Genomic DNA, 50,832 nt, shown 5'->3' with positions numbered 1-50,832 from the left:
CCCGGCCCGCGTCAGGCCCCCCCGGCCGCGCGTCCGGGCAACAACCCGTTCGCTCCCTCGCAGGGCATGCCCCGCCAGGGTGAGCGCGCCGGCGGCCCCCGCCCCGGTGGCCCGCGTCCGGGCAACAACCCGTTCGCGCCCTCGCAGGGCATGCCGCGTCCGGGCGACCGTGACCGTCGTCCCGCCGCCACCGAGGGTGCTCCGGCCGCCTCGGCCGGCGAGCGTCCGGGCGGTCCCCGTCCCGGTGGTCCCCGTCCGGGCGGTCCGCGCCCCAACCCCGGCATGATGCCGGGTCGTACCCAGAGCGGCGTCGGTCGTCCCGGCGAGCGTCCGGCCGGTCCCGGTGGCCGTGGTGGCCCCGGCGGCGCCGGTGGCGCGCGTGGCGGCTTCGCCGGTCGTCCCGGTGGCGGCGGCGGTGCGCCCGGTGGCGCTCCCGGTGGCGGCGGCGGCTTCGCCGGTCGTCCCGGTGGCGGCGGCGGTCGTCCCGGCGGTGCCGGTCGTGGCAGCACGCAGGGTGCGTTCGGTCGTGCGGGCGGTCGTCCCGTCCGTGGCCGCAAGTCGAAGCGTGCGAAGCGTCAAGAGTTCGAGCAGATGCAGGCCCCCTCGCTGGGTGGCGTGCAGGTTCCTCGCGGCAACGGCAAGACCGTCGTCCGCCTGCGGCACGGCTCGTCGCTCAACGACTTCGCCGACAAGATCGACGCCAACCCCGCCTCGCTGGTCACCGTGCTGTTCCACCTCGGTGAGATGGCCACGGCGACGCAGTCGCTCGACGAGGACACCTTCGGGACCCTCGCCGTCGAGCTCGGCTACGTCATCGAGATGGTGTCGGCCGAGGAGGAGGACCGCGAGCTGCTCGGGGCCTTCGACATCGACCTGGACGCCGAGCTCGAGGCCGAGGGCGACGAGGACCTGACGGCGCGGCCCCCCGTGGTCACCGTCATGGGTCACGTCGACCACGGAAAGACCAAGCTCCTCGACGCCATCCGCCAGACGGACGTCGTCGCGGACGAGGCCGGCGGGATCACCCAGCACATCGGTGCCTACCAGGTGCACACGACGCACGAGGGCATCGACCGGGCCGTCACGTTCATCGACACCCCGGGCCACGAGGCGTTCACCGCCATGCGTGCCCGTGGTGCGCAGGTGACCGACATCGCGATCCTCGTGGTCGCGGCGGACGACGGCGTGATGCCCCAGACCATCGAGGCGCTCAACCACGCCCAGGCGGCCGGCGTGCCGATCGTGGTCGCGGTCAACAAGGTGGACAAGGAGGGGGCCAACCCCGCCAAGATCCGCCAGCAGCTCACCGAGTACAACCTGGTGGCCGAGGAGTACGGCGGCGACACGATGTTCGTCGACGTCTCCGCCAAGCAGAACCAGGGCATCGACCAGCTGCTCGAGGCGGTCCTCCTCACGGCGGACGCGGCCCTCGACCTGCGGGCCAACGCCGACAAGGCCGCTCGTGGTGTCGCCATCGAGGCGAACCTCGACAAGGGCCGCGGCGCCGTCGCGACGGTGCTGGTCCAGTCGGGCACGCTCGAGGTCGGCGACGCCGTCGTGGCGGGCACGGCCTACGGCCGCGTCCGGGCGATGTTCGACGAGCACGGCGAGCCGGTCACGGTGGCCGGGCCGTCGCGTCCGGTCCAGGTGCTCGGCCTGACCTCGGTGCCCCGCGCCGGCGACACGTTCATCGTGGCGCCGGACGACCGCACCGCTCGTCAGATCGGCGAGAAGCGCGAGGCGGCCGAGCGTGCCGCCCTCCTGGCCAAGCGTCGCAAGCGCATCAGCCTCGAGGACTTCACGCAGGCGCTCCAGCAGGGCAAGGTCGAGACCCTCAACCTGGTCCTCAAGGGCGACGTGTCGGGTGCCGTCGAGGCGCTCGAGGACGCGCTGCTCAAGATCGACGTGGGCGAGGAGGTCGAGCTGCGGGTAATCCACCGTGGGGTGGGTGCCATCACGCAGAACGACGTCAACCTGGCCACCGTCGACTCGGCGATCATCATCGGGTTCAACGTCAAGTACGCGGAGCGCGTCGAGGAGCTGGCGGACCGCGAGGGCGTCGACGTGCGCTTCTACTCGGTCATCTACCAGGCGATCGACGACGTCGAGGCTGCCCTCAAGGGCATGCTCAAGCCGGAGTACGAGGAGACGCAGCTCGGCACCGCCGAGGTGCGCGAGGTCTTCCGGTCGTCGAAGTTCGGCAACATCGCCGGCTCGATCGTCCGCTCGGGCCTCATCCGACGGAACTCCAAGGCGCGCATCACGCGCGGCGGCAAGGTCATCGGCGACAACCTGTCGATCGAGTCGCTCAAGCGGTTCAAGGACGACGCCACGGAGGTCCGCGAGGGCTTCGAGTGCGGTATCGGCCTGGGGTCGTTCAACGACGTCGAGATCGGCGACATCATCGAGACCTGGGAGATGCGCGAGAAGCCTCGCGCCTGACCCCAGCGATCTACGCCCGCAGGGCGGGCGAGGACTCCTCCTCGCCCGCCCTGCGGTCTCTCTCAACCAGACAAGGAGTGATCCGATGGCGGACACCGCACGCGCACGCAAGCTCAGCGAGCGCATCCAGCAGGTCGTCGCGCAGATGCTCGACACCCGGATCAAGGACCCGCGACTCGGCTTCGTCACGGTCACCGACGTGCGCGTCACGGGCGACCTCCAGCACGCCGACGTCTTCTACACCGTGCTCGGCGACGACGCGGCGCGCACCGACACGGCCGCCGCGCTCGAGAGCGCGAAGGGCATCATCCGGTCCGAGGTGGGCAAGCAGACGGGCATCCGGCTGACCCCGTCGCTGGACTTCCACCTCGACGCGCTGCCCGACACGTCGGCCCAGCTCGACGCCGCGCTGCTCGAGGCGGCGCGCCGGGACCGCGAGGTCGCGGCCCTCGCCGCGCAGGCGAGCTTCGCCGGCGACGCGGACCCGTACAAGAAGGCCGACGACGACGCGGACGCCGCCGACGACTGACGCCCGCACGACGACGCCCCCGCGGACCTGGTCCGCGGGGGCGTCGTCGTCTGTCAGGCGCGCACGGTGCGCCCCGTGTCCCGGGGCATCCCGACCAGGACGACGAGCGCGCCGAGGGCGACCACCCCCGCGGCCACCAGCGCGGCGGGCTGCAGGCCGGCGACGTAGCCGCCGGGCGTCAGGGTGCCGTCCGACGCCGTGAAGACGGCCACCAGGGCGGCGACCCCGAGCGCCCCGCCGATCTCCCGGATCGTCGCGTTCACCGAGCTCGCCGTGCCGTGGTCGTCGGGGGCCATGTCGAACAGGACCGCCGTGGCACTCGGGGCGAAGGTCAGGCCCATGCCGATGCCGGCCAGCGCGAGGCCGGGCACCAGGTCCGCGTAGACCAGCGAGTCGCTGGTGACGACGAGGCCCTGCCAGGCCAGGCCGGCGGCCTGCAGCAGCAGGCCCGTCGCGAGCAGCGGACGGACCCCGAGCCGGGGCGCCAGCATGCCGGCGATCGGCGCGAAGATCATGGGTGCCGCGGTCCACGGCAGGGTGCGGATGCCGGCCTGCAGCGGGGTGTAGCCCATCCCGATCTGCAGGTACTGCGCGAGCAGGAACACGAGCCCGAACACCCCGAACGAGAACGCGAGCGCGCTGGCGTTGGCCACCGAGAACGACCGCACCCGGAACAGGCGCAGAGGCACCAGCGGGTGGTCCGTCCGCGACTCGCGGTACAGGAACGCGGCGAGGAGCAGCACGCCCACGGCGAGCCCGCTCACCACGCGGGTGGAGCCCCAGCCGTCGTCGTTGCCGCGGATGATCGCCCAGACCAGCGAGAGGATGCCCGACCCCGCCAGCGCGAGGCCCGCGAGGTCGAGCGGCTGGCGTCGGCCCCGCGACTCGGGCAGCGCCCAGAGCACGAGCGGGACGGCCACGAGCGCGACGGGCACGTTGATCCAGAAGATGGCCTCCCAGGAGATGCCGTCCACGACCGCGCCGCCGATGACCGGGCCGAGCGCGACCCCGAGGCCGGACACGCCGCCCCAGATCCCGATCGCCATGGCGCGCCGGGCGGCGGGCACGGCACCGGCGAGCAGGGTGAGCGACAGCGGCATGATCGCGGCGGCGCCGGCACCCTGCACGGCCCGGGCGGCGATGAGCATGCCGGCGGTGGTGGACAGCGCGGAGGCGATCGAGGCCAGCGCGAACAGCGTGATGCCGGCGACGAACACCCGGCGGCGGCCCCAGCGGTCGCCGAGGGTGGCGGCGGCGATCATCAGGGTGGCGAAGCTGAGCGTGTAGGCGTTCACCATCCACTGCAGCTGCTCGAGCGAGGCGGAGAGCTCGGTGCGCAGGACGGGGAGCGCCGTGGTCATGACCAGGTTGTCGAGGGTGGCCATGAACATGGGCACGGAGGCGGCGATCAGGGCGACCGCGGTGCCGCGGCGACGCGCGGTGGAGGGCGGCGCAGTCGGTGGCAGGGGGACCTGGGCCGGTGCCGGCATCGTGACGGTCACGGGGTGCTCCTTGTTGGCATTGACTGATTACTAACAAGGACGACCGTAGGCATCGACTGATAACATGTCAACCATGTCTCTCGACCAGACCGTCGGCTGGGGTCCCAAGAAGCCCGCCCAGCGCATGTCCGGGGCCCAGCGGCGCGAGGAGATCCTCGTCGCGGCCCGCACCGTCTTCGCCGAGCGCGGCTACGCGGCCAGCACCGACGAGGTCGCGCGCGCGGCCGGGGTCTCGCAGCCGTACGTCGTGCGGCTCTTCGGCACCAAGCGCGAGCTGTTCCTCGAGGCGTACAAGGTGGCCAGCGCGGAGATCCTCACGGCCCTGTCGTCCGTGCCCGCGGGCCCGGACGCCGCGAGGCGGATGGGGGACGCCTACATCGGGCTGCTCGCCGACCGCGACCTGCTGCGGCTGGTCATGCACGGGTTCATCGCGGGCGCCGACGAGGAGGTCGGACGGGTCGCGCGGCACACGCTGGGAGAGGCGTTCCGGCTGTTCCAGGAGCGCTCCGGCGAGGACGAGCAGGCGGCGCGCGTGTTCGTCGCGCAGGGCATGCTCATCAACGTGCTGCTCGCGGTCGACGCCCCCGCGCACGTCGGCGAGGACGCCGGCCTGGACGGCCTCGTGCAGTGCGTGCAGGACGACATCGCCGAGCGGCGCACCGCGTGACGGCCGGCGACCGGCCCCGCGGGGACCGTCGCCCGACGGCCGCGGACGGCGTGGTGGTCGTCGACAAGCCGGCCGGCTGGACCAGCCACGACGTCGTGGCGCGCATGCGCCGCCTCGCCGGCACGCGCAAGGTCGGGCACGCCGGCACCCTGGACCCCATGGCCACGGGCGTGCTCGTGGTCGGCATCGGGCGGGCGACCCGGCTCCTCACGTACATCGTGGGGGCGGACAAGGAGTACACGGCGACCGTCCGGCTCGGGGTGTCGACGACGACGGACGACGCCGAGGGCGAGACCCTCGCGGTGACCGACGCGTCCGCCGTCTCGGCCGTCGACCTCGAGGCGGGCGTCCTGCGGCTGACGGGCGCGATCCAGCAGGTGCCGAGCGCCGTGTCGGCCATCAAGGTGGACGGGCAGCGCGCCTACGCGCGGGTCCGGGCCGGCGAGGACGTCGAGCTGCCCGCGCGGCCGGTCACGGTCAGCCGGTTCGAGGTGCACGAGGTGCGACCCGCCCGCACCGAGGACGGCAGTGCCGTGCTGGACGTCGACGTCCTGGTCATCGTGTCGTCGGGGACCTACGTGCGCGCGCTGGCCCGCGACCTCGGCGCCGGGCTCGGCGTCGGCGGCCACCTCACCGCGCTGCGACGGACCCGGGTCGGCGGCTACGGGCTCGACGTCGCCCGGTCCCTCGAGCAGCTGGAGGCCGTGCCGACGGACGTGCCGATCGACGTGCTGCCGCTCGCCGACGCCGCGCGGGCCACGTTCCCGGTGCGCGAGCTCAGCGACGACGAGGCGCGCGCGCTGTCGTACGGGCAGTCGATCGGCGCGGACGAGGCCGGCTCCGGGGTCACCGTCGCCGGCATCCGGGCGGACGGCGAGCTGGTCGCGCTGCTCGAGGAGCGGGGCGGGAAGGTCCGGCCGGCCCTGGTGTTCGCCCCGGCCTGACGGGCGCCGGGACGAGGTCGTCGGCCGCGCCGTGGCGGGCGAGCGTCGCCCGAGATGGCAGGCTTGTCGGTCGGGCCCCGGATCTCGACCCGGGGACGGACGACGAGGAGCAGGTGTGCAGGTCTGGAGGGAGCTGTCCGACGTGCCCGCGGACTTCGGTCCGTCGGTGGTGACGATCGGCAACTTCGACGGTGTCCACCGGGGGCACGTCAGCGTGCTGCGGCGCATGTGCGCGGACGCCGCGGCGGCCGGAGCCCAGGCGGTGGCCGTCACGTTCAGCCCGCACCCGCAGCAGGTGCACCGGCCCGACACCGCCCCGCCGCTGCTGACCGGCGACGCCGACCGGCTCGAGCTGCTGGAGCAGACCGGCCTGGACGCCGTGCTGCTGCTCGAGTACACGCTCGAGTTCGCCCGGCAGACGCCCGAGGAGTTCGTGCAGCGCTACCTGGTCGACGTGCTGCACGCGCAGACCGTGGTCGTCGGCCGCGACGTGCGGTTCGGCATCGACAACTCGGGCGACCTGGCCACCATGGTCGCCCTGGGCCGCACGCACGGCTTCGCCGTCGAGGTCATCGAGGACGTCACCCCCGCGCGGTCGGCCGACCCCGGCAGCGCCGAGGACCGCGCGGCGGACCCGCTGCGCCGCCGCTGGTCCTCCACGTGGGTGCGCGAGCTGCTCGAGGCGGGCGACGTGGTCCAGGCGGCGCGCGTGCTGGGCCGGCCGCACCGCGTGCGGGGCGTCGTGGTGCACGGTGACGCGCGGGGCCGCGACCTGGGCTTCCCGACCGCGAACCTCAGCCAGGAGGCCGAGGGCATGGTCCCCGCCGACGGCGTCTACGCCGGCTGGCTGCGCCGCGTGCTGCACGCGGACGGCTCGCCGGTCGAGGCCGCCGACCCCGACCGCGTGCTGCCGGCGGCGGTGTCGATCGGCACCAACCCGACGTTCGACGGCGTGCAGCGGCGGGTCGAGGCGTACGTGCTGGACCGCACGGACCTCGACCTCTACGACGAGGTCGTCGTGCTGGAGCTGGTCGAGCGGCTGCGGCCGACCCTGCGGTTCGACTCGATCGACGAGCTGCTGGTGCGGATGCACGAGGACGTCGCGCGCGTGCGGGAGATCCTGGACGGGAGCCCGACGGGCGGCACGGACGGGGGCACGGACAAGGTCACGGAGGCGGGCGCGGACGCCGGGGCCGATGCGGGGACCGGTCCCGCAGCCTGATAGTCTGTGTGCGCCGTCTGAACGGCCGCGGAACGAGAGAGCCCGGGTGGACAAGCCCCGGAGCACCGCGCAACGAGACAACCTGGAGAACCGTGCCGCTCGAAAGTGCCGTCAAGCAGTCCATCATGACCGAACACGCCACCCACGAGGGTGACACCGGTTCCCCCGAGGTCCAGATCGCGATGCTCACGCAGCGCATCAAGGACCTCACGGAGCACCTCAAGACGCACAAGCACGACCACCACAGCCGCCGCGGTCTGCTGCTGCTCGTGGGCAAGCGTCGTCGCCTGCTGGGTTACCTCCAGAAGATCGACATCAACCGCTACCGCGCCCTGATCGAGAAGCTCGGTCTGCGCCGATAACGCTCTGCACCAGCCCGGACCCGCTCAGGGTCCGGGCTGGTGTGGCGTCACGGCTGCGCACGCGTCACCCGCACGACCAGCACCACCTGCACCACCACACCGCGTCGGTCCGCTCGGTCCGGTCCTCGGTAGTGGTTTCCGGAAGCCCCGCGAGGGGAGTCCGGTGGCCTCGATCGAAGATCGCTCGCGGACGGCCGGCGCCTTCACCACAGAGGAGGGCACCCGTGGAGGGTCCCGAGATCCAGTTCGCCGAGGCAGTGATCGACAACGGTCGCTTCGGCACCCGCACCGTCCGCTTCGAGACCGGCCGCATCGCCAAGCAGGCCGCCGGTGCCGCTGTCGCCTACCTGGACGGTGAGACGACGCTGCTCGCCGCCACGACGGCCGGCAAGCACCCGAAGGAGCAGTTCGACTTCTTCCCCCTGACGATCGACGTCGAGGAGCGGCAGTACGCCGCGGGCAAGATCCCCGGCTCGTTCTTCCGCCGCGAGGGTCGCCCCAGCACCGAGGCCATCCTCGCGTGCCGCCTGATCGACCGCCCGCTGCGCCCCCTGTTCGTCAAGGGCCTGCGCAACGAGGTCCAGGTCGTCATCACCGTCCTGTCGATCCACCCGGACGACGCGTACGACACGCTGGCCATCAACGCCGCGTCCATCTCGACGCAGCTGTCGGGCCTGCCGTTCTCCGGCCCCGTCGGTGGCGTGCGCATCGCGCTCGTCGACGGCCAGTGGGTCGCCTTCCCGCGGTACTCCGAGCGCGAGCGCGCGACGTTCGACATGGTCGTCGCCGGACGAGTGGTCACCTCGGGTGACGGGAGCAGCGACGTCGCGATCGCGATGATCGAGGCCGAGGCCCCCGAGAAGTCCTGGAACATCATCAAGTTCGAGGGTGGCGTGGCCCCCACGGAGGAGATCGTCGCCCAGGGCCTCGAGGCCGCGAAGCCGTTCATCAAGGTGCTCGTCGAGGCCCAGCAGGAGCTGGCGTCGAAGGCCGCCAAGGAGACCCAGGTCTTCCCGACGTTCCCGGACTACCAGGACGACGCCTACGCCGCCGTCGAGGCCGCCTCGACCGCGCCGCTGAGCGACGCGCTGAGCATCGCGGACAAGCAGACCCGCGAGAACCGCCTCGACGAGATCAAGGCCGAGGTCGTCGCGCAGCTCTCCGAGCAGTTCGAGGGCCGCGAGAAGGAGCTCTCCGCCGCGTACCGCTCGGTGCAGAAGAAGCTCATCCGCCAGCGCATCCTCACGGACGGCTTCCGCATCGACGGCCGTGGCCTGCGGGACATCCGCACGCTCTCGGCCGAGGTCGAGGTGCTGCCCCGCGTGCACGGCTCGGCGATCTTCGAGCGCGGCGAGACCCAGATCCTGGGCGTCACCACGCTGAACATGCTCCGCATGGAGCAGCAGCTCGACACGCTCTCCCCGGAGACGCGCAAGCGCTACATGCACAACTACAACTTCCCGCCGTACTCCACGGGCGAGACGGGTCGCGTCGGTTCGCCGAAGCGTCGCGAGATCGGCCACGGGGCGCTCGCCGAGCGCGCGCTCATGCCGGTGCTGCCCAGCCGCGAGGAGTTCCCGTACGCCATCCGCCAGGTCTCCGAGGCGCTGAGCTCCAACGGCTCGACGTCCATGGGCTCGGTCTGCGCGTCCACCTTGTCGCTGCTCAACGCCGGTGTGCCGCTGCGCGCGCCGGTCGCCGGCATCGCGATGGGCCTCGTGTCCGACACGGTGAACGGTGAGACCCGCTACGCGGCGCTGACCGACATCCTCGGCGCCGAGGACGCGTTCGGTGACATGGACTTCAAGGTCGCCGGTACCCGCGAGTTCGTCACGGCCATCCAGCTCGACACCAAGCTCGACGGCATCCCCGCCTCGGTGCTCGGCGGCGCGCTCACGCAGGCCAAGGAGGCTCGCCTGGCGATCCTCGACGTCATCGCCGAGGCGATCGACGTGCCCGACGAGATGAGCCCGTTCGCTCCGCGCGTCATCACGGTGAAGGTCCCGGTCGACAAGATCGGCGAGGTCATCGGGCCGAAGGGCAAGATGATCAACCAGATCCAGGAGGAGACCGGCGCCGACATCTCGATCGAGGACGACGGCACGGTCTACATCGGCGCCACCGACGGTCCGTCGGCGGAGGCCGCGCGTGCGGCGATCAACGCGATCGCCAACCCGCACATGCCCGAGATCGGGGAGCGCTTCGTCGGCACGGTCGTCAAGACCACGACGTTCGGCGCGTTCATCTCCCTGTCGCCGGGCAAGGACGGTCTGCTGCACATCTCGCAGATCCGCAAGCTCGTCGGCGGTCGTCGTGTCGAGAACGTCGAGGACGTGCTGGCCGTGGGCCAGAAGGTCCAGGTCGAGATCGGCGAGATCGACCCGCGGGGCAAGCTCTCCCTGCACGCCGTCATCGAGGGCGAGGAGTCCGAGGCTCCTGCCGAGGGCACGGCCGAGCCGGTCGACGCCTGACGATGCCGCTGGACCTCCCGCTCGTCCGCCCGGGTCAGCCCGGGGCCGAGCAGTCCGTCGGGCAGGACGGCGACGCCATCGTGCGTCGTTCCGTCCTGCCCGGCGGGGTCCGCGTGCTCACGGAGCACATGCCGGGCCTGCGCTCGGCGACCGTGGGCGCGTGGGTGGGGGTCGGCTCGCGCGACGAGTCCGACGGCCACCACGGCTCGACGCACTTCCTCGAGCACCTGCTGTTCAAGGGCACCGCGCGCCGCACCGCGATGGACATCGCGGAGGCGTTCGACGCCGTCGGTGGTGAGGCGAACGCCGCCACCGGCAAGGAGCACACCTGCTACTACGCACGCGTGCTCGACACCGACCTGCCGATGGCGGTCGACGTCATCGCGGACATGGTCACCTCCGCGCGCCTGGACACCGACGAGCTCGAGACCGAGCGCGGCGTGATCCTCGAAGAGCTCGCGATGAACGACGACGACCCCAGCGACGTCGTCCACGAGCAGTTCGCCGCCGCGGTGCTGGGCGCGCACGCGCTCGGCCGGCCCATCGGCGGCACCCCCGACTCCATCCGCGCGGTCCCGCGCGACGCGGTGTGGGAGCACTACCGCGAGCACTACCGCCCCTCCACCCTGGTGGTCACGGCCGCCGGGGGAGTCGACCACGACGTGCTGTGCGCGCAGGTCGAGGAGGCCCTGGCCACGGGCGGCTGGCCGCTCGACGCGGGCGCCGAGCCGCACGGCCGCCGGGTGCTCACCGACGTCGCCGTGCAGGCCGGTCAGGACGGGATCCCGGCGCAGGGCGTCGAGCGGACCATCCGCCGGCACACCGAGCAGGCCAACGTCATCATCGGCGGCACGTCGCTGACCGCCACGGACCCGAAGCGGTTCACGCTCTCGGTGCTGAACGCGGTCCTCGGCGGTGGCATGTCGTCGCGGCTCTTCCAGGAGATCCGCGAGCGGCGCGGCCTGGCCTACTCCACGTACTCGTTCGCGTCCGGGCACGCGGACACCGGCGTCTTCGGCCTCTACGCGGGCTGCACGCCCGGCAAGGTCGACGAGGTCGTCGCGCTCATGGTCGCGGAGTGGGAGCGCATGGCCGACGCGCCGATCACGCAGGCGGAGCTCGAGCGCTCGATGGGCCAGCTGGCCGGCGGCCTGGTGCTCGGCATGGAGGACTCCGGGTCGCGCATGAGCCGCCTGGGCAAGTCCGAGCTCGTGCACGGCTCGCTTCTCAGCATCGACGAGTCGCTCGACCTCATCCGCGCGGTCACCGTGCAGGACGTGCAGGACCTGGCCGCGGAGCTGGCGTCGCGCCCGCGCTCGGTCGTCCGCGTCGGCCCCTTCGGGGACTGACCCGCCCACCCTCGACGCGGGCGGCGCGAGGCCGGACCGCGGAATCGGCGTGCCGCGCGTGCCGACGCGCGATGATGGGGGCATGGTCACCGACCAGGTCGTCTACCACCGGTACGCACCCCCGCCGAGCGCGCTCGGGATCGTCGAGCACCTGTGGGTGGTACACGTGCCCGAGGGGGCCGTCGAGCGCGAGGTCCTGCTGCCGGACGGGCACGGGCTCGTGACCGTCGCGACGGGGACGCCGGGCGAGCACATCGACCCCCTCAGCCTCCTGCGCACGCCCGACGGCAGCGGCGTGCGCGGCCTGGCCGAGCGCGCGTTCGTGCGCGAGCAGCGCGGGCCCGCGGTCCGTCTCGGGGCGCAGCTCGACCCCGTGGCGCTGGCGCGGATGGGGGTGCGCAAGCCGTCGTACGACGCGGTCGCGCTCGACGCGTTCCTCGGCGCCGCGGTGGAGCAGGAGTGCGCCGACGCGCTGCGCCATGGGCGCGACGCCGACGCCGCGGCAGCCCTGGGCTCGGCGCTGGCGGTGCACGCCGCGCCCGTCACCGTCGGCTCGCCCCTCGACGCGATCGCCCCCGTGCTGCGCAGCGTCATCGAGCAGCGGGGGCTCGTCCGGGCCTCCGACCTGTCGCGGCAGGCGGACCTCGCGATCGGCGCGCTGCACCGCGAGGTCGTGCAGACGGTCGGGATCTCCCCGGAGGCGTTCCTCGCGGCCGTGCGGTTCTCGGCGTTCGTGCGCGACGCCGTCGGCCCGGGTCCGGTGCGCCCGGGCGACGCGCTGGCGGTGCTGCAGTGGTACCTGCGGGCCGGCTACCCGCCGCGGGAGGTGGAGCGGTTCACGGGGCTCAACCACGTGGAGCTGCGCCGGCTCGAGGCCGGTATCGCGGCGGCGCTCGGGGTGCCGGCCTGACGTTAGGGTTGCTGGTCGTGAGCGAGCGCATCAGGGTGGCCGTGCTGGGTGCGGCGGGCCGCATGGGATCGACCGTCGTCGCGGCCGTCGAGGGCGCCCCCGACCTCGAGCTGGTGGCCGCCCTGGACGCCGACGGGGACCTGCAGGCCGTCGTCGACGCGGGCGCCCAGGTGGCCGTCGACTTCACCGTCCCGTCGGCCACCGAGGGCAACGTCCACGCGCTGGTCGACGCCGGGGTCCACCTGGTCGTCGGCACCACCGGCTGGACCGACGAGTCCCTGGCGCGCGTGCACGACCACCTGGCGGACCGCCCGGGCGTCGGCGTGGTCGTCGCCCCCAACTTCGCGCTCGGCGCCGTGCTGGCCATGGCGTTCGCGGCCCGGGCTGCGCGCTGGTTCGAGTCCGCCGAGGTGATCGAGCTGCACCACCCCGACAAGGTCGACGCCCCGTCCGGGACCGCCCGGCACACGGCGTCGGCCATCGCGACCGCCCGCGCCGCCGCCGGGCTGGGACCGACCCCGGACGCCACCTCGCAGGCGCTCGACGGTGCGCGTGGCGCCGACGTCGACGGCGTGCGCGTGCACTCCGTGCGGCTGCGGGGGCTCGTGGCGCACGAGGAGATCCTGCTGGGCAACCCCGGCGAGCAGCTGACCATCCGGCACGACTCGTTCGACCGCGTGAGCTTCATGCCCGGCGTGCTGCTCGCGGTCCGGCGGGTGGGCTCGCGGCCGGGGCTGACGGTCGGCCTCGAGCACCTGCTCGACCTGGCGTGAGCGTGGCGACCTCGTCGAGCCGCGTCCGCTGGACCTCGGTGGCGGGCGCGGTGGCGCTCACCGGCCTGCTCGCCCTGTACGTCTGGATCGTGGCCAGCCGCGCGACCGCGCTCGTGCGCACCGGCGAGCCCGTCGGCATCGGGCTCGGCATCGCGTTCTGGGTGCTCCCGCCGCTGGTCATCTGGCTCGTGGCGCGCGAGTGGCTGCTGGCCATCGACGTGCAGCGGATGGCCGACGAGCTGGCGGCCGCCGACGAGCTGCCGATCGACGACCTGCCCCGCTCGCCCGGCGGCCGGATCGACCGCGCCGCGGCCCGGGCCGCGTTCGAGCCCGCGCGCGAGCTGGCCGAGGCGGAGCCGGACGACTGGAGGTCCTGGTACCACCTGGCGTTCGCGTACGACGCGGCGGGGGACCGGCGGCGCGCGCGCGAGTCGCTGCGCAAGGCCAGCCGGCTGCACCGGGCGTAGCGACTAGATCGACGCCGACCAGCGGTGCTCGGTGACCGTGCGCGTCGTGCCGTCGGGCATGGCGCCCGAGATCAGCTCGCGGGCCACGTCGTCGGGACCCAGGCCCGCCGAGGCGAGGAACCGGGCCCGCGCCTCGTCGCCGTCGAGCACCCAGGTGTGCACCTGGTCGGCGCCGTCCTCGCGCAGGGTGTCGACGGCCGCCGCCAGCAGCCGCGAGCCGTGGCCGACGCGCTGCCGCGCCGGCTCGACCTCGAGCGCGAGGATCACGCCGCCGGGGGCGTCGAACGGACGGCCCTCGGGCGGCGGGACCGGGGCGACGGACACGACGCCGACCACGGTGGGCCCGTCGCAGGCCACGAGCACGCGGTAGCCGGAGGGCGGGGCCACCACGGCCGCGGCCCACTGGGCCTCGATCGCCCGCTCGTCCAGCAGGTCGAGCGCGCCCTGGCCGAGCACCTCCGCGTGCGAGACCCGCCACGCCTCGACCTGCACGCGGGCGATCGCGTGCTCGTCGCCGCGGACGGCGGGCCGGACCGAGACGTCGGCGTTGTCGGTGAACAGGGCCATCAGTGGACCTCGGCGGGCTCGGGGACGGGGGCGGTGGTCTTCGGGGGGTGCTTCACGGACATCTTGTCGATCCAGGCGAGCGCGACGGCCGACACGATGAACGCCAGGTGGATGACCATCTGCCAGAGCAGCACGTCGGTGCCGTCGGCGGCGATGATCCCGCGGGCCTCGATGAAGCTGCGCAGCAGGTGGATCGACGAGATGCCGATGATCGACATGGCGAGCTTGGTCTTGAGCACGTTGGCGTTGACGTGCGACAGCCACTCCGGCTGGTCGGGGTGGTCGTCGAGCTTGATGCGGGACACGAACGTCTCGTAGCCGCCGACGATGACCATGATGAGCAGGTTCGCGATCATCACGACGTCGACCAGGCCGAGCACGCCCAGCATGATCGCCTCCTCGGACAGCCCCCCGTGCAGGAAGACCTCCTCGGCGATGTGCCAGAGCTCCAGCATGAACTGCCAGACGTAGATCGCCTGCGCGACGATCAGCCCCAGGTACAGGGGCACCTGGAGCCAGCGGGAGAAGAAGATCAGCGAGCCGAGCTGGTTGCGGCGGGTGGGAGTGGCCACGGGGTCCTCCGGAGGGGTGACGGGTGCCGGGCACGAGAGCGCGCCACGCGGCAGGGCGTTCGGACACCCAACGGCCGGGGGCCGCAGATGGTGCCCGCCCGGATCTCACGGCATGCCGAGCGCCCGGAGCACGGCCGCGGTGACCGCGGCGAGCACGACGACGACCACGAACGGTGCCCTCAGCACCAGCGCGACCGCGGCGACGACGAGCGCGGGGAGCCGGGCGTCGAGCACGATCTCGCCCCCGCGCGTCGCCGCCTGCACGGCCACCAGCGCGGACAGCAGCGCGACCGTGACCAGCGCGGCCGTCCGGGCGACCCGGGGCTCCGCGAGCCAGTGCTTGGGCACGAGGTGCCCCGCCAGCTTGAGCGCGAAGCACACGGCGCTGGCGACGACGATCGCGACCCACGTGACCAGCGGGCTCACGCGACCGGCTCCGGCTCGCGGGCCAGGAAGCCGGCCACGATCGCGACGCCCGCGGCGAGCAGCACCGGGATGCCGGCGGGCGCCACGGGGGTGAGCGCCAGCGCGACGACGACCGCCCCGCCGGCGACCAGCCGCGCGAGCCCCGTGCCGGGGCCGGTGATCCGCGGCCAGACCAGGGCCAGGAAGGCGGCCGCCGCGGCGGCGTCGAGCCCGTACCTGCGCGGGTCGCCCAGCCGGTCGCCCACGATCGCCCCGGCGAGGGTGAACAGGTTCCACAGGACGAACACCCCGACGCCGGTCCACCAGAACCCGAGCCTCGCGGCGTGCGGCGCCTTGTGCACGGTGGCGACCGCCGTGGACTCGTCGATGGTCAGCTGGGCGGCCAGCGGGCGTCGCCAGCCGTGGGCGTCGATCAGCGGCGCCACCTGCGGACCGTAGAGGCCGTTGCGCACGCCGAGCAGCCCCGCCGTCGCGACGGCCGCCCCGGCGAGCCCGCCCGCGCCGACCACGCCGATGAACGCGAACTGCGAGCCGCCGGAGAACATCAGCAGGCTCAGGGCCATCGCCTGCGGCACCGACAGCCCCGCGGCGACCGCGAGCGCGCCGAACGAGACGCCGTACAGGCCGGTGGCCAGGGCCACGGAGACGGCCTGCCGGATGGCGGCGCGTCCCTCGGCGTCCTGCGTCACGCGGGCAACTGTGGCACAGCCACGACCGGTCAGATCGCCACGTACACGCTGTCGAGATACTCCTCGATGCCGGCCTCGCCGCCCTCGCGGCCGAGCCCGGACGACTTGACGCCGCCGAACGGTGCGCTCGCGTCGGAGACCAGCCCGCGGTTGACGCCGAGCATCCCGGTCTCGACCGACTCCGCCAGGCGCATCACGCGCGCGATGTCCCGGGTGTACGCGTAGGCCACCAGGCCGAACGGCGTGGAGTTGGCCAGCGCGACCCCCTCCTCCTCGGACCCGAACGTCACCACGGGCGCCACCGGGCCGAACGTCTCCTCGGTGATCACGCGCAGGTCGGCGGACACGCGGTCGAGCACGGTCGGCGCGTAGAAGTAGCCGGGCCGGTCGGGGCGGTCGCCGCCGATGCGGACGCGGGCGCCGGCGTCGACCGCCTCGGCCACGACCTCCTCGACGCGGTCGACGGCCGACGCCTCGATGAGCGGGCCCACGGTCGTGCCCTCGTCGGCACCGTGCCCGACGACCAGCTTGTCGAACGCCGCGGTGAGGCCGGCGGTGAACTCCTCGGCGACCGACGCGTGCACGAGGAACCGGTTGGCGGCGACGCAGGTCTGCCCGGCGTTGCGCATCTTGGCCTGCACGGCGCCCTGCACCGCGGCGGGGATGTCGGCGTCCTCGAACACCAGGAACGGCGCGTTGCCGCCCAGCTCCATCGACGTGCGCAGGATGTTGTCGGCCGACGCCTTGAGCAGCGCGGCGCCCACCTCGGTCGACCCGGTGAACGACAGCTTGCGCAGCCGCGGGTCCGCCAGCAGCGGTCCGGAGATGGTCCGGGCCGACGCGGAGGGCACCACGTTGATCACGCCGGTGGGCAGCCCGCGGCCCTCGAGCTCCTCGCGGATGATCTCGGCGACGTACGCGGTGGTCAGCGGGGTCAGCTGGGCGGGCTTGATGACGACCGTGCAGCCCGCGGCGAGCGCGGGGGCGACCTTGCGCGCGATCATCGCGATCGGGAAGTTCCACGGTGTGATGAGCAGCGCGGGGCCGACCGGGCGGCGCAGGACGAGCTGGTGGTTCGCGCCGGACGGTGCGCGGCGGGCGAGGCCCTCGAACCGGACCGCCTGCTCGGAGTACCAGCGGACGTAGTCGGCGCCGTACGCGACCTCGGCGCGGGACTCGGCCAGCGGCTTGCCCCCCTCGGCGGTGACCAGGGCGGCGATGTCCTCGGTGCGCGCCGTCAGGGTCTCGAAGACGGCGCGCAGCAGCTCGGCGCGCACGCGCGGCGCCGTGGCCCGCCACTCCGGGAACGAGGCGTCGGCCGCGGTGAGGGCGTCGAGCGCGTCCTGCTCGCCGCCGTCGGAGACGTCGAAGAGGGTCTCGGTGGTCGCAGGGTCCGCCACCTCGAACGTGCGGCCGGTGCTCGCAGGGCGCCACGCCCCGTCGATGAGCACCCCTGTGGGCACGTGGGCGGCGACGGTGGGGGGCAGGGACGACGGCGTCATAGGCGGCAGTATGTCGCCCGGGACGCGCCGACGCACTGAGGACCTGCCCCCGGCACGTCGGTGCGGCGACCTACGATGACCACCATGACGGACGCACCGGTGCCCAGCCCCTACGAGGACCTCCTGCGGCTCGTCCTGGAGACCGGCACCCCGAAGGCGGACCGCACCGGCACCGGCACCCGCAGCGTGTTCGGGCACCAGATGCGCTTCGACCTGTCCGCCGGCTTCCCGCTGGTCACGACGAAGCGCGTCCACCTGCGCTCGATCGTCCACGAGCTGCTGTGGTTCCTGCGGGGCGAGTCCAACGTCGCCTACCTGCACGAGAACAACGTGACCATCTGGGACGAGTGGGCGGGTCCCGACGGCGAGCTGGGCCCCGTGTACGGCGTGCAGTGGCGCAGCTGGCCGACGCCCGACGGCGGGCACATCGACCAGATCAGCGAGCTGCTGGCCAACCTGCGGCGCGACCCCGACTCGCGTCGGCACATCGTCTCGGCGTGGAACGTGGCGGACATCCCGTCGATGGCGCTCGCGCCGTGCCACGCGTTCTTCCAGTTCTACGTGGCCGACGGCCGGCTGAGCTGCCAGCTGTACCAGCGCTCGGCGGACCTGTTCCTCGGCGTGCCGTTCAACATCGCGTCGTACGCGCTGCTCACGCACATGGTCGCCCAGCAGGTGGGGCTGGAGGTCGGCGACTTCGTGTGGACCGGCGGCGACTGCCACATCTACGACAACCACGTCGACCAGGTCCGCGAGCAGCTCAGCCGCACGCCGTACCCCGCGCCGCGGCTCGAGCTGCGCAAGGCCGCGTCGCTGTTCGACTACACGTTCGACGACGTGCAGGTGGTCGACTACCAGTACCACCCGGCCATCAAGGCCCCGGTAGCCGTGTGAGCCTGGCGCTCATCTGGGCCCAGACGCCCACGGGGATCATCGGGCGCGACGGCACGCTGCCCTGGCACGTCCCGGAGGACATGGCTCACTTCCGCGAGCTCACGCGTGGTCACCCCGTGCTCATGGGCCGCGCGACGTGGGAGTCGCTGCCCCCGCGGTTCCGGCCGCTGCCGGGCAGGGACAACATCGTGCTGACGCGCTCGCCCGAGCTCGTCGCGCCGGGTGCGCTCGTCGCGCACGGCATCGACGAGGCGTTGCGCCTGGCGGGCGACCGCGAGACCTGGGTCATCGGCGGGGGTGCGGTCTACGCCGCGCTGTTGCCGCGGGCCGATCGCGTCGAGGTCACCGTGGTCTCGCTCGACGTCGGCGGCGACACGCGTGCCCCCGCCCTCGACCGGGCGACCTGGCGGCGCAGCGCGGTCGACCCGGACCACGGCTGGCACGTGTCGTCGGCGGGCGGGACGCGGTACCGCTTCGAGACGTACCTGCGCGCCTGAGGCGCGGATCCGCAGGACGGGCGGTCTGCCCGGGGCGGTACCGTGGCCCCATGCCGCGCACCTCCTCGTCCGCACGCCCGTTCGGGACCGTGCTCACCGCGATGGTCACGCCGTTCACGGCGGACGGTGCCGTCGACCTCGCCGGCGCCGTGCAGCTCGCCCGGCACCTGGTGGACCAGGGCAACGACGGGCTGGTGCTCAACGGCACCACGGGGGAGGCGTCGACCACGCACGCGCCTGAGAAGGCCGAGCTCGTCCGGGCCGTCGTCGAGGCCGTGGGCGACCGTGCCTGGGTCGTCGCCGGCGCCGGGTCCAACGACACCGCGCACGCCGTGCGGATGGCGGAGCAGGCGGCCGAGGCCGGTGCGCACGGCCTGCTCGTGGTCAGCCCGTACTACTCGCGGCCCTCGCAGGAGGGCGTCCGGCGGCACGTCGAGTCCGTCGCCGACGCGACCGACCTGCCGGTCATGCTCTACGACGTCCCGGGCCGCACGGGCGTCCGGTTCGCGCCCTCGACCATCGAGGCGCTCGCGGACCACGGGCGCGTCGTCGCCATGAAGGACGCCAGCGGCGACCTCTACGGCGCCGCCAAGGCCATCGCCCGGACCGGGCTGGCCTGGTACTCGGGCGACGACAGCGCGTTCCTCACGCTGCTGGCCCACGGCGCCGTCGGCATCGTCAGCGTCTCAGGCCACGTCGCCGGCCGGCAGCTGGCCGAGATCGCCCGTGCGTTCGACGCCGGCAACCACGTCGAGGCCCTCCGCATCTTCCGATCGATCATCCCCGCGATCGATGCACTCAACGGCGCCGGCTTCCAGGCCGTCGCCGCGAAGGCCGCGCTCCAGGTGCTGGGCGTCCTGCCCGAGCGCTCGGTGCGCCTCCCGCTCGTCCCCGCGACCGACGACGAGCTCGCGCTGATCCGCGACGGCCTGCGGGCCGCCGGGCTGCTCGAGTCCGTCGTCGGCGATCGCATCTGATCCCACCAGGAGCCCCATGAGTCACCCGCACCCCGAGCTCACCCTGCCGCCGGCCCTGGCCGACGGCGCCCTGCGAGTCGTCGCACTGGGTGGTCTCGGAGAGGTCGGCCGCAACATGGCCGTCCTCGAGTACGCCGGCCGCCTGCTCGTCATCGACTGCGGCGTCCTGTTCCCCGAGGACCACCAGCCCGGCGTCGACCTGATCCTTCCCGACTTCGAGTACATCAAGGACCGCCTCGACGACATCGAGGCGATCGTCCTGACGCACGGCCACGAGGACCACATCGGCGCGGTGCCGTACCTGCTGCGCCTGCGCCGCAACATCCCGCTGGTCGGCTCCCGGCTGACGCTGGCCTTCATCGAGGCCAAGCTCAAGGAGCACCGCATCCAGCCGGTCACGCGCGAGGTCCGCGAGGGCCAGACCGAGACCTTCGGCGCCTTCGAGTGCGAGTTCATCGCGGTGAACCACTCGATCCCCGACGCGCTCGCCGTCGCGGTGCGCACCGGCGCCGGCACCGTCCTGCACACCGGCGACTTCAAGATGGACCAGCTGCCGCTCGACGGCCGCATCACCGACCTGCGGGCCTTCGCCCGGCTCGGCGAGCGCGGTGTCGACCTGTTCATGGTCGACTCGACCAACGCCGAGGTGCCCGGGTTCGTCGCGCAGGAGCGCGGCATCGGGCCGGTGCTGGACCAGGTGTTCGCCGACTCGACCAAGCGGATCATCGTCGCGTCGTTCGCCTCGCACGTGCACCGCGTGCAGCAGGTGCTCGACGCCGCGTACACGCACAACCGCCGCGTCGCGCTGGTGGGCCGCTCGATGGTCCGCAACATGGGCATCGCGTCCGACCTCGGCTACCTCAAGGTGCCCGAGGGCGTGCTCATCGACCTCAAGCAGGTCGACACGCTGCGCGACGACGAGATCGTGCTCATGTGCACCGGCTCGCAGGGCGAGCCGATGGCGGCCCTGTCCCGGATCGCGAACAACGACCACAAGGTGTCCGTCGGCCCCGGCGACACCGTGATCATGGCCTCGTCGCTGATCCCCGGGAACGAGAACGCGGTGTTCCGCGTGATCAACGGCCTCACGCGCCTCGGCGCGCGCGTGGTGCACTCCGGCAACGCCAAGGTGCACGTGTCCGGCCACGCGAGCGCCGGCGAGCTCCTCTACTGCTACAACATCCTCAAGCCGCGCAACGTCATGCCCGTGCACGGCGAGATCCGGCACCTCGTGGCCAACGCCGCGCTCGCGGTGCAGACCGGCGTGCCGGCCGACCGCGTGGTGCTGGCGGAGGACGGGATCGTCGTCGACCTCATCGACGGCCGCGCCCGCATCGTCGGCGCCGTCCCCTGCGGGTACGTCTACGTCGACGGCTCGAGCGTCGGGGAGATCACCGAGGTCGAGCTCAAGGACCGCCGGATCCTCGGCGACGAGGGCTTCATCTCGATCTTCGCGGTGGTCAGCTCGGCCGACGGCAAGGTGCTGGCCGGCCCGCAGATCCACGCGCGCGGGTTCGCCGAGCAGGACGCCGTGTTCGACGACATCCTGCCCGAGCTGACCGCGGCGCTCGAGGAGGCGGCGCGCAACGGCAACTCCGACGCCCACTCCCTGCAGCAGGTGATGCGGCGCGTGGTCGGTCGCTGGGTGTCCAACCGCCTGCGCCGCCGCCCGATGATCATCCCGGTGGTCGTCGAGGCCTGACCGCTCCGCCCGCACGGCCCCGTCCTGGTCCAGGGCGGGGCCGTGCGGCGTCTCAGGCCGGCGTCGCTCCCGTGACGCCGTCGGCCATGCGCGTGCCCTCGAGGTCGGCCGGCTCGTCCGGCGGGGGTGGTGCGGCGTCGCGCGGGCGGCGCGAGGCCGCCGCGGAGCCGAGCAGGATCAGCGCGGTCGCCGCGAGCACGGTGACCGTGATCGCCTCGTCGAGCACGAGGGCGCCGAGCGCGACCGCGACGACGGGGTTGAGGTACGCGACGAGGGTCGAGCGCGCCGCGCCCACCTCGACGATCAGGCGGAAGAACAGGACGAACGCGAGCGCGGTGCACAGGGCGCCCAGCCCGACGAGCGCGAGGACCGCGTCGAGCTGCGGCCACGGCTGCGGGCCGCCCAGCGCGACGAACGGCGCGTAGACGAGGGCCGTGATCGCGAGGCAGGTGGCCGTGAGCGGGATGGCCGGGACGTCCCGCAGCGCGCGGTCGGCGATGATCGGCGCGGACGCGTAGCCCAGGGCGGCGAGCAGCACCTGCGCGACCGCCCACGGGTCACCACCCGCGGCGCCAGGCCCGAGCAGCAGGGCCACGCCGCCGAGACCGACGAGCAGGCCGACCCAGCGCACCAGTGCGACGGGCCGCCGGTCGCCGACCAGCCGACCCAGCACGACCGCCGCGATGGGCACGGTGGCCACGAGCAGCCCGGTGGTCGAGCTGGACAGCGTGCGCTCGGCGTTGGACAGCAGGATCCACGGCAGCACGATCTCGAGCACCGCGAACCCGAGCACGGCCGGCCAGTGCCCCCGCAGCGTGCGCAGGCCGCCGCCGCGGATCGCGAACGGCAGCAGCAGGAGGGCGCCGACCGCCGTCCGGACGAAGACGACCGTGACCGGCGTGACCTCGGTGACCGCGATCTTGATCAGCAGGTACGGGATGCCCCAGATGACGCCGACGGCGAGGAGCAGCAACCAGCCCCGGCGGCTCATCGGGCCGCCCGCAGAAGACTCATGCACCCACCGTAGGGCCGACCACCGACATGCTCGGGAGTCGGCTCAGCGGGGAGTCAGACCCCGGAACTGCGCCAGGCGCTCGTGCTCGACCCTCACCGCGGCCCTGGTCGGCGCCGACCACGGCACCCACTCCTCGAGCTCGAGCCGCAGGGTGGTCCCCGACGCGCGCGGGCGCCAGGTGCCCACCAGCTCGCCGTCGGCCAGGACCGCGCCGGGCCGGCCGATGGTCGGCCAGAGCTCCTTGTGGTGGCTCGCGTCCGGCACCAGCAGCTCCCGGTCGCGGCCCTGGAGGAACAGGTCGTACGGCCCCAGCAGCCGCACGAGCGGGGCGCCCGGCGGGTCCTCGAGCGCGGCGAGGTCGGCGTCGAGCAGCCCGGCGCGGGTGCCGCCGACGTCGACCTCGACGGCGTCGGCGGGCCAGCGGGCCGTGACGTCCCGGACGGGGGAGTCCAGGAAGACGGCCACCTGCTTCGGCGTCAACGGCCCGAGCAGGTGCAGCACACCCCGCACCAGGTCGACAGCCCCGTCGTCGCCGACCGCGCGGTCGAGGTTCCCCACGTGCCCCGCCGGCCAGTGCGGGATGCGCCGGACCACCGGGGGAGAGGTGTCGGGCTCGAGCTCCAGCCCGGCGTGCAGCGCGGCGAGCCGGAACGGCATCTCGTACATGTGGGTCGCGCCGCACGGCCCGCACCACCGCAGGTAGGGCTCGGACATCTGTGCGGTCATCCGGGTGGAGAGCTCGCCCTTCGCCAGGGGCTGGGCCACGACGTCGTGCATCGTCCGCGAGACGGTCGCCAGGGCCTCGAGGGCGGGGATGTGAGCGGCGGCGAGGGGACGCGCCGCGTTGAGGATGCGCTTGGCCGCATCGGCCTCGGAGTAGGGGCGCAGCGCCTGCTCGACGAGCGGCAGGTCCGCGCGCCGGTAGGCGTGCGGGGCGCCCCGCACCGTCCAGGCGAGGGCGAGCTCGGGCGGCCAGTCGTGGGCGCGCACGGGCACGCCGCGCAGCGCGAGCGCCCACAGGGCACCGTCCGGCCCGGTGTCCTGCACTCCGAGGTCGAGGATCGCGGCGTCGTCAGGCCGCCGACGCGTGCTGGTCGGCCGGTCGAGCTGCTGGGCGTGCACGCGGTACCGCAGCACCTGCCCGCGGGTCACCGTCATCACTCCACCGTGGCACGGACCGCCCACAGCGGCGTCGCCCCGCGCGGTCCCGGCGTGCTGATCGGGTGATCACGCGGCCGACACGCGCCCGGGCGTGCCCGTCCGGCAGGCAGCCCCGGCTACTTTGAGGACCATGGCGACTCGTACGTCCACCCCTCGCGCCCGCTCCGGTGCGCCGGCGACGTCGCGCGCCTCCGGCAAGCCGTCCGGATCCTCCCGCCCGCAGGGGCGCAAGCCCGCCCCGCCGCCGCCCCGCCCGGCGCTGCCCGTGCGCATCGTCAAGGGCGTGTTCATGGGCACGGCCCACCTCGTCGGCGGCACCGCGCGCCGCGTGGGCAAGGGCGCCCGGGACCTGGACCCGTCGCACCGCCGGGACGGCCTGGCGTTCACGCTCCTCGGCCTGGCCATCGTCATCGCCGCCCGCGAGTGGTGGGACCTGTCCGGCACCGCCGGCACGGTCGTGCACAACGTCGTGGCCGGCACGTTCGGCAAGGTCGGCGTCGTCGTCCCGCTCGTCCTGCTCGGGCTCGCGGTCCGGCTCATGCGGCACCCCGAGCGCGTCGAGGCCAACGGGCGCATCGTGATCGGGCTCGGCGCGATCACGCTCGCGGTCTGCGGCCTCGTGCAGATCGCCGCCGGGCTGCCCGGCACCGACGACTTCGCCGCCCTGCGGCAGGCGGGCGGCATGGTCGGGTTCCTCGTCGGCACCCCGCTGGCCAGCCTGCTCACGCCCGGCGTGGCGGTCGCCCTGCTGATCCTGCTCGCCTTCTTCGGCGTCCTCGTCGTCACCGCGACGCCGGTGCACCAGGTGGTCCCGCGGCTGCGCGGGGTCTACGACAAGCTCACGGGCAACCACCGGGAGCCGGCCGAGGCTGCAGCCGAGGACGACGCGCCGCTCGTGATCAACGCCCTGCACACCGCGGTGCCCGAGATCGAGGCGCCGCCGGCCAAGCGGGGGCTGCTCGGCCGCCGGCGGCAGCGCGCCGAGCAGGTGGACGAGCCCGAGGACACCCGGCTGGACGGCTACGACGGCGACGAGGCGTTCGCCCGCGCGGCCATCATCGCGGCCGCCGAGGCCGAGGCCGAGGCGCAGCTGGCGCGCGACGCGGCGCCGGACACCGTGCCGACGACCGTCGTCGCGGCCAAGCCCCCGCTGGCCGCACCCGAGACCACGCCGGTCCCGCGCGGCGAGCAGCCGATGCTCGGCGGCGACGTGCTCTACACGCTGCCCGCCGAGGACGTGCTGGCCAAGGGTGCGCCGCACAAGGTGCGCTCGGCGGCCAACGACCGCGTGGTCGAGTCCCTGACCTCCGTGCTCGACGCCTTCGAGATCGACGCGCAGGTCACCGGGTTCACGCGCGGCCCGACGGTCACGCGGTACGAGGTCGAGCTGGGCCAGGCGGTCAAGGTCGAGCGGGTGACCGCGCTGAGCAAGAACATCGCCTACGCCGTGGCCAGCGCGGACGTCCGGATCCTGTCGCCCATCCCCGGCAAGTCGGCCATCGGCATCGAGATCCCCAACACCGACCGCGAGACGGTCTCGCTCGGCGACGTGCTGCGCTCGAGCGCGGCCAAGCGCACCGAGCACCCGATGGTGATCGGCGTCGGCAAGGACGTCGAGGGCGGGTACGTCACCGCCAACCTGGCCAAGATGCCCCACCTGCTGGTGGCGGGCGCCACGGGCGCGGGCAAGTCGAGCTTCGTGAACTCGATGATCGTCTCGATCCTCATGCGCGCGACGCCCGACGAGGTGCGCATGGTGCTGGTCGACCCGAAGCGCGTCGAGCTGACGATCTACGAGGGCATCCCGCACCTGATCACGCCGATCATCACGAACCCCAAGAAGGCCGCCGAGGCGCTCGAGTGGGTGGTGCGCGAGATGGAGGCGCGCTACGACGACCTGGCGAACTTCGGGTTCAAGCACATCGACGACTTCAACACCGCGGTGCGGGCGGGCAAGGTCAAGCCGCTGCCCGGCTCGGAGCGCAAGATCGCGACGTACCCGTACCTGCTGGTGGTGGTCGACGAGCTGGCCGACCTCATGATGGTCGCCCCGCGCGACGTCGAGGCGTCCATCCAGCGGATCACGCAGCTCGCCCGCGCGGCCGGCATCCACCTGGTGCTCGCCACGCAGCGGCCCAGCGTCGACGTGGTCACCGGCCTGATCAAGGCCAACGTGCCGTCCCGCCTCGCCTTCGCCACCAGCAGCCTCACCGACTCGCGCGTCGTGCTCGACCAGCCGGGGGCCGAGAAGCTGATCGGCCAGGGCGACGCGCTGTTCCTGCCGATGGGCGCGGCCAAGCCCATGCGCACGCAGGGCGCCTGGGTCTCGGAGTCGGAGATCCACGCGGTCGTCGAGCACGTGAAGAAGCAGCTCAAGCCCGTGTACCGGCAGGACGTCGCCGTCGCCGCGGTCAAGAAGCAGGTGGACGAGGACATCGGCGACGACCTCGACCTGCTGCTGCAGGCCGCGGAGCTGGTGGTGACCACGCAGTTCGGCTCGACGTCGATGCTGCAGCGCAAGCTGCGGGTCGGGTTCGCCAAGGCCGGACGGCTCATGGACCTGCTCGAGTCGCGCGAGATCGTCGGCCCCTCCGAGGGCTCCAAGGCGCGCGAGGTGCTGGTCCAGCCCGACGACCTGCCCGGCACGCTGGCCATGCTGCGCGGGGCGCCGGGCACAGAGGAGGACGACCGGTACGCCGTGGTCGACGGAGCGCTGCCGGGCGAGCCGCCCGTTTCGACCGACTACTTCGACGGCGCGGAGGAGGACGACGCCGGGCGCTGGTCCGGCGGGGGTCGGTGACCGCCGCGACCTCCGGCCCCCTCGGGGTCGTCAGCACGGTCATCGCGATCGTCGCGATCGTGGCGCTCGTCGCCGTGCTCCTCCTGCTCGGCCGGCAGCGCGCGCAGGTCCGCCGCGCCAACGAGCTGCTGGAGCTCTCGCGCGAGCTGCGGCACCGGTACGACGCCCTGCAGTCGGTGACCAAGGAGGGCGTGCTCGTCCAGTCGCTGTCGGGCCGGGTGCTCGACATCTCCGAGCGGGCGGCGGCGATCCTCGGGGTCGACGCCGCCTCGTCGGTGGGCCGCTCCGTGGGCGACCTGCCCGTCGTGCTGGTCAACGAGATGGGCCTGGCCATGAACCCGGCGGCGGTCCTGGGACACCGCTCCGGCGTGGCGCGCGCCGGCTGGACGGTGGACTCCGAGCTGGTGGGGGTCGCGCTGCCCGGCACGGACACCACGCAGGCGCGCATGGTGCAGGTGGCGAGCCAGCTGGTGCCCGCGGGCGACGGCGACGCGGCCGCGGTGCTGACGACCCTGGTCGACGTGACCGGCCGCCGCGAGGTCGAGGCCGCGCTGACCCGCAGCGAGATGCAGTTCCGGGTCGCGATGGAGAACGCGCCGATCGGTATGGCCCTGGTGGACCTCGAGTGGCGGATCGTCGAGGCCAACGCGGCGTTCGCGGAGCTGCTGGGCACCAGCGTCGGCGCCCTGCGCGGGTACCGCATGGAGGACCTCAGCACGCCCGAGGGTCGCCCCGCCGAGCGGCTCGAGGTCGACCGCCTGCTCGGGGGCGGGCAGCACAGGTTCTCGCTCGAGAAGCGCTACCAGCGCGCCGACGGGCACCAGGTGTGGGTCGCCCTCGACGCCGCGCTGGTGCGCACGCCGACGGGGGCGCCCGACCACTTCGTCGTGCAGGTCCGGGACTCCACCGAGTCGCGGCTGCAGGCCGAGATGCTCACGCACCGCGCCATGCACGACCCGCTGACCGGGCTGGCCAACCGGACGCTGCTGCAGGAGGTCCTGCAGTCGGTGCTCGAGCAGCCGGGCATCGTCGACCGGGTGGCCGTGCTCGCCTGCGACCTCGACGGCTTCAAGGAGATCAACGACCGGTACGGGCACGCGGCCGGCGACGAGGTGCTCGTGCACGTGGCGGGCGTCCTGCGGGCGGCCACCGCGCGCCGCGGCACGGTCGCGCGGCTGGGCGGCGACGAGTTCGTCGTGGTCGTGCAGGACCTCGACGGCCCTCGGGCGGTGTTCGAGGTGGCCGCCGCGATCCACACGGGGCTGCTGGAGCCGGTGCGGGTCGGCCGGCGCCGGCTCACGGTCGCCGCGAGCATCGGGATCGCCCTGGCGGACCCCGAGACGATCGAGGGCGGCGCCCCGGGCCTGCTCGCGGCCGCCGACGCCGCGCTGTACCGGGCGAAGGGCTCGGGCCGCAGCCGCACGGAGGTCTACGAGGCCTCGATGACCATGGGCTCGGCCTCCGACCTGCACCGCGAGCTCTCCGCGGCGATCGCCCAGGACCAGCTCGTCGTGCACTACCAGCCGATCGTGGACCTGTCCGACTCCCGGGTGGTGGGCTACGAGGCGCTGGTGCGCTGGGAGCACCCCACGCGCGGGCTGCTGCTCCCGGCCTCGTTCCTCTCGCTGATCCAGGAGGCGGGCATGTCCGTCGCGCTCGGGCAGCTGGTGGCCACGCGCGTGGTGGAGTTCGTCGCGTCGATCCACGACCGGACGCGCTGGGTGTCGGTGAACGTCTCGGCCGACCAGCTGGGCGACGGGGAGTTCGCGACGACGCTGCTGGGCGAGATCTCGCGGCACCGCCTGACCGCGGGCCGGATCGTCGTGGAGCTCACGGAGTCCTCGCTCGTCGCCTCCGGCACCCGGATCCGGCACGAGCTCACGCAGCTGTCCGCCGCGGGCGTGCCCATCCTGCTCGACGACTTCGGCACGGGGGTGTCGCCGCTGTCCTACCTGCGCGACCTGCCGGTGGCCGGTGTGAAGCTCGACATGTCGTTCACGTCCGGCATCCCCGAGGACCCGACCGCCGGCAAGGTGGCCCGGGCGCTCGGGGCGCTGGCCCGCGAGCTGGCCATGGTCACCATCGCCGAGGGCATCGAGCACGAGGAGCAGGCCGAGTACCTGCACCGCAACGGCTGGCGCTACGGGCAGGGGTGGCTGTACGGCAGCGCCCAGCCGGGCGACATCAGCCGCTGACGCGGGGCACGACGACGGGCTCCGGCCCGGTCGGCCGGGTCGGCGTGGTGCGCTGCGGGGCCTGGTCGCCCGCCGCGGCCTCCACCCGCGCCGTCCGGTCGGCCACCTGCGCGGCGCTGAGAGTGCCGGTGCCGCCCACGATGTCGGCGAGCGCGTGCACCTGGTGCCCACCCAGCCGGTCGACCGTGATCGGCGTCCACTCGACGCCGGTGACGCGCACGGGTCCGGCGGGGCGCCCCTCGGCCGGGAACGCTCCCACGCTCTCGACGTGAGCCGTCAGCATCAACCCGGAGTCCGTGTTCGGCACGCAGCAGTCGGAGTCCTGGTTGGAGACGTAGTTGCCCAGGCCGTAGGCCACCCACATGCCCTCGCCGCGCGGCCCACCGCTGAGGTGCACGACGGGCTGCGGGACGTGCGCGTGGTGGCCGATGAGCAGGTCGATCACGCCGGAGTCGGCCAGCTGCTGGTCGATCGCGACCTGCTCGGCGGTGGGCTCGGTGCGGTACTCGACGCAGCAGTGCAGGCTGGCCACGACCAGGTCGGCGCCGGCGGCGCGCGCGGCCGTGGCCTGCGCCACCAGCGCCGGGACGTCGATGAGGTTGACCGACCACGGCCGGGCGTCGTCCACCGGCATGCCGTTGGTGCCGTACGCGGCCGCGATGTGCGCCACGGTGATCGTCCGGCCCGCGCGCTCGAGCCGGTACAGCTGCGGCTGGGACTGCTCGACCGCGGTGCGCGCGGTGCCGACGTGCCCGAGCCCCGCGGCGTCGAGTGCGTCGAGCGTCGCCGTGATGCCCGCGAAGCCCCGGTCGACCGAGTGGTTCGACGCCGTCGAGCAGCCGTCCCAGCCCTGGGCCGCGAGCGACGACGCGATCTGCGCCGGCGAGCCGAACAGCGGGTACCCGCTCGGCGGCGTGCCGGCGGGCGCGACCGGGACCTCGAGATGGCAGAGGGCCAGGTCGGCGCCCTGGACCCACCGGTCCATCGGCGCGAGCACGGGCGCGAAGTCGTAGCCGCCGTCCGCGGCGCGGGCGTCGGACAGGACCGGCAGGTGAGGCAGGACGTCGCCGGTCGCGACGATGGAGAACTCGACGTCCGGGTCCGCCGTCGGGGTGGGTGCGGGGGTGGGCGTCGGGGTGTCGACGGCGTCGGGAAGCGCCGGTGCCGTGCCCTCCGCCAGGACCCGGTGCTCCCAGGGGCGCAGGGCGGCGGTGGCGCCGCCCACGCTCACCACGACGAGCGCCAGGATCGCGAGGCCGAGGGCGACGGGCGCGCGTCGGCCGGCGCGGGCGTGGCGGGTCACACGCGGACGATAGTGGATGCGCGGGCCACCGCTCGCACCCCTCTAGGCTGTCCGGGTGTCCGACGCCGTTCCCGCTGCGCCTTCTGCGCCTTCTGCGCCGTCCGCCTGGAACCTGGCGAACGCGCTCACGGTGCTGCGCATCGCGATGGTGCCGTTCTTCGCCTGGGCCCTCCTGGCCGACGGAGGGCACAGCACCACGGGCCGCCTGGTCGCGACCGGGCTGTTCGTGCTGGCGGCGGCGACGGACCGGCTCGACGGCTGGCTCGCCCGGCGCTCGGGTCAGGTGACTGACCTCGGCAAGCTGCTCGACCCCATCGCGGACAAGGTGCTCATCGGTACCGCGCTCGTGCTGCTGTCGTGGCTGGGCGACCTGTCGTGGTGGATCACGGTGGTCATCCTGGTGCGCGAGCTCGGCATCACCGCGATGCGGTTCTTCCTGCTGCGGTACGTGGTGCTGCCCGCGTCGCGCGGCGGCAAGCTGAAGACGGTCCTGCAGTCCGTCGCCATCGGCCTGTACCTGCTGCCGCTCGACCAGCTGCCGACGTTCGTCTCGGTGGTCGCGGCGATCGTGATGGCCGCCGCGGTCGTGGTGACGGTGGTGACCGGCCTGGACTACGCCCGCACGGGGCTCCGGATCAGCCGGACCGCGAGCCGCCCGCCCGCCTCCGGGCTGTGACGTGCCGGACGCCGAGCAGCTCCTCGCGGCCGTCGGCGCCCGCGGCTGGACCCTGGCCGTCGCCGAGTCCCTGACCGGGGGGCTCGTGTGCTCGACGCTGGTCGAGGTGCCGGGCGCCTCCAGCGTCCTGCGGGGCGCCGTCGTCGCGTACGCCACCGACCTCAAGGCGGCGCTGCTCGACGTCGACCATGCGCTGCTGGAGGCCCGCGGCGCGGTGGACCCCGACGTCGCCGGCGCCATGGCCCGCGGAGTCCGGGCGCGCCTCGGGGCCGACGTGGGGCTCGCGACGACGGGGGTGGCGGGGCCCGACCCGCAGGACGGGTACCCGCCCGGCACCGTCCACGTCGCCGTGTCGACGCCCGACGGGACGCAGGTCCGGTCGCTGCGGCTGGCCGGAGACCGGGCGGCCGTCCGCGCCCGGACCGCGGCCGCCGTGCTCGCGCTGGGGGTGGAATTCCTCGGCCGACCGGGGTGAATCTCGCGCGCTGCGGGAGGCATCGGGGCGGACAGCGGGAACACTTGTCGCCGACGGACCGTTACTACGACCGTGATGAGCACTCGACCTCCGGCACGACGCCTGCCTTCGCGTGTCGGCGGTGCAAGGTACGGTGGAATCCTTCAGGGATCCGCAGGGGTTCCGGGTCCGCAGAGGACTCCGGTTCCCGGGGCGGATGTGGCACGTGACGCGAGAGGGGGAGCCCGGATGGTTGTACTCCGTCGAGAGATCGGCGATGTGCTGCGGGACGCGCGACAGCGCCAGGGGCGCACCCTGCGTGAGGTGTCGTCGGCAGCCCGCGTCTCGCTCGGGTACCTGAGCGAGGTGGAGCGGGGTCAGAAGGAAGCGTCGTCGGAGCTGCTGAACAGCATCTGCGAGGCGCTCGACGTCCCGATGTCGCTCGTGCTGCGCGAGGTCAGTGATCGTGTCGCCGTCGCCGAGGGTCTGCTGATCCCCGACACGGTGCCCGCGGACCTCGCGGCGTCGGTGGCCGGTGCCGCCGACTCCGGCTGGGCGCGGTCGCGGTCGGAGCTCGCCGCCATCGGCTGATCGGAGGCCTCGGCCATCACCGAGTGATCGGGCGCTCCGCCCGATCGGTGGGTTGCTCGCGAGCGCCCACGACGCCGGACCGCGAGGCCCGGGCGTCATCCTGCACGGTCCGTGGACACACCCGTCCGCGGACCGTTGCGCGTCTCCGGGACGGTCGGCTCGCGCTCAGGCCGGCGCCGCCTGGCAGCGCGGGCAGTAGAAGATCGGCCGTTCCATGGGCGGCTTGCGCGCCTGACCCACCGCGATCGGCGTTCCGCAGCGGTGGCACGGCCGGCGCAGTCGCCCGTGCACGTGTCCCGGCGGCCTCCCCTCGGCGACGGCGCGCTGCAGCTGGCGGCGGGCGACAGCGAGCAGCCGCGAGGGGTCCGGCACCGCGTCGGCCGGCGTCCACGGCCACAGGCGCTCCGCGAACAGCGACTCGGCGGCGAAGATGGTGCCGATCCCGGCCACGACGGTCTGGTCCAGCAGCACCTCGGCCGCCGGTGTGGAGCCCCGCGCCGACCAGCGCCGCAGCGCCTCGTCGACGTCGACCGTCTCGCCCAGCAGGTCCGGTCCGAGGTGTCCGAGGAGCGTGCGCTCGTCCCGCGTGCGCACCACGTCCAGCATGCCCAGGTGGTGCCCGACGGCGGTCCACTCCTCGGTCGCGAGCACCGCACGGACCTGGGGGGAGCGGGCCGCGGCCTCCCGGCTGCCCGTGCGCCAGATGCGCCAGTAGCCCTCCATGCGCAGGTGGGTGTGCAGCGTGCGCCCGTCGTCGAACCGGGTCAGCAGGTGCTTGCCGTACGACCGGGTCTCCAGCACGGTCGTGCCGGTCAGGTCCACCGTGGCGGCCGACGGCCAGCGCAGGTCCGACCGGACGACGACGTGCCCGGTCAGCGCGAGCTGGAACCGGTCGGCGGTCCGGCGCAGGACGTCGCCCTCAGGCACGCACGCCCGCCGTCACGGCCGGTCCCGCAGACGCAGGCCGCGGGGAGTGGTGGCGAACCCGGCCGCGACGAGTGCCTGCCCGAGCGTGCCGTGCAGCGCGCCGGCGAGGACCTCGACGCCGTCGATGCGCACGATGGTGAGCCGACCGGTGCGCCGCGTCCGCACGGTCGACGCGAGCCCGTCGGCGGCCGCCGTGAGCACCGCGGCGTCGGACGTGAACGACAGCACGGTGCGGCCGCCGCGCTCGAGGTAGAGCACGAGGGCGCCGTCCACCAGCACCACGAGCCCGCCGCCCTTGCGGCCCGGGCGGTGGCGGCCGGCGGCCGCGTCGTCGGCGGCCGGCCCCGGGGCGGGCCACGGAAGCGAGGCGCCGTACGGGTTGGCGGGGTCGGTCGCGGCGAGCACGACCACCTGCGGGTCCTGGGCGGCCTGGGCGTCGGCCGCCCGGTCGACCACCTGCGCGTCGACGCGGAGCCGGTCGACCGCGCCCGGCAGAGCGAACTGCGAGCCGCCGAGACGTTCGACGAAGTAGCCGCGGCGCACCTGCCCGCCCTGCTCGAGCGCGGACAGGACCCGGTAGACGTCGGCGAAGCGGGCACCGATGCCCTCGGCCGGCGCGACGGCCCGCGTGAGGATGCCGTGCCGGTCGAGCAGCTGGGCGGCGAGCGCGTGGGCGCGCAGCGTCGGGTCGGCCTCGCGGGCGGGGAGCAGCGACCACCGGCCCCCGCTCGCGGCCCCGTTGACCCCGAGCGCGGACGACCGGGCGCCGGGATCGCCGGCCAGCTGCACGGCGGCGCGCAGCCCGAGCCGCGGGCGCAGCTGCCGACCGCGCGGTGCCGCCGCCCGCGTGCGGTGCGCCGTGCTGCCGCTGCCCAGCCACGCGCGCAGGGGCGCGAGCCCGTCGTTGGTCACGTGCCCGGTCCACACCAGGTCCCACACGGCCTCCGCGACCTCGGACTGGGTCGGCGAGGCCTCGTCGGGCCGTAGCTGGCGGACGCGCTCGGCGAGCGCGCCGAGGAACCAGGCGCCGCCACCGGCCAGCGCCTCGAGGATCGCGGCGTGCAGGGGCGAGTCGGGCGGGGCGGCGGCCGGCGGGAGCGTCAGATCCGCGACGCCCGCCGGGTGCAGCGAGATCAGGCCGTCGTGCCCGGCGAGCGCGCCGTGCCCGGACCAGACGACCTCGCCCGCGGCGGTGAGCTCGTCGAGCATCGACGGCGCGTAGTCGGTCACGCGCGCGGGCAGCACGTGGGTCTCCAGGGCCGAGGCCGGCAGGACCGCGCCGGCCAGCTGCTCGACCACGCGCGCCACACCGTCGACGCCGCGCAGCGAGCCGGTCGCCGAGCTGCGACCCGACCGGCCGACCGGCTGGACGCCCTGCCAGCGGGGCAGGAAGACGCCGAGCGCCTGCGGGGCGACCGGCTCGACCTCGGCGCGCAGCGCGGCCAGGGAGCGCCGGCGCAGCGTCCGCAGCACGTCGGCGTCGCAGAACTCGTCGCCGGTGCCGCCGAGCACGTCCGGGCGCAGGCGCCCCTGGACCAGCACGCCGAGCCGCTCCATCCGGCGCAGCGTCTCCGTCACCACCGCGACACCCCAGCCGAACCGGGCGGCGGCCTGCGCCGCCGTGAACGGCCCGTGGGTGCGCGCGTGCCGGCGCAGCAGGTCGCCGACCGGGTCGGGCACCACCTCGGTGAACACCTCGGGCACGCCCACCGGCAGCGCGACCCCGAGGGCGTCGCGCAGGCGCCCGGCGTCCTCGACGGCCGCCCACTGGTCGGCCCGCTCGGGCGCCACCGCGCCGAGCCGCACGCGGATCAGCCGCCGGGCGCTCTCGAGCTCGGTCAGCCAGGCCGGCACCTGGTCGCGGACCTCGGGCCTGGTGCGCTCGGCCAGCTCGTCGGCGGTCAGCGGCCCCTGCCGCCGCACGGCGTCGGCGAGCTGCTCGAGCGTGCCCGCCTGGCGCTCGGGTGCCCGGCCGCTGAGCTCGGCCTCGGTCCGCAGGACGGCCTCGGGGTCCAGCAGGTCCGCCAGCTGCGACTCGCCGCCCTGCCCGAGCAGCTCGGCCAGCAGCGTCGGGTCGAGGGTCAGGGCCGCCGCGCGGCGCTCGGCCAGGGGGGCGTCGCCGTCGTAGAGGAACTGCGCGGTGTAGCCGAACAGCAGGGACTGCGCGAAGGGCGACGGCTGCGTGGTGGTGACCTCGACCACGCGGATCCGGCGGGCCGCGACGTCGCGCATGAGCGTGGCGAGCGCGTCGGTGTCGAAGTCGTCCTGCAGGCACTCCCGGACGGCCTCGAGCAGGATCGGGAAGTCGGGGTACTCGGCGGCCACGGCGAGCAGCTGGGCGGAGCGCTGCCGCTGCTGCCAGAGCGGCTGGCGCCGGTCGGGCCGGCGCTTGGGCAGCAGCAGCGCGCGGCTCGCCGCCTCGCGGAACCTCGCGCCGAACATCGCCGACGAGCCGAGCTCCGCCCGGACCGCGTCGAGCACCTCGTCGGCGTCCAGCAGCAGGTCCGCCATGTCGATCGCCGGTCCGGTGGGCTCGGCCCAGGGGTCGTCGACACCGAGGCCGCCCTCGAACCCGGCGTCCAGCATGTCGGGCAGGCGCAGCACGATGCCGTCGTCCGAGTGCATCGCGGCGGCGTCGACCCCGTAGCGCTCCCGCAGGCGCGCGCCGATCACGATCGCCCACGGCGCGTGCACCCGCGCGCCGTACGGCGAGTGCAGGACCACGCGCCAGTCGCCCAGCTCGTCGCGGAACCGCTCGACCACCAGCACGGTGTCGGTCGGCACCTCGCCCGTCGCCTCGCGCTGCTCGCTCAGGTAGGTGAGCAGGTTGTCCGCCGCCCACGGGTCCAGCCCGGCGCCCTCGACGCGGGCGCGGGCGTCGTCGGGCGTCAGCGCGCCCAGCTCGCGCACCCAGGCGCCCATCGCCTGCCCCAGCTCCGCGGGCCGACCGGGGGCGTCGCCCTTCCAGAACGGCAGCCGGCCGGGCACGCCGGGGGCGGGCGTGACCAGCACGCGGTCGGGCGTGATGTCGTCGATGCGCCACGTGCTGGAGCCGAGCGTGAACATGTCGCCGACGCGCGACTCGTAGACCATCTCCTCGTCCAGCTCGCCCACGCGCTTTCCGCCGCGCACGGTGCCCCCGCTGCGCTCGGCGTCGACCGGGACGTCGCTGGTGGTCGCGCTGCCCGCGAGGAAGACCCCGTACAGGCCGCGGTCCGGGATGGTGCCGCCGCTGGTCACCGCGAGCCGCAGGGCGCCGGGCCGTCCGCTGAGCACGTCCCGCACGCGGTCCCACACCAGCCGCGGTCGCAGCTCCGCGAACTCCTCGCTGGGGTACCGCCCGGCCAGCATGTCGAGCACCGCGCGCAGCGTGGCGTCGCCCAGGCCCGAGAAGGGCGACGCCCGGCGCACCACCGCGGAGAGCTCCTCGAGCGACCAGTCCTCCACCGCGACCATGGCGACGATCTGCTGCGCGAGCACGTCGAGCGGGTTGCGCGGGATCCGCAGCGCCTCGAGCGAGCCCTCCCGCATCCGCTGCGCGGTCACGGCCGCAGGCACGAGCTCGCCGCGGAACGTGGGGAACACGATGCCGCGCGACACGGCTCCCACCTGGTGGCCGGCCCGGCCGACGCGCTGGAGCCCGCTGGCCACCGACGGCGGCGAGCCCACCTGCACGACCAGGTCGATGGCGCCCATGTCGATGCCGAGCTCGAGCGAGCTGGTGGCCACGACCGCGGGCAGCAGCCCGGCCTTGAGCTCGGACTCGGTGCGGGTCCGCTCCGCGCGGCTCATCGACCCGTGGTGGGCGCGCGCCAGGATCGTCGCGGCGTCCCGGGTGTCGACGCCGACGGCCGTGCCGGACTGCCCCGGGACCGCGGCCGCGCGGAACGTGGCGGGATCGGGCACGTCACCCCCGGACCGCTCGGCCCACACCTCGTTCATCCGCGCGGTGAGCCGCTCGGCGCCGCGGCGCGAGTTGGTGAACACGAGCGTGGAGCGGTGCTGTGCGACGAGGTCGACGACGCGCTCCTCCACGTGCGGCCAGATCGACGGGCGGGGCAGCTCGCCGGCCGCGGCGCCGGAGAGGTCGAGCTCCTCGGCCGCGGGCGTCGCGCTGCGCAGGTCCGCGAGGTCGGGGACCGGCACCACGACGTCGACGACGATCTTCTTGGTCGACGGAGGCTGCACGACGACGACCGACCGCCCCCGGTCCTCCCGCGAGCGCGCGCCACCGAGGAACTCGGCCACCGCGTCGACCGGCCGGACCGTGGCCGACAGGCCGATGCGCTGCGCCGGGCCGGGCCCGCCGGGGTGGTCGAGCAGGGCGTCGAGCCGCTCGAGCGACAGCGCCAGGTGCGCGCCGCGCTTGGTGCCGGCGACCGCGTGGATCTCGTCGACGATCACCGTGCGCACGCCCGCGAGACCGGCCCGTGCGCCCGACGTCAGCACGAGGTACAGCGACTCGGGCGTGGTGATGAGGATGTCCGGCGGCTTCGTCGCGAACGCGCGCCGCTCGCTGGGCGGGGTGTCGCCCGTGCGGATGCCGACGCTGACGTCCGGCAGCGTCAGGCCGAGGCGGGTCGCCGCCTGCCGGATGCCGACCAGGGGCGAGCGCAGGTTGCGCTCGACGTCGGTCGCCAGCGCCTTGAGCGGCGAGACGTAGACGACGCGGCACCGCTCCACGGGGTCGGCGCGTGCCTCGCCGGTCAGCAGCCCGTCGAGCGCCCACAGGAACGCGGCGAGCGTCTTGCCGGACCCGGTGGGGGCCACGACCAGCGCGTGGTCGCCGCCCGCGACCGCGGTCCACGCCCCCAGCTGCGCGGTCGTGGGCTCGGCGAACGCGCCCGTGAACCACGCCCGGGTCGGGTCGGAGAAGCGGTCGAGCACCACCGGGCCATTGTGTCGGCCCCCACCGACACCTGCGCGCCGCCGCGGGTGGCAGGCTGTCACCCGTGAGGCTACGAGAGTTCTGGCAGCTGGTGGACGAGGTCCTCGGCAACGCGCACGGCCGCGAGCTCGCGCGCGAGCTGGTGCTCCGCGGGCTCGACCAGCGGACCGCCATGCAGGCGCTCGACGACAACGTGGAGCCCCGCACCGTGTGGCACGCGCTGTGCGACGAGCTCGAGATCCCGGACAGCGCGCGCTGGGGCGCCGACGCCCGCCGTCCGGCCCCGCCCCGCGCCTAGGAGACACCGATGACGTCCCGGCCCGGCACGCGCACCCCGACCTGGGTCCCGACCGTCCGCGACGTGGGCGAGGCGGTGCTGACCCTCGTCGCCACGGGCCTCGGCCTCGCGGTCGCCGTCGCGCTCAGCCGCGGCGTGAGCGCCGACGACGTCGCGGCGATCGTGCTCGCGGCCCTCGTCGTCGCTGCCGGCGACCTGCTGCTCCGGGTCCCGCTGCGCTTCCTCGCGCGCCGCGGCAGCGCCGGGCTGGCCCTCGGCCTCGGGCTGCTCGCCCAGGTGGCCGTGCTGTGGCTGGCGCTGACCGTCGTGCCGGGGTTCGCCGTGGACACGGTCTGGTCCGTGCTCGCGGTCCTGGTGCTCACCGCGATCGTCATGGCGGTCGGTCGCTGGCTGATCGGCGCGAGCAACAGCGACTACGTCGTGTCCGACCTCGTGCGGCGCGCAGGTCGCCAGGCGCGCCGCGAGGGCGTCCGCGCGCCGACGGCGGGGGAGCCGCGGGAGGCCGGCCTGCTCGTCGTGCAGCTCGACGGCGTGGCGGCCCCCGTGCTCCGCGAGGCCATCGAGGCAGGGCTCGCGCCCACCGTGCAGCGCTGGATGACCACGGGCAGCCACCGCCTCGAGCACTGGTGGGCGCGCATCCCGTCCACCACCCCGGCCAGCCAGGCGGGCCTCCTGCACGGGGACTCGTCGCAGATCCCGGCGTTCCGCTGGTGGGACCGGGACCTCGGCCGGCTCGTGGTCACCAACCACCCCGAGGACGCCGCGCTGGTCGAGCAGCGGCTCACCACCGGCAAGGGGCTCCTCGCGGGCGGCGGGACGGCCGTCTCGACGATGTTCTCGGGCGACGCCGCGACCAGCTTCGTGGTGATGAGCAAGTCGCGGACCAAGGGGCCGGACGGCGGGCTCGGGCCGGGACCGGCGTACGTGCGCTTCTTCGCCAGCCCGTTCGTGCTGGCCCGCGCCGTGACCGTGTCCGTGGGGGAGATGCTCAAGGAGCTCTACCAGGCCCACCGGCAGCGCGTGCGGGGCGTGGAGCCGCGCATCTCGCGCGCCGGCTGGTACGTCGTGCTGCGCGGGATCACCAACGTGCTGTTGCGCGACCTCAACACCTCGCTGGTGTCCGAGGCGCTGCTGCGCGGCGCGCCGACGGTGTACGTCGACCTGGTCGACTACGACGAGATCGCGCACCACGCGGGCCCCACCCGCCCCGAGTCGCTGCGATCGCTCGAGGGCCTGGACCGCGTGCTCGGCACGTTCGAGCGGGTGATCGCGGTGGCCCCGCGCGACTACGAGATCGTCGTGCTCTCGGACCACGGGCAGGCGCTCGGCGCCACCTACGAGCAGCTCGGGGGCGAGACGCTGCTCGACTCGGTGCGGGCGCTCATGGCGCAGCCGGCCGCCGACGGCGTCGAGAGCAGCACGGGGGAGGACTGGGGCCCGCTCAACGCCCTGCTCAACAGCGCGCTGAACCTGTCGCGCGGCTCGACGGTGCTCGGCCCCGACCAGGGGCGCCCGAAGCAGCCCGCGCCGGCGGACGACCTGCCCGACGTGGTCACCGTCGGCTCGGGGAACCTCGGGCTCGTCTGGTTCCCGCAGGTGCCGCACCGGCTGACCTTCGAGGACTTCCAGGAGCGCTGGCCCGGCATGGTCGCCGGGCTCGCCGCGCGTCCCGGGGTGGGCGTCGTCGTCGTCGACACCCAGGCCCGGGGGCTCGTGGCGGTCGGTCCGCGGGGCCTGGTGCTGCTCGAGCAGCCCGGCGCGGAGCCCGAGGGCGAGGACCCGCTCGAGCCGTACGGGCCGCGCGGGCGCGCCGACCTGCTGCGCGCCGCGCGGCTGCCGCACACGGGCGACCTGCTGCTGGTCTCGACGGTGACGGACCGCGGCCACGTGCACGCGTTCGAGGGTCAGGTGGGCTCGCACGGCGGGATCGGGGGCGCGCAGAACCACGCGTTCCTGCTGCACCCGGCCCGGTGGGAGATGGCCGACGAGCTCCGCGAGCCCGTGGGCGACGACGAGATCCTGGTCGGGGCGGAGGCCGTGCACGAGCAGCTGGTGCGCTGGGCGGACGCTGCCGGCCTGCGGCCGTGACCCTGCGCGTGCGCTGGCTGGGCCACGCGAGCACGGTGCTCGACGTGGACGGCGTCCGGCTGCTCACCGACCCGCTCCTGCAGCGGCACGCGGGGCTGCTCCGCCGTCGGGGCGCCGCACCGCTCGCCGAGGACTGGGAGGGCGCCGACGCGGTCCTGCTCTCGCACCTGCACCACGACCACGCCGAGCTCGGTTCCCTGCGCCTGCTCGGCGACGTGCCCGTGCTCACCGCGCCGACGAACGCGCGCTGGCTGCGCGGCCACGGCGTGGCGGGCGGGCACGGCCTCACCGACCTCGAGTGGTGGACGGTGCCGGGCTCGGACGTCCGCGTGCGGCTGGTGCCCGCGGTGCACGAGCACCGGCAGATGCCGCACCGGCCGAACTCGACGCACGGGTTCGTCGTGGCGACCGACGACGTGCGGGTCTGGTTCGCGGGCGACACCGCGCCGTTCGCCAGCATGTCGATCATCCCGGTGCTCGCGGGCGGTCCCATCGACCTCGCGCTCGTGCCGGTGGGCGGGTGGGGGCCGCGCCTCTCGGGCGGGCACATGGATGCCGTCCAGGCCGCCCGGGCGTGCGTCGCGGTCGGCGCCCGCGTGGCGGTGCCCGTGCACTGGGGGACGCTGCACGCGCCGGTCTCGCGACGCCTGCCGCCGGGCTGGATGGACCGCGCGGGACCGGCCTTCGCCGCGGCCGCGGCCCGGGTCGCGCCGGGCCTGGACGTGCGCGTGGTGACCCCGGGGGAGCAGATCACGGTGGACGCGACACGCTGACGGCGTGTCGCGTGCATCGAACATCTGTTCGGCTAGTGTGGTTCGTGCGGGTGAGCGACCGAGCCTCCCACAGCCCCCTCCGGCGCACGCCGGATCCCGGGGGAGGGGGCGGCCCGGTCGGGATGTCAGTGGTCGGACATAGCGTCGCTCGCAACAAGACCAGCCCCCGTACCGCAGCATCCGCTGCCCGAGTCAGACGAGGTCGACATGCCCGCACCCCAGGATCGCGCCAAGGCCCTCGAGGCCGCACTCAGCCAGATCGACCGCCAGTTCGGCAAGGGGTCGATCATGCGTCTCGGCGACGACGGTCGCGCCCCGGTCGAGGTCATCCCGACCGGTTCCATCGCGCTGGACGTCGCGCTCGGCATCGGCGGGCTGCCCCGCGGCCGCGTCGTGGAGATCTACGGCCCGGAGTCCTCCGGCAAGACCACGCTCGCGCTGCACGCGGTGGCGAACGCGCAGAAGGCGGGCGGCATCGCGGCGTTCATCGACGCCGAGCACGCGCTGGACCCGGAGTACGCCAAGAAGCTGGGCGTCGACACCGACGCGCTGCTGGTCTCGCAGCCGGACACCGGCGAGCAGGCGCTCGAGATCATGGACATGCTGATCCGCTCCGGCGCGATCGACGTGGTGGTCATCGACTCGGTCGCCGCGCTCGTGCCCAAGGCGGAGATCGAGGGCGAGATGGGCGACAGCCACGTCGGCCTCCAGGCCCGGCTCATGTCGCAGGCGCTCCGCAAGATCACCGGCGCGCTGAACCAGTCCGGCACCACGGCCATCTTCATCAACCAGCTGCGCGAGAAGATCGGCGTGTTCTTCGGCTCGCCCGAGACGACGACCGGTGGCAAGGCGCTCAAGTTCTACGCCTCGGTGCGCCTGGACATCCGCCGCATCGAGACCCTCAAGGAGGGTACGGACGCGGTCGGCAACCGGACGCGCGTGAAGGTCGTCAAGAACAAGATGGCCCCGCCCTTCAAGCAGGCGGAGTTCGACATCCTCTACGGCGTCGGCATCTCCCGCGAGGGCAGCCTGATCGACATGGGCGTGGAGCACGGCTTCGTGCGCAAGTCCGGCGCCTGGTACACGTACGAGGGCGACCAGCTCGGCCAGGGCAAGGAGAACGCGCGGGCGTTCCTGCGCGACAACCCCGACCTGGCCAACGAGCTGGACAAGAAGATCAAGGAGAAGCTCGGCATCGGCGCACGCGTCGACGCCCCGGCCGACGCCCCCGTGGCCGTCGACTTCTGAGCCGTCGCATGACCAGCAGCACCCGCGGTCGGGGGTGGCGCGGCACCGAGCCGCCCCCGACCGGGTCTGCCGCCGACGACGCCGAGCCTGACCACGAGTCCGTGGCCCGGGCGATCGCGCTCCGGTTGCTGACGTCGTCCGCGCGGAGCAGGTCGCAGCTCGCCGAGGCGATGGCCCGCAAGGACGTACCCGACGAGGTCGCGGGGCGGGTGCTCGACCGGTTCACCGAGGTCGGGCTGATCGACGACGCCGAGTACGCGCGGATGGTCGTGCGGACCCGGCACGCGGAGCGTGGCCTGTCCCGGCGAGCCATCGCGGTCGAGCTGCGGCGGCGGGGGATCGACGACGAGCTCGCGGGCGAGGCCCTCGAGCAGGTCGACTCCGACGACGAGGAGGTCGCCGCGCGGGAGCTCGTGCGGCGCAAGCTCCGGTCCACCTCCGGGCTGGACGCGCAGACGCAGGCGCGCCGGACGTTCGCGGCCCTCGGCCGCAAGGGTTACCCGCCCGGGCTCGTGTCGCGCCTCGTGCGCGAGGAGCTCGCGCGGGCCGGCGCGGAGGACGTCGACAGCATCGGCGGCCCGGACCTGAGCGACTGACCGCGGGGGATCTGGTCGGGAATCTGCGGGTTCGGCCCGGGTGGCGTTGGCGTCGACGGTGCGTACCCGTGGGTGACAATGGGCTCCACCGCGCACCGGCCCCGTTGCGCGTCCGACGCGACCGGACCAGGAGGACGACGTGGACGCAGGAGCCATCGCCACCATCGTGGGGCTCCTCGGTGCGTGTCTCGTCGCCCTGGTGCTCGTGCTCGTCGCCCGCCGCGAGGCCGGGGTCCAGCGGGAGCAGGCCGAGCGGGACGTCGCCTCGATCAAGGACGACGCGCGCACCATGCTGGCCGACGTCGAGCGCCGGGAGCGGCGGCTGACGGAGCGGGAGCAGCAGCTCGCGTCCGACCGGGCAGCGGCCGACGAGCTCGAGCGGCGGACGCGTGCCGACGCGGAGGCCGCCGCCGAGGCACGACGCGCGGCGACGCGGATGGTCGAGGACGCCGAGCGCGACACGGCACGGCGCGCCGCCGAGGCCGAGCGTGCGGCACTGGCCGAGCTCGAGTCGGTGACCGGCCTGACCGCCGACGACGCCCGGGCCGAGCTCACCCGGCGGATCGCCGCGGACGCGCAGAACGATGCCGCGGCGCAGGTGCGTCGCGCGGAGGCGCAGGCGCGCCGGACGGCCGAGGGACGGGCCCGGCGGATCGTCACGACGGCGGTGCAGCGGCTCGCGGTCCCCACCAGCTCGCAGTCGGCGCTGACCGTGCTCGCGCTGCCGTCCGACGAGATGAAGGGCCGGATCATCGGCAAGGAGGGCCGCAACATCCGGTCCTTCGAGGCGCTGACGGGCGTGAACGTCCTGATCGACGACCAGCCGGACGCCGTCGTGCTCTCGTGCTTCGACACCGAGCGCCGGGAGGTCGCGCAGGTGGCGCTCGAGGCGCTGATGGCGGACGGGCGCATCCACCCGCAGCGGATCGAGCAGGCGTACGCCGAGGCGCTCGCGGGTGCCGACGAGCGCACGGACGCCGCCGGGCACGAGGCAGCCGAGCGCGCGGGCGTGCGCGGCCTGCACCCGACCCTGGTGCGGACGCTCGGCCGGCTCCGGCTGCGCACCTCCTACGGCCAGAACGTGCTCGAGCACCTCGTGGAGACCGCCCTGCTCGCGGCGGCGCTCGCCGCCGAGGTGGGCGCCGACGTCGAGGTCAGCCGGCGCGGCGCCTTCCTGCACGACATCGGCAAGGCGCTCACCGCCGAGGTGGCGGGCACGCACGCGTCGGTCGGGGCCGACCTCGCGCGCCGGCACGGGGAGTCGGCGACGGTCGTCAACGCGATCGCCGCGCACCACGACGAGGTGCCTCCGGAGACGGTCGAGGCGGTGCTGGTCCAGGTGGCGGACGCCATCTCGGCCGCGCGGCCGGGCGCGCGCCGCGAGGAGCTGGACCAGTACGTCGAGCGCATCGACAAGCTCGAGCAGCTGGTCGCCGCGCACGCGGGGGTGCGCCGGGCGCTGGCCATGTCGGCGGGCCGGGAGGTCCGCGTGGTCGTCGAGCCGTCCGAGGTCGACGACTTCGCGCTCCCGCAGCTGGCCGTGGCGATCGCCCGGCACATCGAGGCGGACCTGGCCTACCCCGGCGAGATCAAGGTGACGGTCGTCCGGGAGATGCGCGCGAGCGCCACCGCCGGCTGAGCTAGTCCTTGCCGACGGCGACGACCAGGCTGGGCGCCTCCGCGCGCGGCTTGCCCGCGGTCCGCTTACCCACGCGGCTGGCCAGCAGGTCGGCGAGCTTGGTCAGGCCGTAGTTGATGACGATGAAGACCAGCGCCGCGACCACGAGCGACTGCAGGATGTTGCCGTTGCCGGAGCCGAACCGCCGGGCGGCGTCGAGCAGTTCGGGGTAGGTGATGATCACGCCGAGCGCCGTGTCCTTGAGGATCACCACGAGCTGGCTGGCGATCGCCGGCAGCATCGCGATGAGGGCCTGCGGCACCTCGACCAGGCGCAGAGACTGGGCGGGCCGCAGGCCGACGGCGAGAGCCGCCTCCCGCTGCCCGCGCGGCAGGCCGTGCACGCCGGAGCGGACGAGCTCGGCGAACACCGAGCCGTTGTAGAACGTGAGCCCCAGCACCACGGCCACCAGGGGCACGTCGGAGGGCTCCATGACCCGCAGCTGACCGAGCCCGAGGTAGAAGAAGATCATCATCAGCAGCACGGGGACGGCGCGGAAGAACTCCACGACCGTGCCGCTCACGGTGCGCACCACCCGCGAGGTGGACAGCCGCCCGAGCCCGAAGACGAGGCCGAAGACGGCGGCCGTCACGATCGAGATCCCGGCGGCCTTGAGGGTGTCGCGCAGGCCGGGCAGCAGGTAGTTGGTCCACGGGTTGGCGGTGAGGAACGGCGCCCACAGCGCGGGGTCGAGCTGGCCCTTGGCGCCGAGGCGCGCGAGCACCCACGCCCCGATGCCGACGACCACCACGGTCGCGGCGAGGTTGACCCAGACCATGCGCCGGCGGGCGACCGGTCCGGGGACGTCGAACAGGGTGCTCATCGGGCCACCGCCAGTCGTCGGGAGAGCGCGGTGGTCGCCAGGCCGATGGGCACGACGATGATGACGAAGCCCAGCGCGAAGGTGAGGAAGATCGCGACGATCACGTCGGGCCGGAACTCGATCATCGTCTTCATCAGGCCGGACGCCTCCGCGACGCCCGCGGCGGACGCGACGGTCGAGTTCTTGGTGAGCGCGATGAGCACGTTGCCCAGCGGGGCGACGGAGCCGCGGAAGGCCTGCGGCAGGATGATCAGCCGCGCGGCCGGCCAGAACGACAGCCCGATCGCGCGCGCCGCCTCGGCCTGCCCGACGGGCACCGTGTTCACGCCCGACCGCAGCGCCTCGCACACGAAGGCGGCGTGGTAGACGGCCAGCGCCAGGATCGCGAGCCGGAAGAAGTTCGTCTGGAAGCTGGCCGAGAGCGTGAAGCCCAGCTGGCCCCACAGCCCGAGGACGCAGAACACCATGATGATCGTGAGCGGGGTGTTGCGCAGGAGCGTGACGTAGGTCGACCCGGCCCAGCGCAGGCTCGGCACGGGCGAGATCCGCATGGTCGCCAGCACGGTGCCCAGGACGAGGGCGAGGATGCCCGCGAAGAACGTCAGCTGGATGTTGACCCAGAACGCGGCGGGCACGTCGAACTCGCCGAACAGCGACACGAACTGCTGGAGGAACCCGTCGTCCACCGACGCTCCTTGCTCTCGGGTGCCCCGGGGACCCGCGCGATCGCCGCGGGGGTCCCCGGGAGGCGAGTCAGCTGCAGGCGGCGGGCGTCGGCGGGTTCAGGTCCGCGTTCGCCTTGTAGCCGGACGCCCCGACGTTCTTGTCGAGCAGCTCCTGCCACGTGCCGTCGTCGATCATCTTCTGGATGGCCGTGTTGATGTCTTCGCACTTGTCGCTGCCCTTGGGGATGCCGACCCCGTAGTTCTCCTCCGAGAACGGGTTGCCGACGACCTTGACCTTGCCCTTGTTGGCGGGCACGGCGGCCAGGCCGGCCAGGATGATGTCGTCGGTGGTGACGGCGTCGACGGTGCCGGCCGTCAGCGCGGTGACGCACTCGGCGTAGCCCGGCTGCTCGAGCAGGTTGGTGCCCGTGGCGTACTCGTCCTTGATGCGCTGCGCGGAGGTCGAGCCGGTGACCGAGCAGAGGTTCTTGCCCTCGAGGTCCTCGGGGCCGGTGATGGTGTCGTCGTCGGCGGCGACGAGCAGGTCCTGCCCGGCGACGAAGTACGGACCGGCGAAGGAGACGACCTCCTTGCGCTTGTCGGTGATCGAGTAGGTGGCGAAGATCATGTCGACCTGGCCGTTCTGCAGCAGGGTCTCCCGCTGGGCCGAGGGCGACTGCACCCACTCGATCTGGTCCTCGCCGTAGCCGAGCTGTCCCGCGACGTACTTCGCCACGTCGACGTCGAAGCCGGTGTACTCGCTGCCGTCCTGGTAGCCCAGGCCGGGCTGGTCGAACTTGATGCCGATCTTGACGGTGCCCTTCGCGCCGCCGCTCGCCGACGAGCCGCCGGTCGCGCCGGCGTCGTTCTCGTCGTCGCCGCTCGAGCAGCCGGCCATCGAGAGAGTCGCCGCAGCGGCCAGGGCCAGTACCAGTCGTCCTCTGTGCATCATGTGTCCCCCTTGTGTGTGTGTGATCGGTGTCGGTCGGGTTCCTGTGGGGTCGTCGGTCGGGTCAGTGGGTGAGGATCTTGGACAGGAAGTCGCGCGCGCGGGCGCTGGTGGGGGCGGTGAAGAACGTCTCGGGGTCGGCCTCCTCGACGATCTGGCCGCCGTCCATGAAGACGACGCGGTGGGCCGCCCGGCGCGCGAACCCCATCTCGTGGGTGACGACGATCATCGTCATGCCGTCGCGCGCGAGGCCGACCATGACGTCGAGGACCTCGTTGATCATCTCGGGGTCCAGCGCAGAGGTCGGCTCGTCGAAGAGCATGACCTTGGGCTGCATGGCCAGGGCCCGGGCGATGGCGACGCGCTGCTGCTGACCGCCGGAGAGCTGCGCGGGGAGCTTGTCGGCCTGGTCGCGGACGCCCACCCGCTCGAGCAGGTCCAGCGCGATCTGCTTCGCCTGCGACGGCTTGACGCCCTTGGCCTTGACCTGCCCGAGCACCACGTTCTGCAGCACGGTCTTGTGCGCGAACAGGTTGAACGACTGGAACACCATGCCGACGTCGGCCCGCAGCCTGGCGAGCGCGCGGCCCTCGGCGGGCAGCGGCTGCCCGTCGAGGGCGATGGTCCCGGAGTCGATGGTCTCCAGGCGGTTGATCGTGCGGCAGAGCGTGGACTTCCCGCTGCCGGACGGGCCGATGATGACGACGACCTCACCGCGGCGCACGGTGAGGTCGATGTGCTGGAGCACGTGCAGGGAGCCGAAGTGCTTGTCGACGCCGCGGAGCTCCACGAGGGCGTCGGTCGGATGCTCGGTCACGGCAGCAGCAAGGTCCCCCATTGGTCGAACCTATGGAGGAATGTCCGATCTGGCGAGCGCTCACCGCCGAGCGCCGCCCGCGATGCGGGGCTGCCGCCCCGGTCGCCGTACCCTGGTCGGTGATGTCCACGACCCTGCCCACCGCCCTGCCGTACGTCCCGTCGGCGACCCCGCAGGCGCGCACCTACCTGGTCAAGACCCTCGGCTGCCAGATGAACGTGCACGACTCCGAGCACATGGCGGGCATGCTCGAGCAGGCCGGCTACGTCGCCGCCAGCGCCGCCGACGCCGCGGCCGAGGACGCCGACGTCATCGTCATCAACACGTGCGCGGTCCGCGAGAACGCGGCGGACAAGCTGTACGGGAACCTCGGCCGGCTGGCGGGCACCAAGCGCGCGCGGCCGGGCATGCAGATCGCGGTCGGCGGGTGCCTGGCGCAGAAGGACCGCGCGGGCATCGTCGAGCGCGCGCCGTGGGTCGACGTCGTGTTCGGCACCCACAACCTCGACGTGCTGCCCGCGATGCTCGAGCGCGCCCGCCACAACGCCGAGGCGCAGGTGGAGATCGAGGAGTCGCTGCAGGTCTTCCCCAGCACGCTGCCCACCCGGCGCGAGTCGGTCTACGCCGGCTGGGTCTCCATCAGCGTCGGGTGCAACAACACCTGCACGTTCTGCATCGTGCCGCACCTGCGCGGCAAGGAGCGCGACCGTCGGCCGGGGGAGATCCTCGCGGAGATCGAGGCCCTCGTGGCGCAGGGTGCCATCGAGGTGACGCTGCTGGGCCAGAACGTGAACTCGTACGGCGTCGGCTTCGGCGACCGCGGGGCGTTCGCCAAGCTGCTGCGCGCCGCCGGGGCGGTCGAGGGTCTCGAGCGGCTCCGCTTCACGTCCCCGCACCCGGCCTCGTTCACCGACGACGTCATCGCGGCCATGGCCGAGACGCCGACCGTGATGCCGCAGCTGCACATGCCGCTGCAGTCCGGCTCCGACCGCGTGCTGCGGGCCATGCGGCGCTCGTACCGCTCGGACAAGTTCCTCGGCATCCTCGACCGGGTGCGGGCCGCGATGCCCGACGCGTCGATCACCACCGACATCATCGTGGGCTTCCCCGGCGAGACGGAGGAGGACTTCGAGCAGACGCTGCGCGTGGTCGAGGCCTCGCGGTTCTCCTCGGCGTTCACGTTCCAGTACTCGCCGCGCCCCGGCACCCCGGCGTTCGACCTGCCCGACGAGATCCCGAAGGCGGTCGTGCAGGAGCGCTACCTGCGCCTGACGGCCCTGCAGGACCGCATCTCGCACGAGGAGAACCAGGCGCAGGTCGGCCGGACGGTCGAGGTGCTGGTGTCCGAGGCCGACGGTCGCAAGGACGACGCCACGCACCGCGTGACGGGCCGGGCCGCCGACAACCGCCTGGTGCACCTGGCGCTGCCCGAGGACGGCTCCGACGTGCCCCGCCCCGGCGACCTGGTCGGGGTGACCGTCACGCGCGCGGCGCCGTACCACCTGGTGGCCGACTCGGCGCTGACGGGGGGCACGTTCGCGGTGCGCCGCACGGCCGCGGGCGACGCCTGGGAGCGGCGCAAGGACGGCACCGACGAGCACAGCCACGGCGGCGCGGGCGACTCCTGCGGCACCGGCGGGCCGGCGGGTCCGGTCGTGCTGGGGCTCCCGACCGTCGTCCGGCGCTGACCGGGGTCAGTTGTCGGGCACGTCCGGCGGCGGGGCGCCGTCGTGGGGGAGCACGGCCTCCAGCGACGAGAACATCTGCACGCCCGTGCCCAGCCCGCAGGCGAGCAGCTGGGCCAGCTGGGGGTCGGTGACGCCCGGCTCGAAGTCGGCGGACACCTCGCTGTAGAGCGCGAGGACGCCCTCCTCCTCGCGCAGGTAGGCCTTGGGCCAGATGCGCTCGCGGTTCCAGTCGTTGATCGCCAGCGACGCGCCCTCGCGCTGGTCGAGGGGCAGGCTGCGGTGCCAGCGGCCGCGCACCTGGAGGATCTCCTGCTGCTCGCCGAGGAGCAGGAACCAGAACCGGCTGCCGTCCCACGTGCCCGTGAGGTCGCCGTCGTCGTCGACCACGAACCGGTAGCCCCGGCCCACCAGGTAGTCGGCGATGCGCTCGCGGGTCAGGGGAGCCGGCGGCTCGTCGTCGGGCGTCGGACGCTTGGTGGGCTTGGGCAGCCCCCCGAGCACCCGCAGCAGCCAGCCCGGGCCGCTCACGGCGCCACTCCCGCCGGGTCCGGGTACCGCTCGTCGAGGGCGTCGAAGAACATGCTGCCGGTCGACAGGCCGCAGAAGAGCATCTGGCTCAGCTGCGCGTCGGTGGCCCCGTGCTCGAGGTCCGTGGCCACCTCGGAGACCACGTGCACGCGGCCGTTGTCGCGGACGCGGACGTACGCCTTGGGCCAGATGCGGTCGGCGTTCCACTCGTTGCAGACGTCGAGCACCTCCTCCAGGCGCTCGATCGCGACCTCGCGGTGCCACTGCCCCCGGACCTGGAGGATCTCCGACTTCTCCCCGAACAGGAAGAAGTAGAACAACCGACCCCGCCACAGGCCGCCCAGGTCGCCGTCGTTGTCGACGAAGTAGCTGAACTGGTTGTTCGTCATCCACGCGGCGATCCGCGCCGGCGTCACGTCGGTGGGCAGGTCGAGCGCCGGTTCCGCGACCCCGAGCTCGCGCGCGAGCAGCTGGGCCACGCGGTCGTGCAGCTCGTCGTCGTCGGGCTCCGGAGCGGGCAGCCGCTCGGCCGGCTCGGGGCGCGGACGTCCCGCGAACCATCGCCGCGCACGTTCCCCGAACGACCCCATGCGCACGACAGTACCGGCGCTCGCCCACAGACGGCGGCGTCATCCGGGTGGACCGAGGTGTCGCGTAGGTTCGGCGCATGCTGGTCCGCGCCGCACTGGTCCCCGACACCGCACTGCTCGTGCCCGGCACCGCCGGGGCGGCACCCGTGCTCGCGGAGGTGCGCGCGGCCGCGCTGGACGCGGTCCGCGAGGTGGTCGCGTCCGAGGCCCGCACGATCGTCGTCGTCGCACCCGGTCGCGCGCCGCGGGAGCTGGCCGGGACGGTCCGGCCCACCCTCGGCGCGGCCGGGATCCCCGACCGGCTGCTGGGCTGGCCGGTGCGCGACGCGGTCCTGCCCGGGTCGGGTGCGGGGCAGGCGTCGGTCGCCGGCGCCGTCGCCCTCCACCTGCTGGTCCGCGCCGGTCGCACGGACGGGCTCCGGGTGGTCGAGGTGACGGGCGCGCAGGGCGCGGACGAGCTGGCGGCGCTGGGTCGCTCGCTGGTGTCCGACGGGCCGACCGGGATGGTCGTCGTCGGCTCCGGCAGCGGGCGGCACGGACCGGACGCGCCGCTCGCCGACGACCCGCGGGCGGTCGACCACGACGCCCGCGTGCTCGCGGACCTCGCCGACGCCGTA

44 protein-coding genes and 1 pseudogene are annotated in these 50,832 nt (G+C 74.0%); 28 read left to right on the top strand and 17 right to left on the bottom strand.

What is annotated here, in order from left to right; all coding sequences use genetic code 11:
* Both infB and rbfA read left to right on the top strand, forming a co-directional pair.
* Positions 1-2,442: translation initiation factor IF-2 (gene infB / locus AB5970_RS15465; protein ID WP_370504835.1), on the top strand; the 2,442-nt coding region annotated here is incomplete at its 5' end.
* Between the two features lie 85 nt (positions 2,443-2,527).
* The gene (gene rbfA, locus AB5970_RS15460; protein WP_370504834.1) at positions 2,528-2,971 is read left to right on the top strand and encodes a 30S ribosome-binding factor RbfA; all 444 of its coding nucleotides are present in this window, start codon (positions 2,528-2,530) and stop codon (positions 2,969-2,971) included.
* A 53-nt stretch (positions 2,972-3,024) separates the two neighbouring features.
* Here rbfA and AB5970_RS15455 read toward each other — a convergent pair whose 3' ends face one another.
* Positions 3,025-4,473, bottom strand: coding sequence for a DHA2 family efflux MFS transporter permease subunit (locus AB5970_RS15455; RefSeq protein ID WP_370504833.1), 1,449 nt, complete (start codon positions 4,471-4,473; stop codon positions 3,025-3,027).
* A 73-nt stretch (positions 4,474-4,546) separates the two neighbouring features.
* On the opposite strand from AB5970_RS15455, the gene AB5970_RS15450 reads away from it, so the two are divergent.
* The 9 genes from AB5970_RS15450 (at position 4,547) to AB5970_RS15410 (ending at position 13,638) form a co-directional block, all read left to right on the top strand.
* Positions 4,547-5,140: a TetR/AcrR family transcriptional regulator gene (locus tag AB5970_RS15450; RefSeq protein ID WP_370504832.1), complete on the top strand. Its 594-nt coding sequence runs from the start codon at positions 4,547-4,549 to the stop codon at positions 5,138-5,140.
* Positions 5,137-6,084 (top strand): tRNA pseudouridine(55) synthase TruB, encoded by a 948-nt coding sequence (gene truB / locus AB5970_RS15445; RefSeq protein ID WP_370504831.1) that lies wholly within the window; start codon positions 5,137-5,139, stop codon positions 6,082-6,084. Before AB5970_RS15450 ends, truB begins: the two co-directional genes overlap by 4 nt.
* A gap of 115 nt (positions 6,085-6,199) precedes the next feature.
* Positions 6,200-7,306, top strand: coding sequence for a bifunctional riboflavin kinase/FAD synthetase (locus AB5970_RS15440; RefSeq protein ID WP_370504830.1), 1,107 nt, complete (start codon positions 6,200-6,202; stop codon positions 7,304-7,306).
* Positions 7,307-7,398: 92 nt separating this feature from the next.
* A complete protein-coding gene (gene rpsO / locus AB5970_RS15435; RefSeq protein WP_370504829.1) occupies positions 7,399-7,668 on the top strand; it encodes a 30S ribosomal protein S15 in 270 nt (89 codons plus the stop codon).
* Between the two features lie 224 nt (positions 7,669-7,892).
* Positions 7,893-10,139, top strand: a complete 2,247-nt coding sequence (locus tag AB5970_RS15430) for a polyribonucleotide nucleotidyltransferase (RefSeq protein ID WP_370504828.1) — start codon at positions 7,893-7,895, stop codon at positions 10,137-10,139.
* A 2-nt stretch (positions 10,140-10,141) separates the two neighbouring features.
* Positions 10,142-11,488 carry a M16 family metallopeptidase gene (locus AB5970_RS15425; RefSeq protein WP_370504827.1) on the top strand — a complete coding sequence of 449 codons (1,347 nt, stop codon included), beginning with the start codon at positions 10,142-10,144 and terminating at the stop codon, positions 11,486-11,488.
* Between the two features lie 82 nt (positions 11,489-11,570).
* Positions 11,571-12,398 (top strand): hypothetical protein, encoded by an 828-nt coding sequence (locus AB5970_RS15420; RefSeq protein ID WP_370504826.1) that lies wholly within the window; start codon positions 11,571-11,573, stop codon positions 12,396-12,398.
* 17 nt (positions 12,399-12,415) lie between these two features.
* Positions 12,416-13,171, top strand: a complete 756-nt coding sequence (gene dapB, locus AB5970_RS15415) for a 4-hydroxy-tetrahydrodipicolinate reductase (RefSeq protein ID WP_370504825.1) — start codon at positions 12,416-12,418, stop codon at positions 13,169-13,171.
* 2 nt (positions 13,172-13,173) lie between these two features.
* Positions 13,174-13,638, top strand: a complete 465-nt coding sequence (locus AB5970_RS15410) for a hypothetical protein (RefSeq protein WP_370504836.1) — start codon at positions 13,174-13,176, stop codon at positions 13,636-13,638.
* A gap of 3 nt (positions 13,639-13,641) precedes the next feature.
* Here the strand turns inward: AB5970_RS15410 and AB5970_RS15405 are convergent, their stop codons facing one another.
* The 5 genes from AB5970_RS15405 to AB5970_RS15385 form a co-directional block, all read right to left on the bottom strand.
* Entirely contained in the window at positions 13,642-14,205 is a 564-nt protein-coding gene (locus AB5970_RS15405; RefSeq protein WP_370504824.1) for a GNAT family N-acetyltransferase, read from the bottom strand.
* The gene (locus tag AB5970_RS15400; protein WP_370504823.1) at positions 14,205-14,777 is read right to left on the bottom strand and encodes a TIGR00645 family protein; all 573 of its coding nucleotides are present in this window, start codon (positions 14,775-14,777) and stop codon (positions 14,205-14,207) included. The genes AB5970_RS15405 and AB5970_RS15400 overlap by 1 nt, the downstream gene beginning before the upstream one ends.
* A 105-nt stretch (positions 14,778-14,882) precedes the next feature.
* The gene (locus AB5970_RS15395; protein ID WP_370504822.1) at positions 14,883-15,203 is read right to left on the bottom strand and encodes an AzlD domain-containing protein; all 321 of its coding nucleotides are present in this window, start codon (positions 15,201-15,203) and stop codon (positions 14,883-14,885) included.
* On the bottom strand, positions 15,200-15,892 hold the full coding sequence (locus AB5970_RS15390; protein WP_370504821.1) for an AzlC family ABC transporter permease: 693 nt from the start codon (positions 15,890-15,892) through the stop codon (positions 15,200-15,202). Before AB5970_RS15390 ends, AB5970_RS15395 begins: the two co-directional genes overlap by 4 nt.
* 29 nt (positions 15,893-15,921) lie before the next feature.
* On the bottom strand, positions 15,922-17,394 hold the full coding sequence (locus tag AB5970_RS15385; protein ID WP_370504820.1) for an NAD-dependent succinate-semialdehyde dehydrogenase: 1,473 nt from the start codon (positions 17,392-17,394) through the stop codon (positions 15,922-15,924).
* 84 nt (positions 17,395-17,478) lie between these two features.
* Between AB5970_RS15385 and AB5970_RS15380 the strand changes: the two genes are divergently transcribed.
* The 4 genes from AB5970_RS15380 to AB5970_RS15365 are packed head-to-tail and all read left to right on the top strand — an operon-like array spanning position 17,479 to position 21,464.
* Positions 17,479-18,288, top strand: coding sequence for a thymidylate synthase (locus tag AB5970_RS15380; RefSeq protein WP_370504819.1), 810 nt, complete (start codon positions 17,479-17,481; stop codon positions 18,286-18,288).
* Entirely contained in the window at positions 18,285-18,785 is a 501-nt protein-coding gene (locus AB5970_RS15375; protein WP_370504818.1) for a dihydrofolate reductase, read from the top strand. Before AB5970_RS15380 ends, AB5970_RS15375 begins: the two co-directional genes overlap by 4 nt.
* 50 nt (positions 18,786-18,835) lie before the next feature.
* Positions 18,836-19,762: a 4-hydroxy-tetrahydrodipicolinate synthase gene (dapA, locus tag AB5970_RS15370; protein ID WP_370504817.1), complete on the top strand. Its 927-nt coding sequence runs from the start codon at positions 18,836-18,838 to the stop codon at positions 19,760-19,762.
* 16 nt (positions 19,763-19,778) lie between these two features.
* A complete protein-coding gene (locus tag AB5970_RS15365; protein ID WP_370504816.1) occupies positions 19,779-21,464 on the top strand; it encodes a ribonuclease J in 1,686 nt (561 codons plus the stop codon).
* Positions 21,465-21,516: 52 nt separating this feature from the next.
* Here AB5970_RS15365 and AB5970_RS15360 read toward each other — a convergent pair whose 3' ends face one another.
* Positions 21,517-22,455 carry a DMT family transporter gene (locus tag AB5970_RS15360; protein ID WP_370504815.1) on the bottom strand — a complete coding sequence of 313 codons (939 nt, stop codon included), beginning with the start codon at positions 22,453-22,455 and terminating at the stop codon, positions 21,517-21,519.
* Between the two features lie 66 nt (positions 22,456-22,521).
* Positions 22,522-23,637 carry a winged helix DNA-binding domain-containing protein gene (locus AB5970_RS15355; protein WP_370504814.1) on the bottom strand — a complete coding sequence of 372 codons (1,116 nt, stop codon included), beginning with the start codon at positions 23,635-23,637 and terminating at the stop codon, positions 22,522-22,524.
* Positions 23,638-23,770: 133 nt separating this feature from the next.
* On the opposite strand from AB5970_RS15355, the gene AB5970_RS15350 reads away from it, so the two are divergent.
* Both AB5970_RS15350 and AB5970_RS15345 read left to right on the top strand, forming a co-directional pair.
* The gene (locus tag AB5970_RS15350; protein ID WP_370504813.1) at positions 23,771-26,440 is read left to right on the top strand and encodes an FtsK/SpoIIIE family DNA translocase; all 2,670 of its coding nucleotides are present in this window, start codon (positions 23,771-23,773) and stop codon (positions 26,438-26,440) included.
* Positions 26,437-28,635: a putative bifunctional diguanylate cyclase/phosphodiesterase gene (locus AB5970_RS15345; RefSeq protein ID WP_370504812.1), complete on the top strand. Its 2,199-nt coding sequence runs from the start codon at positions 26,437-26,439 to the stop codon at positions 28,633-28,635. Before AB5970_RS15350 ends, AB5970_RS15345 begins: the two co-directional genes overlap by 4 nt.
* Here the strand turns inward: AB5970_RS15345 and AB5970_RS15340 are convergent.
* Positions 28,625-29,938: a CapA family protein gene (locus tag AB5970_RS15340; RefSeq protein WP_370504811.1), complete on the bottom strand. Its 1,314-nt coding sequence runs from the start codon at positions 29,936-29,938 to the stop codon at positions 28,625-28,627. The genes AB5970_RS15345 and AB5970_RS15340 overlap by 11 nt on opposite strands.
* Before the next feature lie 55 nt (positions 29,939-29,993).
* Here AB5970_RS15340 and pgsA point away from each other — a divergent pair, with 55 nt between their 5' ends.
* The 3 genes from pgsA (at position 29,994) to AB5970_RS15325 (ending at position 31,659) form a co-directional block, all read left to right on the top strand.
* On the top strand, positions 29,994-30,614 hold the full coding sequence (gene pgsA, locus AB5970_RS15335) for a CDP-diacylglycerol--glycerol-3-phosphate 3-phosphatidyltransferase (protein WP_370504810.1): 621 nt from the start codon (positions 29,994-29,996) through the stop codon (positions 30,612-30,614).
* Position 30,615: 1 nt separating this feature from the next.
* Complete coding sequence (locus AB5970_RS15330; protein WP_370504809.1) at positions 30,616-31,089, top strand: CinA family protein; 474 nt, start codon at positions 30,616-30,618, stop codon at positions 31,087-31,089.
* A 228-nt stretch (positions 31,090-31,317) separates the two neighbouring features.
* Positions 31,318-31,659 carry a helix-turn-helix domain-containing protein gene (locus tag AB5970_RS15325; protein WP_056021088.1) on the top strand — a complete coding sequence of 114 codons (342 nt, stop codon included), beginning with the start codon at positions 31,318-31,320 and terminating at the stop codon, positions 31,657-31,659.
* Positions 31,660-31,824: 165 nt separating this feature from the next.
* Here the strand turns inward: AB5970_RS15325 and AB5970_RS15320 are convergent, their stop codons facing one another.
* Positions 31,825-32,586 (bottom strand): DNA-formamidopyrimidine glycosylase family protein, encoded by a 762-nt coding sequence (locus tag AB5970_RS15320; RefSeq protein WP_370504808.1) that lies wholly within the window; start codon positions 32,584-32,586, stop codon positions 31,825-31,827.
* A 12-nt stretch (positions 32,587-32,598) separates the two neighbouring features.
* Complete coding sequence (locus AB5970_RS15315) at positions 32,599-37,476, bottom strand: ATP-dependent helicase (protein WP_370504807.1); 4,878 nt, start codon at positions 37,474-37,476, stop codon at positions 32,599-32,601.
* 62 nt (positions 37,477-37,538) lie between these two features.
* Between AB5970_RS15315 and AB5970_RS15310 the strand changes: the two genes are divergently transcribed.
* From AB5970_RS15310 to rny, 6 genes are all read left to right on the top strand, one after another.
* The gene (locus AB5970_RS15310; protein ID WP_370504806.1) at positions 37,539-37,772 is read left to right on the top strand and encodes a DUF3046 domain-containing protein; all 234 of its coding nucleotides are present in this window, start codon (positions 37,539-37,541) and stop codon (positions 37,770-37,772) included.
* Between the two features lie 9 nt (positions 37,773-37,781).
* Positions 37,782-39,860 (top strand): alkaline phosphatase family protein, encoded by a 2,079-nt coding sequence (locus AB5970_RS15305; protein ID WP_370504805.1) that lies wholly within the window; start codon positions 37,782-37,784, stop codon positions 39,858-39,860.
* On the top strand, positions 39,857-40,633 hold the full coding sequence (locus tag AB5970_RS15300) for an MBL fold metallo-hydrolase (protein WP_370504804.1): 777 nt from the start codon (positions 39,857-39,859) through the stop codon (positions 40,631-40,633). The genes AB5970_RS15305 and AB5970_RS15300 overlap by 4 nt, the downstream gene beginning before the upstream one ends.
* A 207-nt stretch (positions 40,634-40,840) precedes the next feature.
* Positions 40,841-41,881 (top strand): recombinase RecA, encoded by a 1,041-nt coding sequence (recA, locus tag AB5970_RS15295; protein WP_370504803.1) that lies wholly within the window; start codon positions 40,841-40,843, stop codon positions 41,879-41,881.
* 8 nt (positions 41,882-41,889) lie between these two features.
* The gene (locus AB5970_RS15290) at positions 41,890-42,477 is read left to right on the top strand and encodes a regulatory protein RecX (RefSeq protein WP_370504802.1); all 588 of its coding nucleotides are present in this window, start codon (positions 41,890-41,892) and stop codon (positions 42,475-42,477) included.
* A gap of 139 nt (positions 42,478-42,616) precedes the next feature.
* Positions 42,617-44,116 carry a ribonuclease Y gene (gene rny, locus AB5970_RS15285; protein WP_370504801.1) on the top strand — a complete coding sequence of 500 codons (1,500 nt, stop codon included), beginning with the start codon at positions 42,617-42,619 and terminating at the stop codon, positions 44,114-44,116.
* Position 44,117: 1 nt separating this feature from the next.
* On the opposite strand, the gene AB5970_RS15280 is transcribed toward rny, so the two are convergent.
* The 4 genes from AB5970_RS15280 to AB5970_RS15265 form a co-directional block, all read right to left on the bottom strand.
* Entirely contained in the window at positions 44,118-44,978 is an 861-nt protein-coding gene (locus AB5970_RS15280) for an amino acid ABC transporter permease (protein WP_370504800.1), read from the bottom strand.
* Positions 44,975-45,664, bottom strand: a complete 690-nt coding sequence (locus AB5970_RS15275; protein ID WP_370504799.1) for an amino acid ABC transporter permease — start codon at positions 45,662-45,664, stop codon at positions 44,975-44,977. Before AB5970_RS15275 ends, AB5970_RS15280 begins: the two co-directional genes overlap by 4 nt.
* 67 nt (positions 45,665-45,731) lie before the next feature.
* On the bottom strand, positions 45,732-46,595 hold the full coding sequence (locus AB5970_RS15270) for a glutamate ABC transporter substrate-binding protein (RefSeq protein ID WP_370504798.1): 864 nt from the start codon (positions 46,593-46,595) through the stop codon (positions 45,732-45,734).
* 61 nt (positions 46,596-46,656) lie between these two features.
* Positions 46,657-47,430: an amino acid ABC transporter ATP-binding protein gene (locus AB5970_RS15265; protein ID WP_370504797.1), complete on the bottom strand. Its 774-nt coding sequence runs from the start codon at positions 47,428-47,430 to the stop codon at positions 46,657-46,659.
* A gap of 101 nt (positions 47,431-47,531) precedes the next feature.
* Here AB5970_RS15265 and miaB point away from each other — a divergent pair, with 101 nt between their 5' ends.
* Positions 47,532-49,097, top strand: coding sequence for a tRNA (N6-isopentenyl adenosine(37)-C2)-methylthiotransferase MiaB (gene miaB / locus AB5970_RS15260; RefSeq protein ID WP_370504796.1), 1,566 nt, complete (start codon positions 47,532-47,534; stop codon positions 49,095-49,097).
* Positions 49,098-49,103: 6 nt separating this feature from the next.
* Here miaB and AB5970_RS15255 read toward each other — a convergent pair whose 3' ends face one another.
* Together AB5970_RS15255 and AB5970_RS15250 are read right to left on the bottom strand one after the other, a co-directional pair.
* Positions 49,104-49,625, bottom strand: a complete 522-nt coding sequence (locus AB5970_RS15255) for a YbjN domain-containing protein (RefSeq protein ID WP_370504795.1) — start codon at positions 49,623-49,625, stop codon at positions 49,104-49,106.
* Positions 49,622-50,215 (bottom strand): YbjN domain-containing protein, encoded by a 594-nt coding sequence (locus tag AB5970_RS15250; RefSeq protein WP_370504794.1) that lies wholly within the window; start codon positions 50,213-50,215, stop codon positions 49,622-49,624. Before AB5970_RS15250 ends, AB5970_RS15255 begins: the two co-directional genes overlap by 4 nt.
* 77 nt (positions 50,216-50,292) lie before the next feature.
* On the opposite strand from AB5970_RS15250, the pseudogene AB5970_RS15245 reads away from it, so the two are divergent.
* A pseudogene (locus tag AB5970_RS15245) lies at positions 50,293-50,832 on the top strand (hypothetical protein); the annotation flags it as partial.

Origin of the sequence: Cellulomonas sp. ICMP 17802, assembly GCF_041295535.1 — a bacterium.
In the GTDB taxonomy this organism is placed as follows: Bacteria; Actinomycetota; Actinomycetes; order Actinomycetales; family Cellulomonadaceae; genus Cellulomonas.
Note: the sequence above shows the minus strand (reverse complement) of the source record. Positions and strands in the feature narration are given on the sequence as shown.

Excerpts from the sequence above, each read along its gene's own strand:
- rbfA (WP_370504834.1), top strand. The coding sequence starts at position 2,528 with ATGGCGGACACCGCACGCGCACGCAAGCTCAGCGAGCGCATCCAGCAG.
- AB5970_RS15450 (WP_370504832.1), top strand. The coding sequence starts at position 4,547 with ATGTCTCTCGACCAGACCGTCGGCTGGGGTCCCAAGAAGCCCGCCCAG.
- AB5970_RS15425 (WP_370504827.1), top strand. The coding sequence starts at position 10,142 with ATGCCGCTGGACCTCCCGCTCGTCCGCCCGGGTCAGCCCGGGGCCGAG.
- AB5970_RS15420 (WP_370504826.1), top strand. The coding sequence starts at position 11,571 with ATGGTCACCGACCAGGTCGTCTACCACCGGTACGCACCCCCGCCGAGC.
- AB5970_RS15405 (WP_370504824.1), bottom strand. The coding sequence starts at position 14,205 with ATGGCCCTGTTCACCGACAACGCCGACGTCTCGGTCCGGCCCGCCGTC.
- AB5970_RS15385 (WP_370504820.1), bottom strand. The coding sequence starts at position 17,394 with ATGACGCCGTCGTCCCTGCCCCCCACCGTCGCCGCCCACGTGCCCACA.
- AB5970_RS15380 (WP_370504819.1), top strand. The coding sequence starts at position 17,479 with ATGACGGACGCACCGGTGCCCAGCCCCTACGAGGACCTCCTGCGGCTC.
- dapA (WP_370504817.1), top strand. The coding sequence starts at position 18,836 with ATGCCGCGCACCTCCTCGTCCGCACGCCCGTTCGGGACCGTGCTCACC.
- AB5970_RS15365 (WP_370504816.1), top strand. The coding sequence starts at position 19,779 with ATGAGTCACCCGCACCCCGAGCTCACCCTGCCGCCGGCCCTGGCCGAC.
- AB5970_RS15360 (WP_370504815.1), bottom strand. The coding sequence starts at position 22,455 with ATGAGCCGCCGGGGCTGGTTGCTGCTCCTCGCCGTCGGCGTCATCTGG.
- AB5970_RS15355 (WP_370504814.1), bottom strand. The coding sequence starts at position 23,637 with ATGACGGTGACCCGCGGGCAGGTGCTGCGGTACCGCGTGCACGCCCAG.
- AB5970_RS15350 (WP_370504813.1), top strand. The coding sequence starts at position 23,771 with ATGGCGACTCGTACGTCCACCCCTCGCGCCCGCTCCGGTGCGCCGGCG.
- AB5970_RS15325 (WP_056021088.1), top strand. The coding sequence starts at position 31,318 with ATGGTTGTACTCCGTCGAGAGATCGGCGATGTGCTGCGGGACGCGCGA.
- AB5970_RS15305 (WP_370504805.1), top strand. The coding sequence starts at position 37,782 with ATGACGTCCCGGCCCGGCACGCGCACCCCGACCTGGGTCCCGACCGTC.
- recA (WP_370504803.1), top strand. The coding sequence starts at position 40,841 with ATGCCCGCACCCCAGGATCGCGCCAAGGCCCTCGAGGCCGCACTCAGC.
- AB5970_RS15290 (WP_370504802.1), top strand. The coding sequence starts at position 41,890 with ATGACCAGCAGCACCCGCGGTCGGGGGTGGCGCGGCACCGAGCCGCCC.
- AB5970_RS15280 (WP_370504800.1), bottom strand. The coding sequence starts at position 44,978 with ATGAGCACCCTGTTCGACGTCCCCGGACCGGTCGCCCGCCGGCGCATG.
- AB5970_RS15270 (WP_370504798.1), bottom strand. The coding sequence starts at position 46,595 with ATGATGCACAGAGGACGACTGGTACTGGCCCTGGCCGCTGCGGCGACT.
- AB5970_RS15265 (WP_370504797.1), bottom strand. The coding sequence starts at position 47,430 with ATGGGGGACCTTGCTGCTGCCGTGACCGAGCATCCGACCGACGCCCTC.
- miaB (WP_370504796.1), top strand. The coding sequence starts at position 47,532 with ATGTCCACGACCCTGCCCACCGCCCTGCCGTACGTCCCGTCGGCGACC.
- AB5970_RS15250 (WP_370504794.1), bottom strand. The coding sequence starts at position 50,215 with ATGGGGTCGTTCGGGGAACGTGCGCGGCGATGGTTCGCGGGACGTCCG.